This window comes from Streptomyces sp. NBC_00016, assembly GCF_045040885.1.
Lineage (GTDB): Bacteria > Actinomycetota > Actinomycetes > Streptomycetales > Streptomycetaceae > Streptomyces > Streptomyces coriariae.
In genome coordinates, this window is record NZ_CP108304.1 from 683,236 (window position 1) to 740,906 (window position 57,671).

The 57,671-nt window shown below is 71.2% G+C and carries 42 protein-coding genes and 1 pseudogene (2 of these 43 only partly in view); 15 read left to right on the forward strand and 28 right to left on the reverse strand.

The features are described 5' to 3' along the window. The 5 genes from OG933_RS03195 to OG933_RS03215 all read right to left on the reverse strand — a co-directional run. Positions 1-678 carry the 5' portion of a carbohydrate ABC transporter permease gene (locus OG933_RS03195; RefSeq protein WP_362532976.1) on the reverse strand. It extends 198 nt beyond the left edge of the window, so 678 of the gene's 876 nt are visible here — the first part of the coding sequence; its start codon is at positions 676-678; its stop codon lies off the left edge, out of view. 19 nt (positions 679-697) lie between these two features. Continuing rightward, a complete protein-coding gene (locus OG933_RS03200; protein ID WP_362532978.1) occupies positions 698-1,660 on the reverse strand; it encodes a sugar ABC transporter permease in 963 nt (320 codons plus the stop codon). Between the two features lie 137 nt (positions 1,661-1,797). After that, positions 1,798-3,213: an ABC transporter substrate-binding protein gene (locus OG933_RS03205; RefSeq protein ID WP_405625214.1), complete on the reverse strand. Its 1,416-nt coding sequence runs from the start codon at positions 3,211-3,213 to the stop codon at positions 1,798-1,800. Positions 3,214-3,602: 389 nt separating this feature from the next. After that, complete coding sequence (locus OG933_RS03210) at positions 3,603-4,613, reverse strand: LacI family DNA-binding transcriptional regulator (RefSeq protein ID WP_362532984.1); 1,011 nt, start codon at positions 4,611-4,613, stop codon at positions 3,603-3,605. A 99-nt stretch (positions 4,614-4,712) separates the two neighbouring features. Then, on the reverse strand, positions 4,713-8,996 hold the full coding sequence (locus OG933_RS03215) for a discoidin domain-containing protein (protein WP_405625216.1): 4,284 nt from the start codon (positions 8,994-8,996) through the stop codon (positions 4,713-4,715). Between the two features lie 532 nt (positions 8,997-9,528). Here OG933_RS03215 and OG933_RS03220 point away from each other — a divergent pair. Further along, entirely contained in the window at positions 9,529-12,957 is a 3,429-nt protein-coding gene (locus OG933_RS03220) for a CARDB domain-containing protein (RefSeq protein WP_405625217.1), read from the forward strand. Between the two features lie 147 nt (positions 12,958-13,104). On the opposite strand, the gene OG933_RS03225 is transcribed toward OG933_RS03220, so the two are convergent. The 3 genes from OG933_RS03225 to OG933_RS03235 form a co-directional block, all read right to left on the reverse strand. Next, positions 13,105-13,938, reverse strand: a complete 834-nt coding sequence (locus OG933_RS03225; RefSeq protein WP_362532991.1) for a class I SAM-dependent methyltransferase — start codon at positions 13,936-13,938, stop codon at positions 13,105-13,107. Positions 13,939-14,159: 221 nt separating this feature from the next. After that, on the reverse strand, positions 14,160-17,342 hold the full coding sequence (locus tag OG933_RS03230) for an AfsR/SARP family transcriptional regulator (RefSeq protein WP_405625218.1): 3,183 nt from the start codon (positions 17,340-17,342) through the stop codon (positions 14,160-14,162). Between the two features lie 781 nt (positions 17,343-18,123). Next, a complete protein-coding gene (locus OG933_RS03235; RefSeq protein WP_405625220.1) occupies positions 18,124-19,143 on the reverse strand; it encodes a DMT family transporter in 1,020 nt (339 codons plus the stop codon). A 72-nt stretch (positions 19,144-19,215) separates the two neighbouring features. Between OG933_RS03235 and OG933_RS03240 the strand changes: the two genes are divergently transcribed. Then, entirely contained in the window at positions 19,216-19,710 is a 495-nt protein-coding gene (locus OG933_RS03240) for an Lrp/AsnC family transcriptional regulator (protein ID WP_405625221.1), read from the forward strand. 320 nt (positions 19,711-20,030) lie between these two features. After that, positions 20,031-23,306: a LamG-like jellyroll fold domain-containing protein gene (locus OG933_RS03245; protein WP_405625223.1), complete on the forward strand. Its 3,276-nt coding sequence runs from the start codon at positions 20,031-20,033 to the stop codon at positions 23,304-23,306. Between the two features lie 413 nt (positions 23,307-23,719). Here the strand turns inward: OG933_RS03245 and OG933_RS03250 are convergent, their stop codons facing one another. After that, positions 23,720-23,950: a hypothetical protein gene (locus OG933_RS03250; protein ID WP_405625224.1), complete on the reverse strand. Its 231-nt coding sequence runs from the start codon at positions 23,948-23,950 to the stop codon at positions 23,720-23,722. On the opposite strand from OG933_RS03250, the gene OG933_RS03255 reads away from it, so the two are divergent. Further along, complete coding sequence (locus tag OG933_RS03255) at positions 23,940-24,209, forward strand: hypothetical protein (protein WP_405625225.1); 270 nt, start codon at positions 23,940-23,942, stop codon at positions 24,207-24,209. The genes OG933_RS03250 and OG933_RS03255 overlap by 11 nt on opposite strands. Positions 24,210-24,312: 103 nt before the next feature. On the opposite strand, the gene OG933_RS03260 is transcribed toward OG933_RS03255, so the two are convergent. From OG933_RS03260 to OG933_RS03285, 6 genes are all read right to left on the reverse strand, one after another. Further along, the gene (locus OG933_RS03260; protein ID WP_405625227.1) at positions 24,313-26,688 is read right to left on the reverse strand and encodes an AbfB domain-containing protein; all 2,376 of its coding nucleotides are present in this window, start codon (positions 26,686-26,688) and stop codon (positions 24,313-24,315) included. 130 nt (positions 26,689-26,818) lie between these two features. Beyond that, entirely contained in the window at positions 26,819-27,853 is a 1,035-nt protein-coding gene (locus OG933_RS03265; protein ID WP_405625228.1) for an ABC transporter permease, read from the reverse strand. Next, complete coding sequence (locus OG933_RS03270; RefSeq protein WP_362533018.1) at positions 27,850-28,812, reverse strand: ABC transporter permease; 963 nt, start codon at positions 28,810-28,812, stop codon at positions 27,850-27,852. The genes OG933_RS03265 and OG933_RS03270 overlap by 4 nt, the downstream gene beginning before the upstream one ends. Then, the gene (locus tag OG933_RS03275; protein ID WP_405625230.1) at positions 28,805-30,364 is read right to left on the reverse strand and encodes a sugar ABC transporter ATP-binding protein; all 1,560 of its coding nucleotides are present in this window, start codon (positions 30,362-30,364) and stop codon (positions 28,805-28,807) included. Before OG933_RS03275 ends, OG933_RS03270 begins: the two co-directional genes overlap by 8 nt. 130 nt (positions 30,365-30,494) lie before the next feature. Continuing rightward, on the reverse strand, positions 30,495-31,589 hold the full coding sequence (locus OG933_RS03280) for an ABC transporter substrate-binding protein (protein ID WP_405625231.1): 1,095 nt from the start codon (positions 31,587-31,589) through the stop codon (positions 30,495-30,497). Between the two features lie 576 nt (positions 31,590-32,165). After that, positions 32,166-33,200, reverse strand: a complete 1,035-nt coding sequence (locus OG933_RS03285; protein ID WP_405625233.1) for a LacI family DNA-binding transcriptional regulator — start codon at positions 33,198-33,200, stop codon at positions 32,166-32,168. Between the two features lie 583 nt (positions 33,201-33,783). Between OG933_RS03285 and OG933_RS03290 the strand changes: the two genes are divergently transcribed. Further along, on the forward strand, positions 33,784-34,611 hold the full coding sequence (locus OG933_RS03290; RefSeq protein ID WP_405625234.1) for an alpha/beta fold hydrolase: 828 nt from the start codon (positions 33,784-33,786) through the stop codon (positions 34,609-34,611). Position 34,612: 1 nt separating this feature from the next. Here the strand turns inward: OG933_RS03290 and OG933_RS03295 are convergent, their stop codons facing one another. From OG933_RS03295 to OG933_RS03310, 4 genes and pseudogenes are all read right to left on the reverse strand, one after another. Continuing rightward, positions 34,613-35,086, reverse strand: a complete 474-nt coding sequence (locus OG933_RS03295; protein ID WP_405625235.1) for a GNAT family N-acetyltransferase — start codon at positions 35,084-35,086, stop codon at positions 34,613-34,615. Between the two features lie 62 nt (positions 35,087-35,148). Continuing rightward, a pseudogene (locus tag OG933_RS03300) lies at positions 35,149-35,819 on the reverse strand (hypothetical protein). Positions 35,820-36,078: 259 nt separating this feature from the next. After that, the gene (locus OG933_RS03305; protein WP_405625237.1) at positions 36,079-37,536 is read right to left on the reverse strand and encodes an amidase; all 1,458 of its coding nucleotides are present in this window, start codon (positions 37,534-37,536) and stop codon (positions 36,079-36,081) included. Between the two features lie 406 nt (positions 37,537-37,942). Beyond that, positions 37,943-38,530, reverse strand: a complete 588-nt coding sequence (locus OG933_RS03310; RefSeq protein ID WP_362269214.1) for a TetR/AcrR family transcriptional regulator — start codon at positions 38,528-38,530, stop codon at positions 37,943-37,945. Positions 38,531-38,689: 159 nt separating this feature from the next. Between OG933_RS03310 and OG933_RS03315 the strand changes: the two genes are divergently transcribed. The 8 genes from OG933_RS03315 (at position 38,690) to OG933_RS03350 (ending at position 47,285) form a co-directional block, all read left to right on the forward strand. After that, the gene (locus OG933_RS03315) at positions 38,690-40,396 is read left to right on the forward strand and encodes a CocE/NonD family hydrolase (RefSeq protein WP_405625239.1); all 1,707 of its coding nucleotides are present in this window, start codon (positions 38,690-38,692) and stop codon (positions 40,394-40,396) included. Between the two features lie 93 nt (positions 40,397-40,489). Then, positions 40,490-42,145 (forward strand): ABC transporter substrate-binding protein, encoded by a 1,656-nt coding sequence (locus OG933_RS03320; RefSeq protein ID WP_405625240.1) that lies wholly within the window; start codon positions 40,490-40,492, stop codon positions 42,143-42,145. Continuing rightward, complete coding sequence (locus OG933_RS03325) at positions 42,142-43,092, forward strand: ABC transporter permease (RefSeq protein ID WP_362269220.1); 951 nt, start codon at positions 42,142-42,144, stop codon at positions 43,090-43,092. Before OG933_RS03320 ends, OG933_RS03325 begins: the two co-directional genes overlap by 4 nt. Then, positions 43,089-43,964 (forward strand): ABC transporter permease, encoded by an 876-nt coding sequence (locus OG933_RS03330; protein ID WP_405625242.1) that lies wholly within the window; start codon positions 43,089-43,091, stop codon positions 43,962-43,964. The genes OG933_RS03325 and OG933_RS03330 overlap by 4 nt, the downstream gene beginning before the upstream one ends. Further along, positions 43,961-44,980 (forward strand): ABC transporter ATP-binding protein, encoded by a 1,020-nt coding sequence (locus OG933_RS03335; protein ID WP_362533054.1) that lies wholly within the window; start codon positions 43,961-43,963, stop codon positions 44,978-44,980. The genes OG933_RS03330 and OG933_RS03335 overlap by 4 nt, the downstream gene beginning before the upstream one ends. Then, complete coding sequence (locus OG933_RS03340) at positions 44,970-45,791, forward strand: ABC transporter ATP-binding protein (protein ID WP_405625244.1); 822 nt, start codon at positions 44,970-44,972, stop codon at positions 45,789-45,791. The genes OG933_RS03335 and OG933_RS03340 overlap by 11 nt, the downstream gene beginning before the upstream one ends. Further along, positions 45,788-46,246: a DUF3237 domain-containing protein gene (locus tag OG933_RS03345; protein WP_362269228.1), complete on the forward strand. Its 459-nt coding sequence runs from the start codon at positions 45,788-45,790 to the stop codon at positions 46,244-46,246. Before OG933_RS03340 ends, OG933_RS03345 begins: the two co-directional genes overlap by 4 nt. 289 nt (positions 46,247-46,535) lie before the next feature. Beyond that, positions 46,536-47,285 carry an esterase/lipase family protein gene (locus OG933_RS03350; RefSeq protein WP_405625246.1) on the forward strand — a complete coding sequence of 250 codons (750 nt, stop codon included), beginning with the start codon at positions 46,536-46,538 and terminating at the stop codon, positions 47,283-47,285. Between the two features lie 131 nt (positions 47,286-47,416). Here OG933_RS03350 and OG933_RS03355 read toward each other — a convergent pair whose 3' ends face one another. From OG933_RS03355 to OG933_RS03365, 3 genes are all read right to left on the reverse strand, one after another. Continuing rightward, on the reverse strand, positions 47,417-48,082 hold the full coding sequence (locus OG933_RS03355; protein ID WP_362533063.1) for a class I SAM-dependent methyltransferase: 666 nt from the start codon (positions 48,080-48,082) through the stop codon (positions 47,417-47,419). Positions 48,083-48,180: 98 nt separating this feature from the next. Beyond that, positions 48,181-48,945, reverse strand: coding sequence for an alpha/beta hydrolase (locus tag OG933_RS03360; RefSeq protein WP_405625248.1), 765 nt, complete (start codon positions 48,943-48,945; stop codon positions 48,181-48,183). 291 nt (positions 48,946-49,236) lie between these two features. After that, entirely contained in the window at positions 49,237-49,674 is a 438-nt protein-coding gene (locus tag OG933_RS03365) for an Lrp/AsnC family transcriptional regulator (RefSeq protein WP_405633222.1), read from the reverse strand. Positions 49,675-49,760: 86 nt separating this feature from the next. Here OG933_RS03365 and OG933_RS03370 point away from each other — a divergent pair, with 86 nt between their 5' ends. Both OG933_RS03370 and nadE read left to right on the forward strand, forming a co-directional pair. Continuing rightward, entirely contained in the window at positions 49,761-50,669 is a 909-nt protein-coding gene (locus OG933_RS03370; protein ID WP_405625249.1) for an SMP-30/gluconolactonase/LRE family protein, read from the forward strand. A gap of 146 nt (positions 50,670-50,815) precedes the next feature. Further along, positions 50,816-51,646 (forward strand): ammonia-dependent NAD(+) synthetase, encoded by an 831-nt coding sequence (gene nadE, locus OG933_RS03375; protein WP_405625251.1) that lies wholly within the window; start codon positions 50,816-50,818, stop codon positions 51,644-51,646. A 42-nt stretch (positions 51,647-51,688) separates the two neighbouring features. Here the strand turns inward: nadE and OG933_RS03380 are convergent, their stop codons facing one another. The 6 genes from OG933_RS03380 to OG933_RS03405 form a co-directional block, all read right to left on the reverse strand. Beyond that, entirely contained in the window at positions 51,689-51,766 is a 78-nt protein-coding gene (locus tag OG933_RS03380) for a DUF1963 domain-containing protein (protein WP_405633223.1), read from the reverse strand. Positions 51,767-51,982: 216 nt separating this feature from the next. Continuing rightward, positions 51,983-52,663: a response regulator transcription factor gene (locus OG933_RS03385; protein WP_362533074.1), complete on the reverse strand. Its 681-nt coding sequence runs from the start codon at positions 52,661-52,663 to the stop codon at positions 51,983-51,985. Continuing rightward, positions 52,660-53,871, reverse strand: a complete 1,212-nt coding sequence (locus tag OG933_RS03390; RefSeq protein ID WP_020126564.1) for a sensor histidine kinase — start codon at positions 53,869-53,871, stop codon at positions 52,660-52,662. Before OG933_RS03390 ends, OG933_RS03385 begins: the two co-directional genes overlap by 4 nt. A 116-nt stretch (positions 53,872-53,987) precedes the next feature. Beyond that, positions 53,988-56,252 carry an MMPL family transporter gene (locus tag OG933_RS03395; RefSeq protein ID WP_405625254.1) on the reverse strand — a complete coding sequence of 755 codons (2,265 nt, stop codon included), beginning with the start codon at positions 56,250-56,252 and terminating at the stop codon, positions 53,988-53,990. A gap of 223 nt (positions 56,253-56,475) precedes the next feature. Next, complete coding sequence (locus tag OG933_RS03400; protein ID WP_362533080.1) at positions 56,476-57,396, reverse strand: amidohydrolase family protein; 921 nt, start codon at positions 57,394-57,396, stop codon at positions 56,476-56,478. A 162-nt stretch (positions 57,397-57,558) separates the two neighbouring features. Beyond that, positions 57,559-57,671, reverse strand: the 3' portion of a protein-coding gene (locus OG933_RS03405) for a glycosyl hydrolase family 95 catalytic domain-containing protein (protein WP_405625257.1). Its footprint extends 3,094 nt past the window's final position; 113 of the gene's 3,207 nt are visible here — the last part of the coding sequence; its start codon lies off the right edge, out of view; it ends in the stop codon at positions 57,559-57,561.

Here is a 57,671-nt window from a genome sequence, read left to right on the forward strand (position 1 = left end):
GTCCTTCCAGACACCGACGACCGCGAAGATCGACACCACGCCGAGGATGGGCCGGGAGATCGGCAGGACGACCGACCACAGGACGCGCAGCGGACCCGCGCCGTCCATGGAGGCCGCGTCCAGGAGTTCCTTGGGGATGGAGTCGAAGAACCGCTTCAGCAGGAAGATGTTGAAGGCGTTGGTCACCGAGGGAAGCCAGATCGCCCAGGGCGAGTTGAGCAGGTTGCGCTCGACGATCGGCATGTCCAGCACGGTGAGGTACTGCGGGACGACGAGGACGGTCGCCGGGATCATCAGGGTGACAAGCATCAGCCCGAGGATCGCCTTGCCCAGGACGGGCCGCAGCTTGGACAGGGAGTAGGCGGCGGCGACGTCCAGCACCAGCTGGAAGGCGAGCGCGCCGAACGCGTAGTACAGGGTGTTCAGGAGCAGGCGGGCGAGGTCCATCACCTCCCAGGCCCGCTGGTAGTTCTCCGGGTGGACGGAGCCGGGCACCCAGGTCGGGGGTGTCTGGACGGCTTCCTGGGTGGTCTTGAGCCCGCCGGACACCATCCAGTAGAGCGGGCCGAGGAAGGCCAGCGTGAACAGGACGACGACGAGCGCGAAGCACAGCCAGTACAGCAGCCTGCCGCGCGGGCGGGCGAGGGCGGCGGGCGAGATGAGCGTGCGTGTGGACATGTCCGTGTCTCCCCCGGTCCTACTCTTCGGTGGCGCGGTTGAGCCTGGCGTACACGGCCGAGAAGACGGCCAGCGTGACGAGCAGGATCAGGCCGAGCGCCGCCGCGGCACCGTAGTTGTTGAAGTTGAAGGCGTACTGGTAGATCAGGTAGACGACGGTCGTGGTGGACCCCTCGGGGCCGGCGCCGCCGGTCAGCAGGAAGGGCTCGATGAAGACCTGCATCGTGGCGATGATCTGCATGAGCAGCATCAGCGCCAGGATCAGCCGGGTCTGCGGGATCGTCACGTGCCACACCTTGCGCAGCAGGCCGGCCCCGTCGAGTTCGGCGGCCTCGTACAGTTCACCCGGGACGCTCTGGAGCGCGGCCAGGTAGATGAGGGTCGCGCCGCCCATGTTCATCCAGGTGGAGGCGACGACGACGGAGAGCATCGCGGTGTCGGGGTCCTGGAGCCACTGCTGGGCGGGTACGCCGAAGACGCCCAGCACCTCGTTGAACATGCCGTACCCGGGGTCGTACAGGTACTTGAAGAGCAGTACCGAGGCGGTGGGCGGCAGCATGACGGGCAGGTAGACCAGAAGTCGCAGATAGCCCTGGCCGTGCCGGAACTCGTTGATGACGAGGGCCGTGACGAAGGGGACGGCGAAGCCCAGGACGAGGGCCAGGGCCGTGAACCAGAGGGTGTTGCGCCAGGCCTGGCCGAAGGCGGGGTCGTTCCAGATGGTGACGAAGTTGTCCCAGCCGGTCCAGCTGACCTGGCCGTCCTCGGTCTTCTGGAAGGCCAGCAGGAACTCGCGGACGATCGGGTACCAGGAGAAGAAGGCGAAGCAGAGCACCGCGCCGATGAGGAATCCGTGGGCGGTGACATTGCGGCGCAGGGCCTTGCCGAGGCCTCCGGCCGGGGGCCGGACGGTGCCGGCACGCGGCCGGCGGGGACGGCGTTCCTTGGCCGCCGGGTCCTGGGTGAGGGTGGGGGCCGACATGGGTGCTCCTCGGTCGGACTGCGGTGTCGCCGGACGGGACGGTCCGGATGCGTGACGTGGGCGGACGGGCGCCTGGCCCGCCGGTCGGGGGCGCGCTCGCGAGCCGGGCGGCGGGAGACCGCCCGGCCCCGCGGGGGTCACTGGTTGGCGAGGACCTGGTTCACCTGGGTCTCCGCGGTCGACAGGAGCTTGTCGATGTCGGCGTCCTTGTTGGTGAGGATGCCGGACATCACGTTGTCGAGGACCTTGTAGATCTCCTGCGCCTTCGGCGGCTCGGCCTTGCCCGGGACCGGGTTGTCCATGAAGGCCTTGAAGTTCTGCACCGGCATGGTGGCGAACTGCTGACGGGCGGCGTCGTCCTTGGTCTTGCTGTCGTTCAGCCACAGGTTGGGCTGCGGGAGTCCGACGGGGAGGCTGTCGGCCTTGGTGCGCTCCCAGTCGTACTGTCCCTTGCCGACGGTGGTGAACTTGAAGTTGAGCCAGGCGATCGCGGCCTTGACCTTGTCGGGTGAGATGCCCTTCTTGATCATGTAGTTGTTGCCGCCGGCGAGGGTGTTCTTGCCGCCGGGGATCGGGCCCATACCGAAGTTCTCGTACTTGGCGCCGAGTTGCTGGACCATGTACGTCACGTCGTCGGGCGCGGCGAGGAACATGCCGAGCTTGTCGGTGGCGATCTGCTTCTGCAGGTCACCCCACTTCAGCAGCTGGGTCTTGCCCATGGCGTCGTCCTCCCAGCGCATCGCGTGGAGGTTCTGGGCGACCTGCTTGCCGATCGCGTCGTTGAACGCGGCCTTCGTGCCGGAGGAGTCGACGACCTCACCGCCGAGGCTGTACATCTGCGCGGTGAAGTGCCAGCCGCCGGTGTTGCCGGCGCTGTACTCGCCGAAGCCGGACACGCCGCCGCCGAGTCCGGCGATCTTCTTCGCCGCCGCCCGGACGTCCTCCCAGGTGGCGGGCGGGGTGTCGGGGTCGAGGCCGGCCCGCTCGAAGAGCGAGCGGTTGATGAGCAGGCCCATCCGGTAGTTGCTGGTGGGCAGGCCGTAGAGCTTGCCGTCCTTCTTGAGCGAACCGAGGACGTCCGGGTCGATGTCCTTCAGCAGCGGCACGGTCCTGTCGTTGACGTAGGCGCTGATGTCCTGGGCGCCGTCGTTGTCGAGGACCTGGTCGAGGTCGGTGAAGTAGGTGTAGAACACGTCCGGTTGGGACTTCGCCTTGAGCATCGCGGTGAACCGCGGCGGCTCCAGGCACTGGCCCGGGGTGGAGCGGCCCTGCACGGTGACGTCGGGGTACGTCTTGTTGAACTCCTTGACGTCCTCGTTCCACTCCTTGAGCTCGGCCTTCTTGGCCGCCGGCGGCATGCAGTCGATGGTGATGGTCACCTTGGTCTTGGGGTCCAGCGGCGCGGCGGGGTTGGCGTTCGTGCTGTTCCCGTCGCCGTTGTCGCCGTCGTCGCTGCTGCTCGTGCCGCAGGCGGCGAGCGCCGTCAGTGTGAGAGCGGAGACGAGGGTGACCGCGCCGGCGCGGCGGGTGCGGCGGAACCGAGCTCTTCTCATGGGTGGTCCCCTTCGGGCATGAACGTGGAAGGCGCCCCCTCATTAGTACGAGGTGGGGCGCCGCACACTCAATCACCGCCAACAAGACTGCGCAATATCTCGCGCTGATTTCGTAATTGCTTGACAGAGCAACGCAGATGGAGCGGCCGACACCCGGCGATTCCCTGCAAGTCGGTGTCGAGTACGGAACATTGCGTACCGCTTCCCGGACGGGCACCGTCGGACCGGCGACGACATGACACGGCCGGCCCACGAGAGTCCGTGGGCCGGCCGATGACGCGACGGTCGGTGTACGCGAGGGCGGTGCAGGCGAGGGGCGGTGTACGCGAGGGGCGGTGCAGGCGAGGGGCGTGCCGATGGGGCGGGCGTGCTGAGGCGGGCGGTCCGCGTCAGTCGCGCGGCGCCTGGGCCGTGGAGCCGCGCACGACCAGCTCGGGCTCGAACAGCAGCTCACCGGGCGGCACTTCGCCGCCCTGGATCTGGGTGCACAGCAGGTCCACGGCGGCACGCCCCATGGCCTCGATGGGCTGGCGCACGGTGGACAGCGGGGGCTCCGTGCAGTTCATGAAGGCGGAGTCGTCGAAGCCGACGACGGACACCTGCTCGGGCACCGCGAGGCCGCGCCGCCGGGCGGCCCTGATGGCGCCGAGGGCCAGGGGGTCGCTGGCGCAGATGATGCCGGTGACCCCGCGGTCCAGCAGCCGTGAGGTGGCCGCCTGGCCGCCTTCCAGCGAGAACATCGAGCGCTCCACCCGGTCTTCGGGGAGCGGGGAGCCGGCCGCTTCGGCCGCGGCCTGGGCGGCGGCGAGCTTGCGCCGGGAGGGGATGTGGTCACGGGGCCCGAGGACGAGCCCGATGCGCTCGTGGCCCAGCAGGGAGAGGTGGCGCCAGGCCTGTTCCACCGCGACGGCGTCGTCGCAGGAGACACAGGGGAAGTCCAGCTCCTCTATGGGCGCATTGATCAGGACCACCGGGATGCGCCGTTCGGCGAGCTGCCGGTAGTGGTCGTGCGGGGCGTCGGCCTGCGCGAACAGCCCTCCGGCGAAGACCACACCGGAGACGTGCTGCTGAAGCAGGAGATCGACGTAGTCCGCCTCGGAGACGCCGCCCTTGGTCTGGGTGCACAGCACGGGTGTCAGCCCCTGCTGGGCCAGCGCGCCGCCGATGACCTCGGCGAACAGCGGGAAGATCGGGTTCTGCAGCTCCGGCAGGACGAGTCCCACCAGGCGGGCGCGTTCGCCGCGCAGCTGGGTGGGGCGCTCGTAGCCGAGCACATCCAAGGCCGTCAGCACCGACTGACGGGTGGTCTCGGAGACCCCCGGCTTGCCGTTGAGCACCCGGCTGACCGTGGCTTCGCTGACCCCTACCTTCTTGGCAACCTGAGCAAGTCGTCGCGTCATGGGCGCAAGGCTAGCGCAAGCCGCGCAAACGGCTTGCGCCAACCAGGGCCACAATGTTCAGTTTCCGTCAGGATCCATGGCTCTCTTGCGGACCGGCGTTCAGGGATTGATGTTGATCTTGAAGGTGGAGGTGGTGTTCCGGATGTCCACGGCGTTGCCGTTCAGACGCAGTCCGTTGAAGGTGACCTCCCCGACCGCCGGACCCTGGTCGGCCTCGGGCAGCTCGTTCGCCCACAGTCCGAAGCCGGACTTGGCGTCGTAGGCGTCACCGCTCTTGCGGGCTCCGGTGATCGAGATGTCGGTGAGGACCGTGTCCTTGATCGGGTTCACCGGCTGCCCGCCGACGTACTGCGTCTGGAACATGATGCCGGAGTAGGTCGGGTCGACGATGTCGACGTCGTTGACGCGGATGCCCTGGAACACCTTGGACGCGGAGAACAGCCAGATGCCGGGGAAGGTCTGGGCGCCCCAGAAGTGCCCGCCGGAGCGCACCACGGAGACGTTCTCCACCGTCGTCGGGTCCGTGCCGAAGCCGTTCATCGGATAGCCGAAGTCCAGCGAGCTGATGGTGATGCCGGAGTAGACCAGGGTGTCGGCGATGTGGATGTTGCGGAAGGTGTTGTTGTAGCCGCCGTACACGGCGATGCCCGCGGCCCGCCAGGTCAGCAGCGAGGTCAGGTTCTCGTAGACGTTGTCCTTCATGTCGGCGCCGCCCGCGTCGATGGCCGAGAACAGCGCGAAGCTGTCGTCGCCGGAGGAGCGGGACTCGTTGTTGACGACGTGGTTGTCCGTCGACCCGTTGGTCATGTTGACGCCGTCGGCGAAGGTGTCGCGGATGCGCGCGTTGCTGACCGTCATCCGGTCGGTGTTGGCGCCCCAGTACAGGCAGACCATGTGCTCGGTCCAGGTGTTGTCGATGACGATGTCCGAGACGCCTGCGAAGTCGAACACCTTGCCCGGCCCGTCGATGCGCGAGGTGTAGTTGCCGAAGTAGGCGAAGCCGCGGAACGCGGAGCCCTTGGCGCTCGCCTCGGCCCGGAAGCCGACGTCGGTGTTCTCCTGGCCGGCCGGGGCGTGGAACTGGGTGTACCAGGGTCCGGCGCCGACCACCTGCACGGCCTTGCCGTACACCTGGAACTTGGACGAGGTCTGGTAGTCGCCCGGCGGCAGATAGACACCGGTGAGCTTGCCGGTGGTGTCCATACGGACCCGGTCGAGGGCGTTCTGCACGTCCTGGTGGGTGAAGCCGGCCGGGACGGCGTACGCCGCCGGGTCGGGGTTGGCGACGGGCGCGACCTGCTCCAGGCTGACGAAGTCGATCGCGTAGCGCGAGGTGTTGGCGGCGTCCTTCTGGAGCCGGATCTTCGCACCGGCCGGGACGGTCTCGCCCAGCATCAGGTGCGCCTCGTCGTAGATGTGGCGCGGGGCTCCCGCGGACGGCGCGTTGCCGGGCGAGGCCTCGGCGCCGTACAGCCAGGCGTACCGCGAGGTGAGCGGCAGAGCCTTGCGGAGGGTGCCGTCGACGTAGACGTTCAAGGTGGCGTCGGTGCCGCCGCCGCCCGCGGCATCGGGAATGGAGAAGCGGGTCACCAGGGTGTTGGTGGCCGCCCGGGTGGTGAACTCCACGTACTGGCCGGTGCTGTCGAGGGTGACGGCCTTGCGCCCCGACGCCTCGCCGGCGAGGTCGCCGACGGTGCGGTTGGGCCCGACGGTGGTGGCGCCGCCGCCCGTGGCGCCGTCCTCCGCCTCGTACATGTCGTAGGGCATGTTGGCGCCGCGTCCTACGAAGAGGGACTGCTCGACGGTGTTGTTCTCCCGTTTCACGGGGAGTTCGTTGCCGTCGGCCGCGACCGTGGCGCGCACCGTGTAGGTGCCGTTGGCGGCGGTCCAGGTGCCGAGGGTGATCGGTGCGGTGGTGGCCCCGGCGGCGATCGCCCCGTCGTGGGAGCCGGTCACGGTGCGGACGGTCGCCCCCTTGGAGTCGACCAGGGTGAGGGTGAGGGCGTGGGCGCCGCTCGCCGAGGTGACGGTGCCCTGGTTGCGCACGGCGACGCGGAAGGTGACCGTGTCGCCCGCGGCCGGGCCGGACGGGGACGTGGTGACCACCGGGACCAGGTCGGAGCTGCTGACCGGGCGCACGGTGAGCGCGGTGGGCGCCGTGTAGGTGTTGTTGGTCTCGTTCTGCTCGATGACCGTGCCGCCGTCGTCCGCGACGGCGCTGAGCTGGTAGGTCCCCGTCTCGCGGGCGCCGATCGAGGCGCTGACGGTGGTCTGCGCGCCGGCGGCCAGGGCGCCGACGGGGGCGTTGGCGACCTTGGTGCCGTTCAGCCGCAGCGCGAGGCTGCTGGCGGGCGCGGCGGTCTCGCCGCTGTTGCGGACGGTGGCGGACAGGGTGATGGTGTCCGACTCGACGGGCGAGACCGGCGCGGCGGTCAGCGAGGTGACCTGCAGATCGGGATTGGGTGCGGCGGTGCCGATCACCTGGAACTCGGCGATCTGCCCTGCCGGGGCACCGGAGTTGGCGGTGAACCGCAGCTGGACATCGGCGACGCGGGCGGCGACCGGGATGGTCACCGTGTTGCCGCTCGCCGGGCTGAAGGCGTACTCCTTGGCGGCGACCAGCGAGGTGAAGCCGCTCGCGGACTGCTCACGCCCGAGCACCTGGACGGTCTGGGTGCGCGGGCCCCAGGAGCTGTCCGGGTTGAGGCGCAGGACCAGTGAGGTGACGTCGGCGTTGGCGCCGAGCTGCACGGTCAGTGTGGCGGGGTGGCCGGAGCCCTCCCAGTAGGTGCTGGTGGAGTTGTCGTTGGCGTTCTCGGCCACGAAGGTGTGCACGGTCGAGGAGGCCGTGATGGGCCTGCCGACCGCGAGGTTGGAGCCGGGGCCGGACGTGCCGGTCCGTGTGACGGAGTTGCTGTCGCCGGAGACGTTCCCGGCGGCGTCCTTCGCCCGCACCGCGTAGGACACGGTCACGGTGGCGGGGCGGTTGTCGGTGTACGTGGTGACGTTGCCCGCGACGGTGGTCAGCAGGGTGTTGTTGGCGTACACCTCGTAGCCGGTGACGGCGGTGTTGTCGGTGGAGGCGTTCCAGGTCAGCCGGATCTGCCCGGCGGCGGGCTCGGTGAACGCCAGGTTCGCGGGAGCGGTGGGCGCCTGGGTGTCACCCGTCGCGCCGCGGCGGGTGACGGTGTTGCTGTTGCCGGAGACGTTCCCGGCGGCGTCCTTGGCGCGCACGAAGTAGGAGACCGTGGCGCTCGCGGGCCGGGTGTCGGTGTACGTGGTGGCGTTGCCGGCGACCGAGGTCAGCAGTTCGTTGTCGGCGTAGACGTCGTAGCCGGTGACGGCGGTGTTGTCGGCGGAGGCGTTCCAGGTCAGCCGGATCTGCCCGGCGGCGGGCTCGGTGAACGCCAGGTTCGCGGGAGCGGTGGGCGCCTGGGTGTCACCCGTCGCCGGGCCGTAGACCTCCAGCGCGGACAACTGGGCGGCCGGCTGACCGGTGTTGGCGGTGACCAGGACCTGGACGTACCGCGTGGTGGCCGTGTCGAAGGTGATCGTCACCGTGTTCCCGTCGGCCGGGGCGAACGGGTACGCCCTCGACGCCGTCAGGTCGGTGAAGTCGGTCCCGTTGGCGCTGCCCTGGATCTTCAGGGTCTGGGTGCGGGCTCCCCAGCCGTCGGGCAGCTTGAGCACCACCCGGTTGACGCCGAGCGAGGAGCCGAGGTCGGCCCGGATCCACTGCGGGAGTTCGTTGTTGCGGCTCTCCCAGTAGCTGGCCTTGTTGCCGTCCGCGGCGTTGGACGGCACGTACGTCTCGGTGTGGCTGCTCGCGGTGAGGGTGCGGCCGCGGGCGAGGTCGGTGGAGGACTCGCCCGCCGCGTGCACCTCGAGTTCCGAGAGCTGGGCGGCCTGCCAGCCGGTGTTGGCGGTGATCTCGATCCGTACGTAGCGGGTCTGCCCGGCCGGGAAGGCCACCGTGACGGTGTTGGCGGAGCCGGGGCTGAAGGTGTAGGCGGCGGACGCCTTCAGGGTGGTGAAGCCGGTGCCGTCGGCGCTGCCCTGCACGGACAGGGTCTGGCTGCGGGTCTCCCAGGACGCGGGCAGCTTCAGCACGACCTCGTCGACGCGGGCGGTGGAGCCGAGGTCGGCCTGGACCCATTGCGGCAGGTCACCGCCCGCGCTCTGCCAGTAGGAGCTCTGGTCTCCGTCGGTGATGTTGCGGGCGGCGTACTCGGTGTGTGCGCTGGCGGCCGCGGTGGGCCGTCCGGCAGCGAGGTTGGGGCCGTCGGCCGCCGAGGCGTCGGTCAGTGACGACGCGCCCAGCATCAGCAGGCTGGTCGTGAGGACGGCGGCCATGGCCCGCCATCCCCTGCGCTTCGGTCTCATCTCTCCCCGATCTCCGTCCCGTCCGCCGTGGCGCGGAGGGACGCGGTTGCTGGATGGGTCGGCTCGACGGTGCACCGGACACGCCTCAATGTGCGGGACAGGGCACCGCTTTTGCGTGAATCGCTCAGAGAGTTGCAGACCGATAGGGGTTCGTCCACCGTCGGGACAGCGGTGGATCCGACCGCTCACCCCTTGGACGACCTGCCCATGGGCCGGGATCAGGGACTTTCGTGCGGGCTTTCACGATGACGCAAGCGGATCCGCAAGCAACGCAAGCCGCTTGCGTGGCCAACTCCCGCCACTGCCGGGACCGTTGACAAAGCGGAGACACGCTAGAAACCTATGGGCGTACTTTCCGCAAAGAATCGACTGTTCAACTCAATTTGCGTGCACGGCCGGTGTTTCCCACCTCGGGCCTGCCCCTCGGGGCCGCTCCCGCACTCTCCTCCCCGCGCCTCCCCCGTCTCCCCGCACCTCCAGGGACCGACCCGCCGTGCCCTCCCCCGTGTTCACCTACCGAACAGAGGACCTCATGAGTTGGAGACCACCGGGCCGTCGGCCCGTGACCGGCGCGGTCGTCGCCGGGCTCCTGTCGACCGGCCTGCTTCCGCTGGCCTTCGCCTCCCCCGCCCAGGCGGCTCCCGCCGCGGCCGACGTCAACCTCGCCCTCGGCCGCCCCGCCACGGCGGGCGGAGCGCACGCCGAATACCCCGCCCGTAACCTCACCGACGGTGTCCAGGCCTCCTACTGGGAGGGCCCGGCAGGGTCCTTCCCGCAGTGGGCGCAGGTCGACCTCGGCGCGGCCCGGGAGGTGGACCGGGTGGTGCTCAAACTCCCGACCGGCTGGGGCAGCCGCAACGAGACCCTCTCGCTGCAGGGCAGCAGCGACGGCTCCGGCTTCAGCACTCTCGCGGCCTCGGCGGTCCGAGTGTTCGACCCGAACCGGGCCAACACGGTGTCCGTCGCCCTCGCCTCCCCCGCGGACGTGCGGTACGTCCGCGTCGACGTCTCCGGCAACACCGGCTGGAACGCCGCGCAACTCTCCGAGCTGGAGGTGTACGGCGAGGACGGCGGCACGGACCCGGGCGACCCGCCGCCCACCGGCACCAACCTGGCCCGCAACAAGCCGGTCGAGGCCACCTCCACCGCACAGACCTATGTGGCCGCCAACGCCACCGACGACTCCGTCTCCACCTACTGGGAGGCGGCCGGTCACCCCTCGGATCTCACCGTCGCGCTGGGGGCCGACGCCGATGTGACCGGCGTGGTGGTCAAGCTCAACCCGGACCCGGTATGGGCCGCCCGCACCCAGACCATCCAGGTCCTCGGCCGGCAGCAGTCCGCGAGCGGCTTCACCTCGCTGGCGGCCGCGAAGTCGTACTCCTTCAGCCCGGCGAGCGGCAACACGGTGACCGTCCCGGTCAGCGGCCGCTGGTCCGACGTGCGGCTGCACTTCACCGCCAACTCCGGTGCGCCCGGCGGGCAGGTCGCCGAGTTCCAGGTCGTGGGCACCGCGGCCCCCGCGCCCGACCTGACGGTCACCACGCTCGACTGGACGCCGGCCGCGCCCAGCGAGCGGGACGCGGTCACCGTCAAGGCCACCGTGCGCAACGCGGGCACCGCGCGCTCCGCGGCCACCACCGCCGACGTCAGCGTGGAGGGCACGGTCGTGGGCAGCGCCGCCGTCCCGGCGCTCGACCCGGGCGCCTCGGCGACCGTGGATGTCGCCACCGGTACCCGAGCTGCGGGCAGTTACGGCGTGTCGGCCGTCGTCGACCCCCGGAACACCGTCCCGGAGCTGGACGACAGCAACAACAGCCGTACGTCCGCGAACAGACTGGTCGTCACCCAGGCGCCCGGACCCGACCTGGAGGTGGCCTCGATCACCACCAGCCCGGCCAACCCGGCCGTCGGCCAGGCCGTCTCCTTCACCGTCGCCGTGCACAACCGCGGGATCAGCGCCGCTCCGGCCGGCTCGGTGACCCGGGTCCAGGCCGGCTCGACCACCCTCAACGGCACCACCGGCCAGGTGGCCCCCGACGCCACGGTGAACGTGGCGATCAGCGGGACCTGGACAGCCACCGCCGGCGGGGCGACCCTCACCGCGACCGCCGACGCCACCGGGGTCGTCGCCGAGACGAACGAGAACAACAACGTCCTCACCAAGTCCCTGGTGGTCGGCCGCGGTGCCGCCGTGCCCTACACCGAGTACGAGGCGGAGGACGGGCGGTACACCGGCACCCTCCTCACCGCCGACGCCCAACGCACCTTCGGACACACCAACTTCGCCACCGAGTCCTCCGGCCGCAGGTCGGTCCGGCTCACCGCGACCGGCCAGTTCGTGGAGTTCACCTCCACGAACGCGGCCAACTCCCTCGTGGTGCGCAACTCCGTCCCGGACTCCGCGTCCGGCGGCGGCGCGGACGCCACCGTCAGCCTGTACGCGGACGGCGCCTTCGTGCAGAAGCTGTCCCTGTCGTCCAAGCACAGCTGGCTGTACGGCACCACCGACGACCCCGAGGGACTGACCAACCGGCCGGGCGGCGACGCGCGGCGCCTGTTCGACGAGTCACACGCGCTGCTGTCGAAGAGCTATCCGGCGGGCACCGTGTTCCGCCTCCAGCGCGACGCGGGCGACTCGGCCGCCTTCCAGGTGATCGACCTGGTCGACCTGGAGCAGGTGGCTCCCGCCGCCTCCAAGCCGGCCGCCTGCACCTCGATCACGGAGTACGGCGCCGTACCGAACGACGGCCTCGACGACACCGACGCCATCCAGCGGGCGGTCACCGCCGACCAGAACGGCCAGATCTCCTGTGTGTGGATCCCGGCCGGACAGTGGCGTCAGGAGCAGAAGATCCTCACCGACGACCCGCTGAACCGGGGGCAGTTCAACCAGGTGGGCATCCGGGACGTCACCGTCCGCGGCGCGGGCATGTGGCACTCCCAGCTGTACACGCTGACCCCGCCGCAGGAGGCGGGCGGCATCAACCACCCGCACGAGGGCAACTTCGGCTTCGACATCGACTCCAACACCCAGATCTCCGACATCGCCATCTTCGGCTCGGGCACCATCCGCGGGGGCGACGGCAACGCCGAGGGCGGTGTCGGCCTCAACGGCCGCTTCGGCAAGGGCACGAAGATCACCAACGTGTGGATCGAGCACGCCAACGTCGGTGTCTGGGCCGGCCGCGACTACTCCAACATCCCCGAGCTGTGGGGCCCCGGCGACGGGCTGGAGTTCTCCGGGGTACGCATCCGCGACACCTACGCCGACGGCATCAACTTCGCCAACGGCACCCGCAACTCGACCGTCTACAACTCCTCCTTCCGCAACACCGGCGACGACGCGCTCGCCGTGTGGGCCAGCAAGTACGTGAAGGACACCTCGGTGGACGTCGGCCACGACAACCACTTCCGCAACAACACGATCCAGCTGCCCTGGCGGGCCAACGGCATCGCGGTGTACGGCGGTTACGGCAACACCATCGAGAACAACGTCGTCTCCGACACCATGAACTACCCGGGCATCATGCTGGCCACCGACCACGACCCGCTGCCCTTCACCGGTGAGACCCTGATCGCGGGCAACGCCCTGTACCGCACGGGCGGCGCGTTCTGGAACGAGGACCAGGAGTTCGGCGCGATCACCCTGTTCGCGCAGGGCCAGGACATCCCGGGCGTCACCATCCGGGACACCGAGATCCACGACTCGACGTACGACGGCATCCAGTTCAAGACGGGTGGCGGCGCGATGCCGGGCGTGAAGATCACGAACGTGCGCATCGACAGGTCCAACAACGGCTCCGGCATCCTCGCGATGAGCGGCGCCCGCGGCAGCGCCACCCTGTCCGGTGTGACGATCACCGGCTCGGCCCAGGGTGACGTACTCATCGAACCGGGCTCGCAGTTCACGATCACCGGCACCCCGAGCGGGGCGACGGGACGACGCGACGCCTACTGAGCACGACCGGTGGGCCCCCGAGACCGGGGGCCCACCGCTCCCTCGCCATTCCGCTCCGCCCTCGCTCCACCCCCGCTACGCGGATCGCCTGCTCGAACGCGAGCGCCGTGACCTCGTCCGGTCGCACCTCGTCCGGTCGCACCTCGTCTAGTCGGAGGCCCTGTCGGCCGTGACCAGCAAGTACTCCCAATCCATGGCCCCGTCCGCGAGGTGCCTGGCGGCCAGGTCCACGAGCGCCGTGTCGAGGGCGGTCACCTTGTCGGGGTCGTCGGCGATGGCGGCGTAGACGGCGAGGGTCGGGCCGTAGCAGCGCTTGAAGAACTCCCGGAAGTCCTCCGGGCCGGAGAACGCGTCGATGCGCAGCAACCGACGACGGGCGTCGACGCCGGTCACGCGGTCGCCGAGCAGAGAACGCACGTGGCCCTCGTCGCCCCACAGCGGCGGCGGCTGCGCTCCGGGCGGCGGCGGGGGCGCGTACGGGCGCATGGCGGCGAACATCTGCCCGATGAAGCCCTCCGGAGTCCAGTTGACGAGGCCGATCTTCCCGCCGGGTCGACAGACGCGGACCAGTTCGTCGGCGGCCCGCTGGTGGTGCGGAGCGAACATGACGCCGACGCAGGACACCACGGTGTCGAAGTCCGCGTCCGCGAACGGCAGTTCCTCGGCGTCGCCCTCGCGCCACTCCAGCTTGGCACCACGCTCCGCGGCGAGCCGGCGACCGGCCTCCAGCAGTTCCGGGGTCAGGTCCACCGCCACCACGTCGGCCCCGGCGAGGGCGGCGGGGATGGCGGCGTTCCCCGAACCGGCCGCGATGTCGAGCACCCGGGTCCCCGGCTGCACGCCGCTCTCGCGCACGAGCTCCGGTCCCAGGTCCGGGATGACGTCCGAGGCCACGAGGGGATAGTCGCCCAGTGCCCACATGGCTCGGTGCTTCGCCTTCAGGGCCCGGTCGGCCCGGGTCGCCTCACTCGCCTCGGACATGACGGATCCCTCCGCTGCGGCACCGTTCGCCTTCGGTTCCGGGCGGGGGCCACCGCCTCGGACCGCCGCGCCCGAGCCTCGCCGACTCCGGCGCCTTCTCTCGACTGTCTCACGGTTCGACCCGCCCCGCCCCGCCTGTGGACGGGACCGCTGCACCGCAATATCGCGGTGCAGCGGCCGTGCGACGCTGCGGTGCGCAGGCCCGACCGACCCGGCCGAGGCTACGGACGGGGCCCGGTCACCGTGGCCAGCCTGGTCCTGATGGCGTCGGCCTCGGGCATGCCGAGTTCGGCGTAGAGGGTGAGCGCACGCTCGTAGCGGCCGAGGGCGGGGGCGGTGTCGCCGAGCGCGTGATGGGCCGCGCCGAGTCCGCCGAGGGCGCGGGCCTGCTGGCCCGGGCTGCCGATGTCCTCGGCGATGGCGAGTGCGTCGGTGTGGTGGACGAGGGCCTCGGCGGGCCGGCCGGCGGCGCAGACGGCCTCGCCGAGCCCGTTGAGCGCCCTGGCCTCGCCGTCCCGGTCGCCGTTCTGGCAGTAGAGGGTGAGTGCCTGCCGCTGGCATTCGGCGGCCTGCGCGTGCTGGTCCCGCCGCGAGTGGACGACGCCGAGGCTGTGCAGCGCCCCGGCCTCGCCGTACCGGTCACCGACTTCGCGGAACAGGGCGAGGGCCTGCTCCTGGCGGCGCGCGGCCGACCCCAGCCGGCCGAGTCGCGTCTCGACCGTGCCGAGGTCGTTGAGCGCATGGGCTTCCAGGTAAGGGTTGCCGGCCAGCCGGAGCAGGGTCAGGGCCTGCTGGAGATGGTCGGCGGCCTGTCCGTAGCGGCCCGACTGCCCCTCGACGGAGGCCAGGTCCTTGAGGGCGATCGCTTCGCCCCACCGGTCTTCGACGCTCCGGTACAGCGACAGCGCCTGTTCCAGGTACGCGACGGCGGGCAGGAAGCGGCCCAGCCGTTCCTCGAGGAGGCCGAGGTTGACCAGGGCACGGGCCTGGCCGGTCGGGTCACCGGCCTGCCGGAACAACGTCAGCGCCTCCTGCAGGTGTTGACGTGCCGGTTCGTGTCGGGCCAGTTGCCAGTAGGCGGTGCCGAGGCCGAGCAGCGCCCGCGCCTCGCTCACCGGGTCGGCGATCAGGCGAGCGGCGTCCCGGGCGTGACCGTGCATCGTGAGGCCGTCGGTGTGATGGCCGCTGATGAGGTAGCGGTACAGGGTGAGGGAGAGCCGGATGGCGTGGGTGGGCCGGCCGCGGGCGGCGGTGTGGGCGGACACCGCCGTCAGACACGTCCGCTCGGTGTTCAGCCAGGCGCGCGCGGCGTCGGGATCCGACAGGTCGGGCACGGGCGTGGCGGGTTCGGGAGCGGCGGGCCGTAAGTGGGCCTCGGCCGGGTGGAGGCAGTTCATGGCGGCGGCCGCGGTGGCGAGGTAGTGGTCGAAGAGCCGGTCGAGCGCCGCCTCGCGGATCTGCGGCGCGTCCTCGGTGGTGGCGAGGCGGGTGGCGTAGGCGCGCAGCAGGTCGTGCATGCCGTACCTGGCGGCTTCCATGGGCTGGACCAGATGGGCTCGGGCGAGGGCGTCGAGGGCACGGCGGGCGTCCGCCAGGCTGCTGCCGGTCAGCGCGGCGGCGGCGTGGGCGTCGAGGTCGGGGCCGGGGTGCAGGCCGAGCAGCCGGAAGGTGCGCGCCACGTCCGCCGGGAGGTGCCGCAGCGACCAGGAGAACACGACGGCGACGGCGGCGCGGGGGTCGCCGTCCGCGTCGAGCAGGTCCAGCCGCCGCTGCTGGTCGGCGAGTTCGGTGACGAGGTCGGCGAGCGGGGTGGCGGGGCGGGCGGCGGCGAGCTCCGCGGCGACCCGCAGTGCCAGGGGAAGCCGGGCGCACTGCGCGGCGAGGGCGTCGACGGCGTCGGGTTCGGCCTCGGCGCGGGGGCCGACGAGCCGCCGCAGCAGGGCGCGGGCGACGGCGGCGGGCAGCAGGTCGAGGTCGAGGCGGTGGGCGCCCTCGCGTGCGACCAGCCCGGCGAGGCTGTCGCGGCTGGTGACCAGGACCGCGCAGGAGCCGGTGCCGGGCAGCAGCGGGCGGACCTGCTCGACGGTGGCGGCGTTGTCGAGAACGATCAGCATGCGCCGGCCCGCGACCTCGGTGCGGTAGCGCGCCGCGCGGTCGTCCGCCTCCAGCGGGATGTCCTGTCCGGACACCCCGAGCGCGGTCAGGAACCGGCCCAGCGCGTCGAGAGCGGTCATGGGCCGCTCGGGGTCGTAGCCGCGCAGGTTCACGTACAACTGGCCGTCCGGGAAACGGTCCCGGGCCCGGTGCGCCCAGTGGACCGCCAGGGCCGTCTTGCCCACGCCCGCCGTCCCGGACACCGCCGAGACCACCACCGCCGTCGGCCGCTCCGCTGCCGCGACCAGGACCTTCTCCAGCCGCGCCAGTTCCTCCTCGCGACCGGTGAACCCCGCTGCGTCCATGGGCAGTTGCGCGGGCACGGCTCCGACGCTCCCGATGCCGTTGCCCGTGGCCGAACTCGTGCCGGTGCCGGTGCCCGTGTCTGTGCCGGTGCCGTTGCCCGTGGCCGTACTCGTGCCGGTGCCCGTGCCGGTGCCGGTGCCGGTGCCGGGCGGTGTGCGACGGGCGGCCGGTGCGGCGGTCCGCCCGCTCAGGATCGCCGCGTGTTCCCGCCGCGCCTCGGCTCCCGGAGCCGTTCCCAGTTCGTCGGCCAGTCGCTCTTGCAGGGCTGCGTAGCAGGCGAGCGCCTCCGGGGCGCGCCCGGCGGCCTGCAGCGCCCGCATCAACACCACGGCGAGCGGCTCGGTCAGGGGGTGCTCGGCGACCAGGACCGACAGCGTGTCGACCACCACGACGTGGCCGCCGACGCGGAGTTCGGCGTCCGCCCAGGCCAGGACGGCGTCGATGCGCTGATGCAGCCAGCTCTCCCGGGTGCGTGCCGCCCAGTCGCCGGGCAGTCCGGCCAGCGGCTCGCCCTGCCACAGGCCCATCGCCTCCCGCAGGGTCGCCACCCGTACCGCATCGGAGCGGTCGGTCCGCCGGGCCCGCTCGACCAGGCTCCGGAAACGGTGCACGTCGACCAGGTCCCTGGGCACGTCGAGCCGGTAGCCTCCCGAGCCGCGCAGCAACGACGGCGCGGTGGGCGGGCCTTCGGCGCCGCCGGTGAGGTGCGGGGCCGCATCCAGAAGGGCACGGCGGACCCGGGCGATGTGGGCGTAGAGAGTGGCGCGCACCTGTGCGGGCGGGTCCTCGCCCCAGACCCGGTCGATCAGCGTCTCGGCCGCCACCCAGCGGCCCGCGTCGACCAGCAGCGCCGCCAGGACCGTACGCCGTTTGGCGGGGCCCAGATCCACAGGGCGGCCCGCCGCCCATAACTCCACAGGCCCCAGCAGCCGAAATCCCGTCACGCCGTCTCCCCCGCCCCACCCTGCGCGCATCGCCCTTCCCCACCAGGCGTCACCCAACCACCCGGCCACCTGCGAGGCAAGGTTTGCGCAAGGTTGTCGACCACCTCCCCGGTGCACCGTGTTCCTGGCAACCAACTCGCCTTGCCACAGGCCGACTTGGGTCCCGCGGGCGGGCCACCGGCTGATGGAGGAACACTGAGAACGAAGCGGACTCCGGACCGTCCGTCCGGAGGACTGTTCGGCCATCTCGGCGTCAACGGCTCGGGCGACCCCGGCGTGGTCCACGGCGACAACACGAATCTCCTCGTGCTCTCCCGGGGCTGGTACGACGGCTCCCCGGCGAACACCGTGTACGGGCACAACGTCGCCTCGAACAACTGGTGCGTGTGAACCCATCCACGGCGCGAAGGACACTCCTCACGGTGCTCCTTGCGCTCACCGCGGACGGGCTGCTCCCACGGGGGTGAGCAGCCCGTCCGCGGCCCCGCGGCCCCGCGGCACTCGACGAGCGTCCCCTGTCGGACGCCACCGCGGCCGGCCATGCCCTCGAGGACGGGTACAGGATCGTCGGTGTTCTGATCCATCGGTGGGTAGTGACGGGCGTGGGGTCGATCCTGGCCGAAGGAGGTGGACTTCACGATGTCCACCCGCCAGGCCCGGCCGAAGTGGGTCGTGATCGTCGACGCCGACCTGCCTCGCGCGAACCCCACCGTCACCGTGCTCGGCGTGTTCAGCACAGACATGGCAATCCTCTTCACTCATGCGGACAGATCAGAGAATGCTAGACAGATGTGCTGGATTCAGGCCGTGTCTCCGCATGTGGTTCGCCGCGGGAGGAGCGCTCGGGTCCCCCGGCGAACATGATGCGGCGATCGGGCGGAAACTCCGCAGCTCGTGTGGAGGATCGGGCGCGAGACATCGCGGGCAGACACGTGGTGATCATTCCGGCGAGGATCAGTGCGCAGCCGGCCCACGCCGAGGGCGAGAGGTGCTCGTGGAGAAGCAGCACGCCGATCAGGGCCGCGGCCAGGGGCTCGGCGAGGCTGAGCGTCCCGGCCGCGGTCGCCCGCACCCGGACGAGACCCGCGGTGAACAGCCAGTACGCGGCGGCGGTGGTGGCCACGCCGAGCCAGGCGATCAGCGCGAGGGTGGCGCCGTCGCGCAGGGGGGCGCTGTCGGTGATCATCCAGGGCAGCAAGGGGAGTGAGCCCAGCAGCAGGGAGAGCGCGGAGAGCATGGGCAGGTCGGCGGCGCGGTCGGCGGTGGCCAACTTCTTGGCGAAGACGGTGTACAGGCCGTAGCAGGTGCCCGCGGCCACCGCCAGGAGCAGGCCGAACGGGTCCACGCGGGCTCCGCTGCCCGGGGCCATCAGCAGGGCGCAGCCGGCGACGGCCGCGACGGTGCCAGCCGTCCGGCCGACGCCCATCCGCTCACCGGTGACCACCCGGGCGCACACACCGGTCACCGCGGGCGCGGTGCCCAGCGCGATCACCGTGGCCAGGGCCGCCCCGGTCCGCGACACCGAGGAGAGGAACGCCGCCTGGTAGACGCCCGTCGAGACCGCGCAGACCAGCAGCGGGCGCAGAACCCTGCCCTCGGCGAGAACCCGGAGCCTCTTCGGGCGACATGCGGTGAACGCGCCGAGGACCAGCCCGCCCACGACCAGCCGCCAGCCGCCGAGGGCCGCCGGCGTCATGGGGCCGGCCACCAGGACCTGAGCAGGGCCGACCGTGCCCCACAGGACCGCCGCCGCCAGCACCAGTCCCGCACCGAAGGCCGGACCGCCTCTTTGTGCATCCATGGCCGCGAGGCTAGGCAGGAATCCGGCAGGGCCGACTGCTTGCCGAACTTTGTCTGGCATACGGTGGAACTCATGGAACTTGATGCACTGGACCGGGCCCTGCTGCGGGAACTCCAGAACGATGCACGGCAGACCAACCGCGACTTGGCGGCCAAGACCGGGGTCTCCCCCTCGACCTCGCTGGAACGCGTCAGGCTGCTCCGCGAGCACGGCGTCATCACCGGCTACCACGCGGCCCTGGACCTCGACGCCGCCGGCCGACCCGTCCAAGCACTCATCTCGGTACGCATCCGGCCTCCGGCCCGCCCCGTCATCGAAGGGTTCCGCGAGTGGGCCGCGCGGCTGCCCGAGGTGATCGGCCTCTTCGTCCCCTCGGGCCCGCACGACTTCCTCATCCACATCGCCGTCCCGGATGTCGACAGCGTGTACGCCTTCGTCATCGATCGCCTCACCGAACGCCGCGAAGTCGCCGATGTGCAGACCACGATGATCTACGAGCACGTCCAGTCCCGCCGCATCGAGCCGACCAGCCCCGATCGGCCCCGCTCCGCACGCAGAAGCCGCTGACCGGCCGCATCCCTTCGCCGGGCCGCGGCGAAGCCCGCGAGGGTGCGGCAGGCCGGCTGCGGGCCCGCCCCGTCGAAGGCGATGGCTTCGCACCACCTTGACCCTGGCGCGTGGGTACGGCGTCGGACAGAGCGCTGCGCGAGGTCTGGACACTCCCCTGTGAGCGTGCTGTCATACCGCTGTCACAGAATTTCCAACGTTGAAAAGGCCGCTTGACCGAGCGTCCCGACACCGGTGTGCAGTTGTCCCCCGCGGGCTCCCGGCCAGGAGCCCGCACTCCCGCCGGGCGTGGTCACGGCCTCTGTACGAGGAAGGGTTCGATGACACGACACGCCACCCGCCCCAGAGCCAGAGTGTGGGCGCTGCTCGCAGCGGCGGCCCTGATCCTGCCCCCGAGCGGGCTGCTTCCCACCGCGGCCGCCGCGGAGGCGCCGAGCAGCGCGTCGGCTCCCGCCGCCGGACAGGCCGCCGTCGAGACGCACGGCCTGAAGGGCGAGTACTTCGCCATGTCGGCGCCCGGCGCCCGGGACTTCGACCGACTCGGCGGCACCCTGCTCGACCCGCAGATCAACTTCTCCGGACTGACCGGTACCTTCGAGGAGTTGACCGGGCGGACCGAGCACACCACCGCGCGCTGGACGGGCCGTATCGAGGCACCGGCCACCGGTGACTACACCTTCTACGCCACCGGCGACAACGGCTTCCGGCTCTACGTCGACGATCGGCCCGTCATCGACCACTGGGTGGGCGACTGGGACCGGGAGCAGACCAGCGCCGCTGTCCGCCTGACCGCCGGCGAGCAGCACGACTTCCGTCTGGAACTGTTCCAGGACACCGGTGGCGCCAACATGTACCTGCGCTGGTCCACACCGACGATGTCCAAGCAGATCGTGCCGATGTCCGCGTTCACCCCACCGGCCGACTTCGAGGTGTACCCGGTCGAGATGTCGGTCGCCGAGAACGGACGGCGGCTGCGCGCCCGGTTCGAAGGCAGGGTGGGCGGTCTCCAGGGCCTCAAGGACCATCTGAAGGTCGAGGCCGACACGACCGCCATGCCGATCAGATCGGTGACGGCCGTCCCCGGCGACCCCACCTCCCTGAACCTCGACCTCACGGCGCCGATCCAGCGGAACCAACTGGTCAGGGCCTTCTACGACGGTGCGGGCGGACTGACGGCCGGCGGCGAGAGCGTGCCGAAGGTCATCCGCTACGCCGACAACGCCTCCACCCACCGGCTCACCACCGAGTGGGGCGACGACCTCGACACGAAGCACCCGCTGCCGGAGTACCCGCGCCCCCAGCAGGTGCGGTCCCAGTGGAAGAACCTCAACGGCCCCTGGCAGTTCGGCGCGGCCGAGGCCGGAGAGGAGCCGGTCTTCGGCAAGAAGCTCGACGAGACGATCATCGTGCCGTTCCCGGTCGAGTCCCAGCTGTCCGGTCTCGAGCGGCACGAGGACCACATGTTCTACCGCAGGCTCGTCGACGTTCCCAAGAGCTGGAAGGTGGGCAGGAGCGGCCGGGCCGACCGGCTGAAGCTCAACTTCGGCGCCGTCGACTACCAGGCCCGCGTCTACGTCAACGGCACGAAGGTCGCCGAACACACCGGCGGCTACAACGCCTTCAGCGCCGACATCACCGACGCGCTCAAGGGCCCCGGCCCGCAGGAGATCGTCGTCGCCGTCACCGACACCGGAGGCGCCGACCAGCCCATGGGCAAGCAGTCCACGAACCCGGGCGGCATCTTCTACACCCAGACGTCGGGCATCTGGCAGACCGTCTGGATGGAGCCCGTCGCGCCCGCCGCGATCGACGGCATCGTCACGACGCCCGACATCGACACCGGCACCCTCGCGGTGACAGTGGACTCCGAGGACGCCTCCCCCGCCGCCCGGGTCGAGGCCGTCGCCCGCGACACCCGCGGGAAGGTCGTCGGCAAGGTCACCGGACCGGCGGGCAGCGCACTGCGCCTGCCGGTGGCGAAGCAGCACCTGTGGAGCCCGGACGACCCCTACCTCTACGACCTCGACGTCACGCTCACCGACGGCAGGTCGACCGACAGGGTCGGCAGCTACTTCGGCATGCGCGAGGTCGGCATCGAGAAGGTGGGCGGCTTCGACAAGCTCGTCCTCAACGGCAAGCCGATCTTCTCCCTCGCCACCCTCGACCAGGGGTTCTGGCCCGACGGCCTCTACACCGCGCCCAGCGACGAAGCCCTGGCCTTCGACCTCGAGGCACACAAGAAGCTCGGCTTCAACGCCGTCCGCAAGCACATCAAGGTCGAGCCGCAGCGCTGGTTCTACCACGCGGACCGGCTCGGCCTGCTGGTCTGGCAGGACTTCGTCTCCGGGAACCTCACCAACGCCACCGGCCAGAAGGCGTTCGTCGACCAGGGCATGGAGATCGTGCGCCAGCACCACAACTCGCCCTCCGTCATCGGCTGGATCGTCTTCAACGAGGGCTGGGGCGAGTGGAACCGCGAGGAGACCGGCCGCATCACCGAGTCCGTCCAGGCCGCCGACCCGTCCCGCGTCGTCAACGCCCACAGCGGTGTCAACTGCTGTAATTCCAAAGGGGATTCGGGCAAGGGCAACATCATCGACCACCACGACTACAACAACACCGATCCCGCCTTCCCCGACGACGGCCGGGCGGCCATGGACGGTGAGCACGGCGGCTTCGTCCTGCGCACGCCGGGCCACATGTGGCCGGGCGCCCCGACGGTGATCTACAGCGGTGTCAACACCAAGGAGGAGCTGACCCGCAAGTACGTCGAGAACACCCGGCAGTTCTATGTCGAGCAGGCCGGCGCCGAACTGTCGGGTTCGGTGTACACGCAGATCACCGACCTGGAGAACGAGCTGAACGGCCTGTACACATACGACCGCCGCGAGACAAAGGTCGATCCCGACCAGGTGCGGAAGATCAACCGAGAGGTGATCGCCGCCGGTGCCGCCGCGGGCCGCACGGGGCCGCTGAAGGGCGGCGGGCACTGGAGCCTCGACGAGGGCACCGGCACCCTCGCCGAGGACGAGGGCCCGAACGCCAGGCCTCTCACCCTCCACGAGGGCGCCTCCTGGACGCCCGGCATCAGCGGCAGCGCCCTGGAGTTCGACGGTCAGAAGCAGTACGCCGAGACCGCGGGACCGGTGCTCGACACCAGCGGCAGCTACTCGGTGGCCGCCTGGGTCCGGCTCGACGCGATCCCCGGCAACTACGCCACCGCGGTCAGCCAGGACTCCCGCGCCACGGCCAACTCCTTCTACCTCCAGTACGGCCACGGCACCTTCGCCTTCAGCACACCCGGCGAGCACCGCGCCCAGGTGGCCGTCCCCGCGGAGACGGGCCGCTGGTACCACCTGGTCGGCGTGCGGGACGCCACGAGCAACCAGATCCGGCTGTACGTCGACGGAAAGCTCGCGGCGACGGCCACCGGCGGCACCGCCCTTCCGAGCACCGGTCCGCTGACCGTGGGGCGCGCCCACTGGGGCGGCGCGAACGTCGACTTCTGGAACGGCGCGGTCGACGAGGTCCACGCCGTCGACCGGGCGCTGACCACCGAGGAGGTGAGCACCCTCCACGCCGAGGAGAAGCCCTGAGGCACCGTGTCCGGCAGACGGTGGCGGTCTCGTCCCTCGCGGGGCGAGGCCGCGCTCCTGCTCGGTCACCGCCCCGGGTTGCCGCGACGGCGCTCGCACGCGCCGTCCACGCTTGCCCGGCGCGCTCTCGCACGCCCCACCGATATACGTAGTTCCTTCTCGCCGACCCGGCCTTTTCGACCTTTCACGATTTTCGGTGCGCTCGCGTGCTGCACCATGTGGAACATTCCAGATTTCACCCACGCGACCCCTCGCGTCCGCGGGTGAAAGCGAAATGGGGGGCGAATGTTTCAACGGAATCGGAATTTCATCCGCGGACTGGTCGCGGCGGCATCGCTGGGCCTGCTGAGCGTGTCGGTCTGCTGCCCGTCGGCCTCGGCAGCGGCATCGACCACCCAAGTGGCCTGCTCCGACTACACGAACAGCAAGGTCTGGCAGACGAGCGCGCAGTGGTCCCGGGTCTCCGAAAGGGTCTGTCTGGAATGGACGGCGGCCTCGGCGAACGGCTCCCGGCTGGTGCGCGGCCGGTGGCAATTCCGCGTCGACTGGCCGACCGACTGCTCGTTGAGTGTCGGCCTCCCGCCGGCCGGTGGAATTTCCTGCCCGGCCGGGCGCGCGGTGAAAAACCCGAGCATGACATTCAAGAACGTGATCATCGACGGCGGCTGGCGGGCGGGCTCGGGCCCGACCTCGACCGGCCGCTGCTCCAGCCAGAACTGGTACACCAGCCGCATGCAGCAGGCCACGTACGTGCGCACCTGCAACGGCCCCTGGATGCGGGGCACCCGGGGAAGCTCCTTCACCATTTCGCTGTCGGCCCAGGCAGACGTGGCCGACGACGGCGACGGCCAGAAACTGCTCGGCAACTGGATCCGCCAGTCGTGGACGTTCCCGTCACGCTGAGGCTCGGCCCGGCCTCAGGCGCACGAGAGCGGTCCCGGTGGCCGGGGGGGAAAGGTCTCCCCCCGGCCACCGGGACCGCTGCGCGTCGGCGGCTGTGCCGGGGTCACGGCACCCAGGGCGCCTCCACGGACCACGTCGTGTCCTCGGCGAACAGGGCGGGGTTGTCCCAGGTGTGCGTACCGCCCGGCGTGGCCAGCCACAACTCGGCGTTGTAGTGCCGCAGATACTGCTCCGGGAAGTGGTACGCGGACAGCCGCACGGCGCCGTTCGCGCCGCGGACGGGGCAGAAGGTGGCGTCGGCGCGGAACAGGTCCGTGCTGCCGGACTCCTTGTAGACGCGGTACTCGCGGTGACGCAGATACTGGCCGGGGTAGTTGCGCGACTCGAAGCTGTAGCAGCCGCTGTCGGCCAGGCCGGAAACGATCTTCCAGGTGGCGTCGTTCTTCAGCAACGCGTCGCTGCCGGCGGTGACGACCTCCGTGAAGCCCGCGCCGTCCCTGTGGCGCAGGTACCGGTCGGTGTAGCCGGGGGTCGTCACCCGCAGGGACCTGTACTGGCCGGCGGGCAGGGTGACCGGGGTGGTCGGGGCCTGGGACGCGTCGATGAGCGCGCGGTTGGCGGCCCTGACCCGGGCCTCGTCGACCTTGACCACCTGACGGTCGTAGGTGAGCAGTCCGTTGGCCTCGTTCTCGACGTCGGTGATCTCGGTGTAGACCGACGCCGACAGGCCGCGCGGCATGCGCACTTCGCGGATCGCGTCCAACAGACCGACGAACCGGTTGTTCAGGTGCGCGAGGTCGGGCTGGTCCTCGTAGCTGAAGCCGCCGCCGGGGTACCACTCGTGTCCGGCGGCCTTGAACCCGAGACCGCCGAACTCGCCGAGCACGGCGGCACGGGTCGCGCTGGGCACGGTGGTGCCGGGGCCGACGTAGACGTGGTGGTCCACGACGTCGCCGTTGCCGCCGTCGACCGAGCCGCAGCAGTTGACGCCGCTCATGTTGTTCACCAGGCGCGTCGGGTCGTACGCCTTGACCTTGGCGGCGATGCGGGCCTGGTCGTACTGGCCCCAGCCCTCGTTCTGGTCGACCCACATCACCAGGGACGGCGAGCTGCGGTGCTGGTCGATGACACGGTCGTACTCGGCCTCCCACTGGGCGCGCGCCGCGGTGTCGGGGGTGCGCAGGTCCATGGCCGGCATGTCCTGCCAGACCAGCAGGCCGAGCCGGTCGGCCCAGTGGAACCAGCGCTGCGGTTCGACCTTGATGTGCTTGCGGACCATGTTGAAGCCCAGGTCCTTGTGCTTCTGGAGGTCGTACCTCAGGGCCGCGTCGGTGGGCGCGGTGTAGATGCCGTCCGGCCAGTAGCCCTGGTCCAGGGTGCCGGTCTGGAAGACGAACTTCCCGTTCAGGACAGGGCGTTGCATGCCGCCCACAGTGGCCAGGCCGATGGTGCGCATGCCGGTGTAGCTGCCGACGGAGTCGACGGTCGTGGTGCCGGAGAGCAGGTCGGCCCTCACGTCGTAGAGGAACGGGTCGTCAGGGCTCCACAGGTGCGGGTTCGGGACGGGCACGGTGAACTCGGTACCGACGGCGCCGGTGGCCGTGCCCACGGTCGTACCGCCGGTGGAGACCGTGACGCGGGCCTGGTGGCCGCTGGTACCGGTGCCCCGGACGGTCACCTTGAGGCGGCTGTTCGCCGGGTCCGGGACCAGGTCGAGGCGGCCGACGTACGCGGGCGCGGTCGGCTCCAGCCACACCGTCTGCCAGAGACCGGACGCGGCGGTGTAGAAGATGCCGCCCCCGGCGTGCGGGGCGACGTCGTTGATGCGCTGCTTGCCGACCGCCTGGGAGCCGGTCTGGGTGGGGTCCCAGACGGAGACGACGACGGTGTTGGTGCCGCCGTTCAGCAGGTCGGTGACGTCGTAGGAGAAGGCGTCGTAGCCGCCGCTGTGGGCGGCCCCGGCCTGGCGGCCGTTGACCCGGACGGTGGTGCGCCAGTCACCGGCGCCGAAGTTGAGCTGGACGCGTCGGCCGTTCCAGTTCGTCGGGACGGTGAAGCTGCGCTTGTACCAGAGCTTGTCGTTCTGGGTGATCTTGCGCTGGATGCCGGAGAGCGCGGACTCGGCGACGAACGGGACCCGGATCTGTTCGGTGAACGAGGCGGGCTGGCCGGCGTCCGCCGAGGTGACCGCGAAGTCCCAGATGCCGTTGAGGTTGGCCCAGTCCGGGCGGGTCAGCTGCGGGCGTGGATATTCGGGGAGGGGGGTGTCGGTGGGGACCTGGTTCGTCCACGGGGTGGTCATCGGCGACGGCTTGGGCGTCCACGCCTGTGCGGCGGCGGCCGCGGGGGCGGTGGCGGTGGCGGTGGCGGTCAGTGCCGTGGCACCGACCAGGGTGAGCGCGGCGAGCGCGGCGGTGGCCCACCGCGCTCGTCGTCCCGTCCAGGCCAGCAGCCTTCGGCCTGCGGGTACTCGACGCATCGTGCCTCCTTGACTCGTGGGGTGGGGAGACGTGCGCGTGCAGAGGGCGGCCGGGGGAGGTCCGGCCGCCCGGCACCGGACTCGGTGGCGGGCCGGGGTCCGCCGCCGTCCGGGGCCGGTCCGGGGCCTGTCACATGAGTTGTCGACGGCGGCCCAGCCAGGTCTGGGCGACGACGACCACCGCCAGGAAGGCGCCGCTGACGACCTGCTGGTAGGAGGAGTCGAGCGAGCCGATCTGGTTGATGACGTTCTGGATCACCTTCAGCAGCAGCACCCCGACCAGCGAGCCGCTGACGTAGCCGAGCCCACCGGTCAGCAGGGTGCCGCCGATGACGACGGCGGAGATGGCCTCCAGTTCCATGCCGCTGCCCAGGATCGTCACGCCGGAGGCGAGCCAGGCAGCGTTGAGGGCGCCCGCCAGTCCGGCGAGCAGTCCCGACAGGGCGTAGACGAGGATCTTGGTGCGGGCCACCGGGGCACCCATCAGGGCGGCGGCGTCCTCGTTGCCGCCGACCGCGTAGACGTGCTGCCCGAACCGGGTCCGGCGCAGGACGACGGCTCCGGCGACGAACAGGGCCAGCGTGATCCACACCGGGTTGGCGAGGCCGAGGGTGCTGCCCTGGCCGAGCTCGGCGAGAAGGGAGCCCTTGCCGATGAGATAGGTGTCGGCGCCCTCGTCGGTGAGCGCCAGCATCAGTCCGCGCGCGCCGAGCATGGCCGCGAGCGTGACGATGAAGGGCGCGAGGCGGGAGCGGGCGACCAGCAGGCCGTTGACGACGCCGATCAGCCCGCAGACGGCGAGCGGCAGCAGCAGGGCCACCAGGGTGCCGTGGCGCGACCCCCAGGCCGCCAGCACGCCGCCGAGGGCGAACAGGGAGCCGACGGACAGGTCGATCCCGCCGGTGATGATGACGAAGGTCATGCCGAGCGCGACGATCGCCAGGAAGGCCGAACTGGTGGCCATGTTGCTGATGTTGTCGCCGGTGGCGAAGGAGTCGAAGGAGAACGACGCCACCAGGGACACGATCAGCAGGACGGCCAGCGCGCCGTGCTGCTGGACCAGGGCGCTCAGCCGTTCGGAGCGTGCGGAGCCCACCGGGTGGGCGTCCTGCGGCGGTTCGACACCGGCGGTGGTCACGGGTACGTCCGTGTTCGTGGTGGTCAACGCTTCCCCCGTCCCCGCGCCGCGTAGACCGCGGCGACGATCACGATGGCCTGGGCGATCTGGGTCCAGGAGGGCGGCAGATCGTGCTTGATGAGGGTGGCGGTGAGGAGCTGGATGAGGACGGCTCCCGCCACGGTGCCGCCGATGTTGACCCGGCCGCCGGTCAGCGGGGTCCCGCCGACGACGACCGCCGTGATCGCGGACAGCTCCATCAGATTGCCCAGCGAGGTGGGGTCGCTGGCCTGGAGGCGGGCGGTGGCCAGCACGCCCGCGACCGCCGCGAGGAGCGCGCAGACGACGTACACGATGATCAGCACGCGTCGCACGGGCAGGCCGGCGAGCTGGGCGGCGGGCCGGCTGTCGCCGATGGCGAGGAGCTGCCGTCCGAAGGTGGTGCGGCGCACGACGAAGGCCACCAGCAGCGCCAGGGCCGCGGCGATGAGGATCAGGTACGGGATGCCGAGGACGTCGCCGGAGCCCAGGGAGGCCAGCGAGGGGTTGCGCAGGTCCTTGAGCTGCGGCAGCAGCACCAGGGCGAGTCCGCGACCGCCGACCATGAGCGCCAGCGTGGCGACGATCGGCTGCACTCCGACGAACGCGACGAGCGCGCCGTTGGCCAGCCCGACCCCCGCGGCGAACAGCGCGACCACCAGCAGCGAGGGCAGCAGCCCGTAGCCGAGGTAGAGGGCGGTCACGGAGGCCGCCAGTGCCATCACGGCGCCCACCGACAGGTCGACGCCCTCGGTGCCGATGACCAGGGCCATGCCGAGGGCGACGATGATGACGGGGGCGACCTGGACGGCCTGGGTGCGGAAGTTCTCCGTGGTCAGGAAGTGCGGGGTGATGACGGTGTTGACGACGAGCAGCGCCGCCACACCGGCGTAGACGCCGTAGACCTGGAGCCACTGCACGAGGCGGGTCCTGTCCAGCGGGGCGGTGCGCAGGGCGGCTTCAGCCATCGACGGCCGCCTCCTTGCCCGCGTCCCGCGCGGGGTCGTTCCCGGCGATGGTCCGCATGAGCTTGTCCTCCGTGACGTCGTCGCCGGTCAGCTCGCCGACGACGGCGCCGTCCTTCAGTACGACCACGCGGTCGGACCCTTCGATGAGTTCCTCCAGGTCGGAGGAGATGAGCAGGACACCCAGGCCGTCGGCGGCCAGTTCGTCGACCAGTTTCTGCACCTCGGCCTTGGCGCCGACGTCGATGCCCCGGGTGGGCTCGTCGAGCAGCAGCACCTTGGGGTTCATCGCGAGCCACCGGGCGAGCAGCACCTTCTGCTGGTTGCCGCCGGACAGTTCGCCCACCTTCTGGTGCGGTGAGGAGGCCTTGATGCGCAGCCGTTCGATGAAGGTGTCGACGACGCTGTCGACACGGGCCTCGGAGACCAGACCGAAGCGGGAGAGCCGGGGCAGCGCGGCCAGCGCGATGTTCTCCCGCACCGAGAGGCCGGGGACGATGCCCTCGCTCTTGCGGTCCTCGGGCAGCAGGCTGATCCCGGCGCGGATCGCCGCCGGGGTCGAGCCGGCGCGCAGCGGCACGCCGGCCACCGTGACGCCGCCCGTGCGGGCGGGCAGGGCGCCGGCGATGGTCTTCGCGGTCTCGGTGCGTCCGGAGCCGAGCAGTCCGCCGAGGCCGACGACCTCGCCGGGACGGATGCTGAGGGAGACGCCGTGCAGCTTGTGCGGCACCGTCAGGTCCGAGGCGGTGAGCACCGGTTCGGCGTCGGCGGTGCCGTGCTCGCCGGTGAACTTGGTGAGGCCCTCCTCGCGGACCTGTCCCAGGTCCCGGCCGAGCATCGTCGACACCAGGGCGAGACGGTCGAGGTCGGCGAGCCGGCCGCGGTGCACCCGCCGGCCGTCGCGCAGCACGGTGACGGTGCTGCACACGGCGTACAGCTCGTCCAGGCGGTGGCTGACGTAGACGACCGCGATGCCCGCGTCCCGCAGGCCCCGGATCACCGAGAACAGGGTCTCGACCTCGCGCGGTTCGAGGGAGGACGTCGGCTCGTCCATGACGACGACGCGCGCCTCGGTGGCGACCGCCCGGGCCAGGGCGACCATCTGCTGGGCGCCGACCCCGAGGGTGCGCAGCGGCCTGCGGACGTCCACCCGCACCCCGTAGGTGCTCAGGGTCTGCTCGGCCTCGCGGTTCATGCGGCCCATGTCCAGCACGCCGAACCGGTTGCGCGGCTCGCGGCCGAGGAACAGGTTGCGGGCCACGCTGAGCAGCGGGATCAGGTTGACCTCTTGGTAGATGGTCGAGATCCCGGCCTTCTGGGCCTCCAGCGGTGTGGCGAAGGAGACCTTGCGGCCCTGGAAGACGATCTCGCCCGCGTCGGGCCGGTACACGCCGGTGAGGAGCTTGATGAGGGTCGACTTGCCGGCGCCGTTCTCGCCGATCAGGGCGTGGACCTCACCGGCGTGCAGGGTCAGGTCCACGTCGTCCAGGGCCCGGACGCCGGGGAAGGTCTTGCTCAGTCCGCGAACGGCGAGCACTTCGGCGGGGGGTGCCACCTGTGCCTCCAGGATGCGATGCGGTGCGGGTGGAGCGATGCGGTGCGGTGCGATGCTGTGCCGCGCAAGAAGCGAAGGAGAGCGGGAGGGGCCCGCGCGCGGTGGGCGGGGGCGGGCCCCTGACGAGCGATCAGTAGGCCTTGCCGATACCCGACTTGGCGTTGTCCGGGGTGTAGGCGCCGTCCTCGATCACGATGTCCTGCGCGACGCTCTCACCCTTGGTGAAGGTGTCCAGCGTCTGGAAGGCCAGCGGTCCGAAGCGCGGGTTGGACTCGACGACACCGCTGATCCAGCCGTCCACGATGCCCTGGACGGCGTTGCGGGTGCCGTCCACGGTGACGATCTCGACGTCGCCCGCCTTCTTGCCGGCACCCTTGAGCGCGGCCACCGCGCCCAGACCCATCTCGTCGTTCTCGGCGTAGATCCCCTTGATGCCGGGCTTCGACTGGATGAGTTGCTCGGTGACCTGCTGTCCCTTCTCGCGGGCGAAGTCGCCGGTCTGCTCGAAGACCACCTTCAGGTCCGGCGCCTTCTCGGCGATCCGGTCCTTGAAGCCCTTGGTGCGCTCGGTGGTGACGTTGTTGCCCGCCGAGCCGAGGAGGATCGCGACCTCGCCCTTGCCGCCGGTCGCCTCGATCATCTGGTCGGCGGCGCGCCGGCCCTGCTCGACGAAGTCGGAGGCGATGAACGAGACGTAGTCCTTGCAGGCCGTGGCGTTGATCTTGCGGTCGATCGTGACGATGGGGACCTTCTTGGCCGCGGCGGCCTGGAGCACCGGGTCCCAGCCGTCGGAGTTGAGCGGGGCGATGACCAGCAGGTCGGCGCCCTTCGCCAACAGGTCCTGGACGTCGCTGATCTGCTTGGAGAACTGCGACTGGGCGTTGGCCGTCAGCAGCTTGACGCCCCGTTTCTTCGCCTCGTCCTTGATGGACCCCGTCTCGGCGATGCGGAACGGGTTGGCCTCCTTCTCCGACTGGGAGAAGCCGACGGTGGCGTTCTTGAGGTCGAGCTTCGCACCGCCGTACGCGTCGACGGTGCAGGTCTTGCCGCCCGGCGCGGGCGAGGCGACCTTCTGTGCGGCGTCTGCGGCGGCCGAGGACTTGGTGTCGCTCGACGTGTCGTCCTCCGACTTCGCGCAGGAGGTGGCGGTCAACGCCACCGCCGCGGCCAGGGAGACGACCACGGGACGGGCGAGAAGACGACGACGGTGAGTGGTGCGCTGCATGGTGACCCCGATCCGGGCGACGCGGAAGGAACACTGGGGAGGTGGTGAACGAGCAGAGGTCGAACAAGGTCGAGCAAGGTCGTGCCGTAGCCGAGCAGTAGCCGTGCCGAGAAAAGTGCTTCTCCCCTGGCGGGAAAGGTCGTTCGACCCGCCGCACAGAGGTTTTTACATCGTTGGAAGAGTGCTGTAAACCCCCTGTGCACGCACTGTGCGGGGCTCGCCGCGAGCGAGTCGGCCGACACCACCCGCCTCTGCGCTCTCATCTGCGACGGAGGGGGGCGCGTCAGGGCCGGGGAATTCAGGTGCCTCCGCGGCCCGTTCAGCGACCGGCCCGCTCGGCGCGGACGCGCCGCCCGGGACCGCATCGCTCACGACCGCACCTGCAAAGAGCAATGCCCGTTCAGCACAGTGGGGTTGGCGACGGCACCCGACTGCGGACGTCAGGAGATGCGTGACGGACAGGTCAACATGTCCGGCTCGGCGCACACTTGACCGCAGCAGCGGGACGGCCGGCGCGTCACGCAGCCCTGCGAGGGTTCGGGCGCAGGGTGATGCGCACGCGCACCGCCCCGGGAGTCACCTGCGTCCGCCGCCGTTCGCCGCCGCCCGGCCCAGGGTGCTCTCGCGCTCCACGAGGCGATGGTCCGCCCGGACACGGCGCGGCTCGGGCATCTCGTTGCCGCCGAGCCGTGCAAGGACCGACTCGACCGCCAGGCGACCGATGGCCTCCTTGTCCGGCGACACGGAGGTCAGGGTCACCGCGCCGAAGCGGCCCTCGACCACGTCGTCGAAGCCGACGACGGCGATGTCCTCGGGGACGCGCAGTCCCCGTTCGTGCAGGACACGCATCGCGCCGATGGCCATCGGATCGTTGTAGGCGAAAACCGCGTCGGGGCGCCGTCCGGATTCCAGGATGCGGTTCATGGCGGCCGCTCCGTCCGCGTGGCCCCACCCGTCGGTGGCGGCGACGAGCCCGTCGTCGGCCGGGAGGCCGGCCGCGGTCAGTTCCTCGCGCCAGCCGCGCACACGCAGTTGCGCCGGCTCGCTGCGACCGCGCCGGGCGCCGATGAAGGCCACCTCCCGCCGACCGAGCCCGTTCAGATGCCGGACGGCGGCACGGGCGGCGGCGACGTTGTCGATGGCGATGTGGTCGTACGGCAGGTCGTAGTCGCGTTCGCCGAGCAGCACCAGCGGTACGTTCTCCGCCCGGTCGAGCAGGTCCTCGGTCTCCAGCTCGATCGGACTGAGGATGAGGCCGTCGATGACCCGCGCCCGGAAACCCTGGCTGACCAGGATCTCCTGCTCGCGGTGCCCTCCGGTGTGGTCGAGCAGCACGATGTACTCGTGCGCGGCGGCGGCGTCGATGACGGCGGCCGCCAGCTCTGCGAAATAGGGGTTGCCGAGTTCGGGCAGGGCGAGCGCGATGATGCCCGTACGCCCTTTGCGCAGGTGCCGGGCGGCCAGGTTGGGCCGGTAGCCGAGCACGTCGATGGACCGCTGGACGCGCTCGCGCATGGCGGGCGTGACGTGCTGGTAGTTGTTCACCACGTTGGAGACGGTCTTGATGGAGACCCCCGCGTGCGCGGCGACGTCCTTGAGGCTGACCCGCACGGCATTCCCTTTCGCAGCGTCCCGACGAGATGATGGCCGGTGCGGCTACGGGGTCGTCACCGTGGGCGAGCGCCGAGCCCCCATACTGGACTTTTACAACGTTATACAGGCGTCCTCGCCACACTGACAAGGCGGGTGACGGACGGCCGTCGCACGGTGTGCGAGCGCCCGTCCGGCGGGCCGGTCCGCACATTCCGGGGGCGGTGACGCAACCGGAGGAAGTGCCGTCCGCGAACGGGCCGGGAGAAGTGTCGTCCGTGACCGGGTCACCGGTCTACGGCCGAGACGGTCACGGGCGCCGCCGAAGGCTGCCGCTCAGCCCGCCGGCGTCCGCGGGCCGTTGCCGTGATCCCGTCGACGTCCGCGGCTGTTGCCGTGCTCCGGCCGCACGGCCGACGCGCCGCGCACCGGCCCCTCGACTAGAGTTTCCCCTGAGACGTGCTCCCACGGTCGCCCTTCGCCGCTGACCTGGCCCGTCCACCGCGTGCGTTCCCCTGCTGGCCGCGGCACGTTTTCGACCACCCCATTCGAGCATCGAACCCGCCCACTGCGGAGTTCCGGAACGGCACGAGAGGGAAAAGTCATGCCCTTTGCTTCCGCCAAGGACGGCACCAGTATCTTCTTCAAGGACTGGGGCTCGGGACAACCGGTCGTGTTCTCCCACGGCTGGCCACTCACCGCCGACGCCTGGGATCCGCAACTGAAGCTGATGGCGGACAACGGATTCCGGGCCATCGCCCACGACCGGAGAGGCGGCGGCCGCTCAGGACAGAGCTGGGACGGCAACAACCTCGACACCTACGCCGACGATCTCGCCGCGGTCATCGAAGAACTCGACCTGCACGACGTCATTCTCGTCGGTCACTCCACCGGCGGTGGTGAAGTGACCCGCTACATCGGGCGACACGGTTCGAGCCGGGTCGCCAAGGCCGTCCTGGTCGGCGCCATCCCTCCTCTGATGCTGAAGACGGACGCGAATCCGGAGGGGCTGCCGATCGAGGCCTTCGACGAGATCCGTGCGGGCGTGGCAACGGACCGCTCCCAGTTCTACAAGGACCTCAGCGCGCCCTTCTACGGCGCCAACCGCGACGATTCGACCGTCACCCAGGGAACGCGCGACGAGTTCTGGCTGTGGGGAATGACGGTGGGCATCAAGGGCGCGTACGACTGCATCAAGGCGTTCTCCGAGACGGACCTCACCGAGGACCTCAAGAAGATCGACGTCCCGACACTGATCGTGCACGGGGACGACGACCAGATCGTTCCCATCGTCGCTTCGGGCGACAAGAGCTCGAAGCTGGTCAAGGACGCGGTGTACAAGGTGTATTCCGGCGCGCCCCACGGATTGGCCATGGTGCCGAAGTACGCCGAGAAGTTCGACAAGGACCTCCTCGAATTCGCACGCGCCTGAGTTACGGAACCAGGGCGGGCACGGCCAGATCACGGTCGAAGACGGCCATGGCCAGGCCCGGACCGTTGTAGTCGTCGACGATCTTCACCTCGAAGCCGAGACTGCGGTGGAACGCGATCGAGCCGGTGTTCGCGACCGACGTGATCGCCTTCAACCGCCGGGCGCCATGACGGTGCGCCGCTTCGGCGAACGCCGCGTACAGACGGCGCCCGAGACCCGTGCCACGGGCGTCGTCCCGCGTGGCGATCAGATGCACGTACCCGGTGCCTTCCGGCGTCACGAACCCGAAGACGTACCCCCGGATTCCGTCCTCGGCCCGGGCGACCAGACAGGTGGAACCGAACTCCTGCACCAGTGCCAGGAGGTGCAGCGATCGAAGGTCGCGTTCGCCCCAGTAACGGGCGTGATCGGTCAGGACCTGGTGAAAGTCGGCCACGCCGGCCGATGCGATCTGTATGCCCATGGTGACGATCATGGCAGGCGTCTCGGTCGTCGCAGGCGAAGGTCCGCCCGGAGCACGTGAGTCGGGCTGCCTGCTCAACGTCCCGGCCGCTGGAAGTGGGCGTAGGGCGGGTACGGCTTGAAGCAGACCAACACCTCCACGGGGTGCCCGCCGCCGGGTTCCTGGACCAGTGTCGGGAGGGCCGTCATCAGGGCCGCGTGGCCTTGGGTGACGCCCTTCTGGCGCGGACCCCAACCCGCAGCGTGGGCAAGGGAGGTGGCGGTCTCGGCGAACACCTCGCGGTTGCCGAACAGGAAGAACGTGCGGGCGTGGGTGGCGTGCCGCAGCTCGTCCCGGAAGTTGGCCCGGGTCCCGCGCTCACGCCATCCGGCGGCGTCCCTGGCCGTGCGTTCCTCGACGGTGCCGACGGTCAGCGGAGTGCCGTCACCAGCTTGCGGCGCAGCTCGGGCCACTTGCTGGGACGCAGACCGAGCGTGTCGTGGACCAGGACGAGATCGACCGGCGTGCCGAAGCCCTCGTCGGGCCGCAGGCTGTCGCGCAGCGGCACATGGACGATCGTGTGCCGGGAGTACGCGGCGAAGGAGAACAGACCCGCGAGCCGGTTCAGCCCGTCATGGTCGCCCAGCAACAGGCCGATGGGCTCGGGGGCACTGAGCGACGTGTGGCGAAGGGGCTTCCTCGGCTGGACGACCCGGTGCTCGTGCGGCCCGGTCCGGGGCCTGAACTGTTGCAGCCTCAGCCGCATACGGAGTACCTCATCGCCTCAGGATCGCGGGCGGTACGGCTTCCCGGCAACGGAGATTCCGCCCCGGCAGGATCAGCGGGCGCCGCGCCCCTCGCGCCCCTCGCTCCGGTCGCGGCGGGCAGGTCGCGGCGTGCGGGTCGAGCGGGTCGGTGGCGGGCCGGGGTGTCGTCCCGCCTCCGCGGCCGGTCCCGGAGTCCCCGAAGGCCGGCCGGCCCCCGGGGGTCGGTCCCGGAGCCGGGGAATCAACATGTCCCAGCGGTCAGTCCCAGAGCCGTGGCACCTCGGACCGGTCCTCGACGGCCTGTGCGGCGTCGAGGACGAGGTCCTCCTCGAAGCGGCCGCCGATCAGCTGCACACTGAACGGCAGGCCGTTCTCGACGCGGACCGGCACGGTGACGGCGGGGAAGCCGAGGACGGGCACGGCGGTCATCGGCCACATGGCGGGGAACAGCTGCAGCGCACGGTCCCGGTCCGTGATGTCGGCGTCCTGCTCGAAGGGAGGTTCGGCGCACACCGGGGTGAGCAGGATCCGGTCGCCGCCCAGGAGTTCCTGGAGCCGGGTGACGAGCGTCGCCCGCCGCGCCCATCCGTTGATGTAGGTCTCCAGATCAGGCCGCTCGCCCCACAGTTCGGCGGCGGCCGCGAAGTGGCCTTCCAATGCGGTGCGGATGTCGTCCCCGCCGAGCTGGTGCACCACGGGCAGCATCGGACGGATGTCCTCGGTGATCAGCAGCGCCCACAGCCGGGCGGCCTCGGCCAGCAGGGGCAGTTCGGCCACCTCCTCGACCGCGTGGCCGGCGTCGGCGAGGTGCGCCGCCGCCCGGTCGAGCGCGCGGTCGACGGCCGAATGGTTCTTGACCGTGCCGTTGCCGCGAACGAGCAGTACCCGTGCGGGACCTGCGGGGCGGGGCCGCAGGGGAACGGCGGGGACGCCGGCGGAGTCGCGCAGGTCCGGTGTGGTCATGGCGTGCAGGGCGAGCCGCGCGTCCGCCACGGTGCGGGCCAGCGGGCCCTGCACCGCGCAGGAGTGCACGGTGGGCGGGAAGTCGAGCTGGACCGGCCCCGCGGGGGTGTCGGCGTAGGCGGGCGGGGCCCAGTCGGAGATCCGGCCGACGGTGGGGCGCACCCCGACGACGCCGCAGCAGGCGGCCGGGAAGCGGATGGAACCGCCGATGTCGTTGCCCTGGGCCAGCGGCGTCATCCCGGCGGCCAGGCTCGCGGCGGCTCCGCCACTGGACCCGCCGGGGGTGCGTTCGGCGTCCCAGGGATTGAGCGTGCGCCCGTGCAGTTCGTTGGTGGAGAACCAGCGGAAGGAGAAGGCGGGTGAGTTGCTTCTGCCGAGCGGTACGGCGCCTGCGGTGCGCAGGGCGGTGACGCAGGCGGCGTCGCCCTCGGCGGGGCGGTGGGCGAGGGCGGGGATCCCGTTGCTGGTGGCGTACCCTCGCTGCTCGGTGTTGATCTTGATGGAGACGGGCACGCCGTGCAGGGGCCCCAGTTCGGCGCCCGAGAGGGTCCGTTCGTCCGCCCGGCGGGCCTCCTCCAGTGCTTCCTCGGGCCGCAGGTCGACCAGTGCGTTCAGTCGGGGGTTGGTCTCCTCGACGCGTTCCAGGCAGGAGCGCACCAGTTCGGTGGAGGAGATCTCACGGGCCCGGACGGCGGCGGCGAGTTCGGTCGCGGAAAGCTGCCACGGCTGGGTCGGGCGGGGAGAAGTCGCCATCGGATACCTCTTCGCTTGCGGGGGCCCGGCCCGGCGGCGGCACGGGCGGGCGTCGGTGGGTGAGGCCGGGGAGGAGACGGAGGAGACGGAGGAGAAACGGTCGGAGCGGCGGGGAAGGACGGAAGGAACGGCACCCGGGCGGGTTCGCGCGGCAGGCCGGTCGCAGCCGGGACGGGACGCAAGCACGGCAGCTCCCGCCCCCTCGGGGGACGGAGACGCCGGTCGCGCGACCACCGTCCACCGTCGCACCGGACGGAGCGGAATGCGCCGACCCTGACCGGACACGGGGGGACACGGCGGGACCCGGCAGAGAGACAGTGGCGACGCCGTCCGTCATAAAACAGCGTTTTATTTCGCGGTCAGCCTGCGCCCGGGCACCCTCGGGTGTCAAGCCCCGTCGGCGGCGTCAGTCCGCGGGAGACGCGCCACGCAGCAGGGCGGCCACCGCGAGCAGGGTGCGCGCGGCACGCTCCTCGGGCCAGCCCTCCGGATCCTCCAGCGTGGTGAGCCAGTACCCCCGGGTGAGCAGATGGAGGACGTCGCCGGCCAGTGCGGGGTCGGGCAGTCCGGCCTCGGCGGCCAGGGCGCTCAGCTCGTCGCGGTTACGCCGGGAGGTGGTGCGCCGGACGCCCTCGACCGCCGGGCCGGCATCGGGCCCCTCGCTCGCGATCTCCATCAGGAGCCGGCGCAGGATCTCGTCGTCGGGCTCCGTGGTGCACATCCACTTCAGCGCGGCCTCCAGGCGGGCCTCGCCGGTCAGACCGACCAACGCGCCGTCCATCTGGGCGCCCCACTCCCGCTCCGCCCACCGCATGGCATTGATCATGAGAGCGGACCGGCTGGCCACATAGTTGGTCACCATGGCCGTCGAGCCGCCCAGTCGGGCGGCGACGGCCCGGATGGTGACGGAACGGACGCCCCGTTCCCGGGCCACATGGAGGGTGGCGGCGGCGATCTCGTCGAGCCGTCGCGCCTCGTCTACCTCGATCGGCATGTCGCAGACCTTAACGCAGAGGGTTGACCCCGTTTACAAGGAGCTGCAATGTTGTCATACAACGCCGTTACACAACGACGTTTTATCTCGGATTCCCGATCCCGTTCCCGTTCCCGTTCCAGCCCGGTTTCTGAGCCCGAACCACCCGGAGAACACTCGATGAGAGTTCCGTTCGCACGTACGGGAGCCGCTCCCGTCCCCGATCACGCCGTCCAGCACCTGGTGCGCATGCGGGACGGGACGCGTCTGGCCACGGACGTCTACCTGCCCGAGCGCGCCGCCGCCACGGACCGCGCCCTGCCCGCCGTACTGGTCCGCCTCCCGTACGACAAGAACAGCCGCTACGTCTACTTCGACAAGGTGGCCCGCCTCTTCACCGCCCGCGGCTACGCCCTCGTCGTGCAGGACGTACGCGGCAAGTTCCGCTCCGGCGGTCGCACCCTGCCCTTCCTGCGCGAGCCCGACGACGGCTACGACACCATCGACTGGATCACCCACCAACCCTGGTCCGACGGCGCGGTCGGCATGTTCGGCGACTCCTACTACGGCTTCACGCAGTGGGCCGCGGTGGCCTCCCAGCACCCCGCCCTGCGCGCCATCGTGCCGCGCGTGACCACGGTGGACTTCAACGCGACCACGGCCCTGGACCCCCGTGTCACGGATACCGGCGTCGGCCGGCCGGTGTGGGTCGAGGGCATCGAGTACTACGCCCACCACTGGGTGGACCAGGACAGCTACGACTGGGAGCCCGACCGGCGCGTCCGCCCGGTCATCGACCAGTACGAGCGGGCCTTCGAGGCCATCGGCGCCCGCTCCGCCTGGTTCGACCTCCTCGCCCCGCGCCAGACCGACGTGCTGCACGCCCTCGGCAGGCACCCCTTCGACTCCCGGCCCGTGCCCGTCCTGCACTGTGTCGGCTGGTACGACAACATCGGCATCCCGCACATGAACGACTACCTCGCACTCGCCGCCCGGCCCGGCTGGGACGCCGTCCAGTACCTGTGGGCCGGCGCCGTCGACCACGAGAACTACCGCCTCGACCACGCACCCGTCACCGAGGACACCGACCACGCCACCAGCGAGGCGGCCCTCGACCGGCTGCTGCCCGAGTACGCCGGCCCGGCGCTGGACTTCTTCGACGTCTTCCTCAAGGGCAGCCGCCCGGTGACCGCCCTGGCCAAGGTGACCTGGGAACTCGGGCACGCCGGCTGGCGTACGGCGCCCGCGTGGCCCCCGGCGGACAGCGCAGAGCGCACCCTCTGGCTCACCGGTCGGGCCACGGCGGCCGGGCCCCTGCCGGGCGGCGCCCTCCTCGGCGCCCCCGTCGTGGACGAGGACCGCACGCAGTGGGCCTACGACCCGGACGACCTCGTCCCGTCCCTGGTCCCCGACTCCTTCTCCTACCTCCGCGACCACCCCGACGCCGGCCCTCTCGCCGCCCGTGACGACGTCCTCGCCTTCACCGGACCGGTCCTGGCCGACCCGCTCGACCTCGCCGGGCCCGTGCGCCTGGACCTTCATCTCGCCGGTACGGCCCCGGTGTTCGACGTCTTCGCCAAGGTGCTGGACCTCGCCCCCGACGGCACGGCACGGCTCGTCGTGCGTGGCCAGGTCTCCGTCCGGGGCGACGGCACCTCCCGCGAGGTACGCGTCGAGTGCGGCCACACCGGCTACCGGCTGCGCGCCGGTCACCGGCTGGCGCTGCTCCTGGCGAGCAGCGACTACCCCATGTACCTGCCGTGCTCGGGCAGCGAGGAGAACCCCTGGACGACCCTCGTCCCGAAGCCGAGCACGCAGACCCTGGCCACCGGCGGCGCCACCCCGTCCCGGCTGACCGTCACCGTCCTCACCCCGCCCGCCGGCTGACACACCTCGCACCCCGCGGGCCCCCGCGCGCCCGCGCTCCCCCACGCCGAAGGGTCCGTCACCCGGCCACCGTCCCGCCTCAGGAGCACCACCATGCACGCTCCCAGAACCGCCCTCGCCGTCACCGCCCTGTCCACCCTCCTCACGCTCTCCGCCTGTTCGTCGGGCGGCGGCAGCCCGTCGTCCTCACCCCAGAAACCGAAGCTGACCACCACCACGCCCGCGGCGTCCGGCGCCCTGGACGAGGTCACCTGGAACCTGCCCCTGGGCGAGCCCACGACCCTCGACCCGGCCAAGGTCGGCGACTACTCCCCCAGCACCGTGGTCTCCAACCTCTGCGATCCGCTGCTGCGGCTGAAGGCCGACTACTCCGTCGCCCCCGGTCTGGCCACCTCGTGGAAGCGCCCGGACCCCAAGACGCTCGTGCTCGAACTGCGCGACGACGTCACCTTCTGGAACGGCCACCCCATGACCGCCAAGGACGTGGTGGCCGGCCTCGAACGGCAGCGCGACCCCGCCACCCAGAGCGTCAACACCCAGGTCCTGTCCACCGTCAGCACCATCACGGCGACCGGCGACCACCAGGTCACCGTCCGCTTCAAGACGCCCGACGAGCTGTTCCTCAAGTACCTCGTCAACGGCTTCGGCGCGGTCAGCGAGGCCGCGTACGTCAAGAAGGCCGGCGCGGCCTACGGCACCGCCAAGGGCGGTCTGATGTGCACCGGCCCCTTCGAGCTGAAGACCTGGAAGTCCGGCGAGTCCCTCACCGCCGTCCGCAACGACGCCTACTGGGACACCGCCCTCAGGCCCAAGGCCGCCAGGCTGACCTTCAAGTTCATCACCGACGCGAGCACCCTCACCAGCGCCCTGCTGTCGGGCCAGATCGACGGCAGCTACGAGATCCCCTCCACCGTCGCCAAGGCCCTGCGCTCCTCCGACGCCGGCACCCTCTACTACGGGCCCTCCGCGCAGACCGTGTTCGTCTCCCCCACCGGCCCGGACTCGCCCCTCGCCGACCCGCGCATCACCCAGGCGCTCTCCCTGGTGCTCGACCGCGACGCCCTGGTGCGCAACGTCTTCGACGGCGCCGCCCGCAAGGAGAAGACGTTCATCCCGTCCCTCGTGTGGAAGACGGGCGAGGCCTCCGACGTCTACGCCAAGGGCTACGACGCCCTGCCCGCCGTCCCGGACGCCGACGTCGCCCGCGCCGAGAAGCTCGTCGCGCAGGCCGCCCCGAAGAAGCGCACCGTCACCATCGCGATGGGCGCCGGCGATCAGCAGTCGCTCCAGATCCTCACCTTCCTCCAGGCGGGCGCGAAGAAGATCGGGCTGAGCATCGTCATCAAGCAGCTCCAGCCCACCCAGATGTCCGGCCTGTTCTACGACGCCTCGCTGCGCGAGGGCCTCGACGCGACCATGGCCCTCGGCTACGTCGAGATCCCCGACCCGCTGTCGTACGCCGAGATGTTCACCTCGCCCGCGTCCCCCATGAACTGGACGCGCTACGACAACGCCGAGGTGACCTCCCTGCTGACCGAGGCCCGCGCCACGCTGGACCCGAAGAAGTCCGCCGAGCTGTTCACCCGGGCCCAGGCCCTGTACACCGAGGACCTGGCGATCGTGCCGATCGCCGTCCCCTACGAGCGCATGTTCCTCAACAAGCGCCTCAGCGGCGCCCCCGCGTCCTTCGCCTACATCAACATGCCCTGGGCGGCCCAGCTCGGCGGCACGGGCGAGGGCACGTCATGATCGGACGCTTCGTCGCCCGGCGGGCGGCCATGCTCGTGGTGACCGCGCTCGTGGCGAGCGTCGCCGTGTACGGCGCCCTGTTCATCGCCCCCGGCGATCCCGCCACGCTCCTCATCGGCGGCGGAAAGCCGCCCAGCCCCCAGCTGCTCGCCGAGATCCACCGCCAGTACCACCTCGACGACCCGTTCCTCCAGGGCTACTGGCGCTGGCTCGGCGGGATGCTGCACGGCGACGCCGGACAGTCCCTCACCTACCAGGACTCCGTCACCCACCTGGTGACCGAGCGCATCGGCAACACCGCCTTCCTCGTGGCGTACGCGGCCGTCCTGATCATCGTGCCCGGCGTCACCCTGGGCACCGTCGCGGCCCTGCGCGGCGGCTTCGGCGACACCCTGGTGACGGTCGTGACCACCGCCCTCATGGCGGTGCCCACGTTCGTCATGTCGGTGGTGCTCATCTGGTGGCTGTCCGTCCAGTGGGACTGGCTCCCCGCCTACGGCGCCGGCGACGGCTTCACCGGGCGCCTCGAACACCTCACCCTGCCCGCGCTCGCCCTGGCCACGGCCTGGCTGGCCTACGTCGCCCAGGTGACCCGGTCGGCGGTGCGCGCCGAACTGGCCTCCGAGCACGTCGAGACGGCGCGGGCCCGGGGCGTCCCCGAGCGCTTCGTCGTGCGCAAGCACGTCCTGCGCAACGCCGCCGGACCGCTGTTCTCCGTCTCCGGCGTGGCCGTCGCCGGACTGATCGCCGGCTGTTCCATCGTCGAGCAGGCCTTCGGGATCAACGGCATCGGCGCCCTGCTCGTCCAGAGCGCCGCCAAGCAGGACCTGGCCGTCGTCCAGGCCCTCGCCCTGATCACCGTCGTGGTCTTCGTCGTGGTCAACACCCTGGTCGACGTGGTCACGGCCGCGCTCGACCACCGGGTCTCCCTGGAGGGCACCGCATGACCACGTATCAGATCGCCGCCCTCGGACGGGGCGGCGCCCGGTGGTCGAGGCTGCGCCGGCTGACCCGCGGGCGCGGGGTGCTCGTCGTGGCGTGCGCCGTCGTCGCCGTGGCCGTCCTCGCCGCCCTGTTCGCACCCCTGCTGGCCCCCTACGATCCGGACGCCGTGGACCCGGCCGCCGTCTACCAGGGCAGTTCCGCCGCGCACTGGCTCGGCACCGACGACACCGGACGGGACATCCTGTCCCGGCTCCTGTACGGCGCCCGCCCCAGCCTGCTGGCCCCGGCCGCCGTCACCCTGACCGCCGGACTCGGCGGCACGGTCCTGGCGGTGAGCGCCGCCTGGCTCGGCGGCTGGTACGACCGGCTGGTGTCCGCCCTGCTGGACATCGTCTTCGGGTTCCCCGGTCTGGTGCTGGCCGTGGTGGCCGCCGCCGTCTTCGGCGCGGGCCTGCAGGTGGCGGTGGTGACGCTGTCCCTCGCCTACCTGCCCTACATCGGACGGGTGGTGCGCAGCGCCGCGCTGCGCGAGCGGAACCTGCCGTACGTGTCGGCGTTGCGCATGCTCGGCATGTCCGGACCGCGGATCTGCCTGCGCCATCTGACGCCCAATCTGCTGCCCCTGGTGCTGGTGCAGGTGGCGACCTCCTTCGGCTACGCCCTGCTCGACGTCGCCGCGTTCTCGTTCATCGGACTCGGCGCCCAGCCGCCGACCGCCGAATGGGGGCTGATGGTGGCGAACGGTTCCACCGGGATCCTGGCCGGGCGCGCCGAGCAGTCGTTGTACGCCGGCGCGGTGATCGTCGTCTTCGTGATCGCGTGCAGCCTCCTCGGCGGCGGCCTGTCCCGACAGCTCCTGGGAGACGACCGATGACCGGTTCCCCGCCCCTGCTCGTCGTCGACGATCTGCGCGTCGACCTGCCGACCCGGGACGGCATGCGCCGGGTGATCCACCGGGCCGACCTGACCGTGCCCGCCGGGACGGCCGTCGCCCTGGTGGGCGAGTCGGGATCCGGCAAGTCGATGACGGCCCGAGCGGTGCTGCGGCTGCTGCCCTCACGGGCCCGCACCACCGGTTCCATCCGCTTCGACGGAAGCGAGGTGACCACGCTGGGCGCGGCCGGGCTGCGCCGACTGCGCGCCCACGACGTGGCGATGGTCTTCCAGGACCCGAGGGCCCACATCAATCCCGTGCGTACGGTCGGTGACTTCCTCACGGAGGCGCTGATCACCACCCGGGGAGTGCGGCCCCGCGCGGCCGAGGCCAAGGTGACCGCCCTCCTGCGCGAGGTGGGCATCGCGGACGCGTCCCGCAGGATGCGCCAGCGGCCCCCGGAGCTCTCCGGCGGTCTGCTGCAACGCGTGATGATCACCGCGGCGCTGGCGGGCGAACCCCGCCTGCTGATCGCCGACGAACCCACCACCGCACTGGACGTCACCACCCAGGCCGAGGTCATGGCGATCATCGACGAGGCACGGGCCGAGCGCGGCCTGGCCATGCTCTTCATCACCCACGACCTGGCGCTCGCCGCGGCGGTCTGCGACCGGATCGCCGTCATGTACGCGGGCGGCGTGGTGGAAGAGCTGCCCGCCCGGCACCTGCACGAGCGGGCCGGTCACCCCTACACCCGGGCGCTGCTCGCCTCACGGCCCGACCCGGCGGCCACCGCCGAGCCGCTGCGGGCCGTCCCCGGTCGCCCGCTGTCCGCCTTCGAGACCGGTCCGGGCTGCGCCTTCGCGCCGCGCTGCGCGCACGCCCAGGACCTCTGCCACACCGAACGACCGTCGCTGTCACCGGCCGGGGAGGGCCTGGCCGCGTGCCACTTCCCGGCCGCCGACGCCCGCGTGACACCGCAGCCCGGCGCGAGGAGCACCCCCCATGGCCGATGAACCGTCCTCCCTTCCCGCCCTCCGGGTCACCGGCCTGCGCAAGACCTTCGGGGACTTCGTCGCCGTCGACGGCGTCGACCTGGAGATCGTGCCGGGCGGGTCCCTGGCCGTCGTCGGCGAGTCGGGGTCGGGCAAGACCACCACCGCGCGGATGATCGTCGGCCTGGAGGAGCCCACCGCCGGCACGGTGCTCCTCGGCGGCCGGGCCCATCCGGGCCGCCGGGCGGCCACCGCCGAGCGCAGGCGCTTCGCCCGGGAGGTGCAGATGGTCTTCCAGGACCCGTACGCCTCGCTCGACCGCAGGCAGAAGGTGGGCGACAGCCTGGCCGAGATCCTCGCCCTGCACACGGACCTGCGCGGCGCGCCCCTCGCGGACCGCGTGGCCGAACTGCTCGACCAGGTGGGCCTCGACGAGCGCCAGGGCGCCGCGCTGCCCCGCGCACTCTCCGGCGGGCAGCGCCAACGGGTGGCCATCGCACGCGCGTTGGCCGTGCGGTCGCGCCTCCTCGTCCTCGACGAGGCGGTCGCCGCACTCGATGTCTCCGTCCAGGCCCAGATCCTCACCCTCCTCACCGACATCCGCCGACGCACCGAAGTGGCGTACCTGTTCATCACCCACGATCTCGGCATCGTCCGGCACGTCTGCGACGACGTACTGGTCATGCACCGCGGCCGCGTCGTCGAACGCGGACCCGCCGAGACGGTCCTGACCGACCCCGAAGCCCCCTACACCCGTCGGCTGCGGGACTCCGTGCCCCGCCGGGGCTGGAAGCCGACCCGCCGCACCGCACAGAACGGAAGCCAGGAATGACCGTGACACCTTCCCTGACCTACGCCTTCGAGATCCGCGCGGCGGTCGCCCCCAGCCTGCACATCGGCCACGGCGACGGCGAGCGCACCGAGTTCACCCCCATCACCGGCGGAACGGTCCACGGCCCCCGGCTGGGCGGCACCGTCCTGGCCGGCGGAGGCGACTGGTCCAACACCCGCGGCACCGTCTGTGAACTCGAGGCCCGCTACCTCCTGCGGGCCGACGACGGTGCCGTGATCGACATCGTCAACCGCGGCTACTACCACGAGCACGCCGACAGCCCCGACCTGTACGACGGCACCCTTCGCCTCGCCGAGTCCGGCACGTACTTCCGCACCGCCCCCGTCTTCCGCACGGACGCCCCGCAACACCGCTGGCTCGCGCGCACGGTCTTCGTGGGCCTCGCCCGGGAGGAGGACGGACACATCGTGATCCGCTGCTACACGGTCGACTAAACGACTCCGGTCCGCGGGCGGCGGAGACGGGCGACGGGGCGGCGCCTACCGCCGAGTGCGCAGACCGAGGGGCGGACGGCAGGCGTGCTCAGGCCGAGCCCGACCGCGGACGCGACGTCGCCCGCCCCGGCGGGAAGGCCCCTGACGGGCTGCCGACCAGCATGAAGGGCTCCACGATCCGGGGTGCCCGGCGGTCCCGCGCACGCCGGTGATTTCGCCGATTGCCGCCGGGCTCGGCGCCACGACGCTGGTCAGGTCCAGCCACCCGCATCCTCGTCAGGAGGGCTCCATGCGTCGTCATGCCCCGCGCCGGATCCTCGGTGTTCTCGCGACCGCCACCCTCGCGTTCACCCTGTTCTCCGCAGCGCCGACGGCAGGCGCCACCCCCACGGCCGCCGCGTCGGTCGCCTCCACCGCCCGGTCGGCCGAGGCGGCCGCCCAGCCGCTGTCGACGAGCACACCGGTCGTCTTCGTCCACGGCTACACCGGCAACGCGTCCAACTGGACCACCGCCTTGAGCGTCTTCCGGCTCAACGGCTGGTCCAGCTCCAACCTGTTCGCCTACGAGTACAACTCCTACGGCAACAACATCACCAACGCCCAGGGGCTCGCGACCTACGTCAACACCGTGAAGGCGCGGACCGGAGCGAGCAAGGTCGCCATCGTCAACCACTCGATGGGCGGCCTCGTCAGTCAGTACTACCTGAAGGTCCTGGGCGGCAACACCAGCGTCAGCCACCTCGCCTCGATCGCCGGCGCGAACCACGGAACCACCTACGCGGGCGCCTGCCTCATCTACACGACCTGCCAGCAGATGTACCCGGGCTCGTCGTTCATCGCCCAGATCACCGCGGGCGACGAAACGCCGGGCACCACCCGGTACGCCACCTGGTACTCGGCGTGCGACGGCATCATCATCCCGTACACCAGCACCCGACTGGACGGCGCGACGAACAACAACGTGCTCTGCCAGACCCACATCGGCTACCTGACGGACACGGTCGTACTCGGCCAGATCGCCGACTTCGTCGCCTCCTGACCCACCGCGCGAGCAGCCCCGGCGGTGACCGGCGCTCAGTGCGACCACGCCCCGTTCCCGGCAGCGCGACCGCCGGGAGCGGGGCGCGCTGTCGCTGCTCTACGCCGCGACCCAGGACGTCCCCGGTAGCGTCAGGCGGCTCCCGCCTGGGCTTTGCGGGCGAGCAGGTGAACCTCCTGGAACTGCCGCCGGTCGGTGGGCCGAGGCTCGCGGACCGTCCGGGCCACCTCGGCCAACCCGGACTTGCGCAGCATCGCGGCGAGGTGATCGGGCCACCACCGATAGGCCGGCGCGACGGTGTGATCGAAGACCTGCGTCGGGTGCGACGGACCATCGGTGGCCGAGAAGCCGACCAGAAGGTGGCCGCCGGGTGCCAGCACACGATGGAACTCCGCCAGGACGACGGGGAGTTCCTGCGGCGGAGTGTGGATGATGGACCACCGTGCGAGCACGCCGCCCAGCACACCGTCGGCGATGTCCAACGCGGCCATCGAGCCCACGTCGAACCGCAGGCGCGGATAGGCCTGTCGAGCCAACTCGATCATCGCGGGAGAGGTGTCGACACCGAACGCCGACAGCCCCAACTCGTCCAGATGAGCGGTGACATGACCGGGCCCGCACCCCAGGTCCGCGACCTGACCGCCCTCCCCACCAGTACGGACGACCTCGGCGAAGACGCCCAGGATCGCGCGGTCCAGGGGACTGTCACGCAGCGAGTCGCGGAACATCTGCGCATAGGTGGGGGCAACAGCGTCGTATCCCTGGCGGGTGACACTTAGGGCACTGTGTTCGACCATGCACGCGACAGTAGTTCCCGGCCGCGAGGCGAGCCGGGAGAACGACGATCTCGACAGCGGCGCCCGATGGGCGGACCGGACGCCGCTGCCGCTCACCTTCAGGCCGTTGCGGTGCCCCCGTGGCTCAGATGCCGGGCGAAGAACCGGACCGCGCTGTCGGCCTCGAACCTGGGGAAGTCGAAGTGCCTGCCCGCGTTGGCGTGCAACGTCTTCTCCTGCGAGGCGAAGGCGTCGAACAGCGCGAGGCCGGCCTCGCGCGGGATGCGCTCGTCGTCCCACTGCAGATCGAACTCGATCGGGACGGTGATCCGCTTCGCCGTCTCCATCAGGGCATCGGGCCACATCAGGCCGAAGACCGCGGCCGTGATCCTGGGCTCGACCGCCACCAGTGGCATGCCGATCGCGGTGCCCAGGCCGATGCCGAAGTAGCCCACCGGCCCGTCGGCGCCGATCTCCGGAAGCTGCTGAAGGGCGTCCAGGGTCGCCTGCCACTCGGGTACGGCGAGCTCCGCCAGCCGGGCGTTGTACCGGACGACGATCGGACCTTCCGGCTCGCCCGCCGCCTGCGCCTCGCGCAGCTCGGCGATCTCCTGCTCGTCGCGCGCGGTGCGCGGCCGGTCGCCGTGACCGGGCGCGTCGATGACGGCGACATGGAAGCCGCAGCCGGTCACGAGAAGGTGGGCGCGGCCCGCCATCGCCGGATGCTTCTTGTGGTTGCCGCCGCCGTGGCCCAGCAGGACCAGGGGCGCGCGATCGGCGCCGGAGGCCGGCGACCGGAGAACTCCGGGGACGTCGCCCACGGTGAAGTCGCGCTCGATCGTGCCGTTCGACGACGACTCGGCGGTGAACTGCAGTGAGTGCACAGGTGTTGCCTTTCGGGAGTGCCTTGTGGTCGAGGCGCTCCCGGCGACACCTACGTCAGTCGCCGGCCGTGACGGGAAGGGAGAGCACCCACGTCGTTACAACGGTCATGGGTCTCACCTCCTGGGGCGGTGTCACGGTCGACTGCAAGGTACCAGCCCGATCATCATCCCTCCAGCGCTTTTCCCTGGGCCCCTGACCGAGGAACAGGTGCACGAAGAGACTTGTCTGCGCGCACGGTGGAGGCTTCCCGGCGAGCCGGAGGCACCTGCCACCGCAGGCGCGCGCCGCGCCTACCCGGCGTCCAGTGGTCGTTCGAAGAACGTCTCCAGGACGACGGTCGCCTGGGTGCCGCTGACCCCGTCGATCGCGTACAGACGGCGCAGTACGTCCTGGAGTTGTTCCGTGCTCGCCGTGCGCACCTTCACCAGGACCGCCGCGCTGCCCGCGATGACGTGGGCCTCCTGGATCTCCGGTACGCCGGCGAAGTCCTCGGCGCGGTCGCCCATCCAGGCCGTCGAGTCGACGAGCACGAAGGCGAGGACCCCGCGGTCGAGGGCCGCGGGGTCCACGTCGACCGTGGTGGCCCTGATGACCCCGTACTCCCGCAGCCTGCGCACTCGCTCATGGGCGGCACCCGCCGACAGGCCGACGCCCTTGCCCAACTCGGCATAGGACCGCGTCGCGTCCTTCTGGAGCAGCGCGATCAAGCCACGGTCGATGTCATCTATCGGCTTCATGCTCTGACCATATCCTGTTCGGTGATCTACGTGTTACGTTGAATCAGATCCTGATCAGCGAAGGCGAAGGGACCCCGATGCCCGCCGATGGCCTGTACGAGATCCTGGACGACCGCTTCCGTACCGGACGCTGCACGAACGGCGACGGCAGGCTGGAGGTGCTGTACGACGACTGCCGTTGGGCGGAGGGTCCGCTGTACCTGCCCGCCTGGCGCCAGTTGATCTGGAGCGACATCCCGAACGACCGCATCCTGCGCTGGGACGAGGCCACCGGGACGGTCGGCGTCTTCCGCGATCCGGCCGGACACAGCAACGGCAACACCCTCGACCGGCAGGGCCGCCTGGTCAGCTGCGAGCAGGGCAACCGCCGGGTCACCCGTACCGAGCCGGACGGCACGGTGACGGTCCTGGCCGAGCGTTTCGAGGGCAAGCGGCTCAACAGCCCCAACGACTCCGTCGTGCGCTCCGACGGCACTCTGTGGTTCTCCGACCCGGACTTCGGCATCACCAGCGACTACGAGGGTCATCGGGCCGAGTCCGAGATCGGCGCCTGCAACGTCTACCGGGTCGACCCGGCGACGGGCGGGGTGCACCTCGCCGCCGACGGCTTCGACGGACCCAACGGCGTCATCCTGTCACCGGACGAGAAGCGGCTGTACGTCTCCGACTCGCGAGGCGCCCGTATCCACGCCTTCGACGTCCACGCCGACGGCACGCTCTCCGGACAGGAGGTCTTCGCCGAAGCACGGGCGGGCGTCCACTTCGACAACATCCGCCTGGACGACCAGGGCCGTATGTGGGCCGCCGCCCTGGAGGACGGCGTTCACTGCTACGACCCCGACGGCACCCTCATCGGACGGCTCCGGGTGCCGGAACCGGTCTCCAACATCACCTTCGGCGGGCCGAAGAACAACCGCATGTTCATCACCGCCACCACCTCGCTGTACTCGCTGGTGATGTCGGTGACGGGAGCGCCCCGCGTCTAGCGCGCCTGTCCGACCGCGGTCCGGGGCACTGGGTTGCGCGCCCCGGCGCCGGACGGTCGCGGCTGTCCGACACTGATCCACCGGCGGTCCTCCCCCTCCTCGAGGGCGGGGCGCCGGCACCACGCGAACCGGAACCAGGAGCAGATGTGAACGACCCGGCCTTCCTCACCCTTCAGCAGGAGATCGCCCGGGAACTCGAGGTCGCCGAGACCTTCGAGGCCGAGGCGGAGATCGAGCGCCGGGTGGCGTTCCTCGCGGAGCGGCTGACCTCCACCGGCCTGTCCTCGCTCGTGCTCGGCATCAGCGGCGGCGTCGACTCCACCACCGCCGGCCGCCTGTGCCAGCTCGCGGTCGGGCGAGCCCGCGACGCCGGGCACGAGGCACGGTTCTACGCGATGCGGCTGCCCTACGGCGTCCAGGCCGACGAGCACGATGCCCAGCTCGCTCTCTCCTTCATCCAGCCCGACCACGTGCTGACCGTGGACATCAAGCCCGCGAGCGACGCCGCGCTCCAGGCCGTGCTGGGCGCCGAGGTGAGCTTCCGCGACGTCTACCACCAGGACTTCGTGCTGGGCAACATCAAGGCCCGGCAGCGCATGATCGCCCAGTACGCCGTGGCCGGCGGGCACCACGGACTGGTCGTCGGCACCGACCACGCCGCCGAGGCGGTCTCCGGTTTCTTCACCAAGTTCGGTGACGGCGCGGCGGACCTCGTCCCGCTGTCCGGCCTGACCAAACGGCGGGTGCGAGCCGTCGCGGACGCGCTGGGAGCGCCGGCCGAGCTGGTGCACAAGGTACCGACCGCCGACCTGGAGACCCTCGATCCCGGCAAGACCGACGAGGACGCGCTCGGGGTCGCCTACGACGACATCGACGACTTCCTGGAAGGCAGGGCCGTGGACGAAGGCGTCTTCACAACGATCGTCGACCGCTACCGGCTCACGGACCACAAGCGCCGGCTGCCCCTCGCCCCCTGAGCCGCGAGGACTCGACGTCGTTCGCCGCGGCCCGCTCGCCCGTCAGCCGCACTGCCAGGTGAACATCGCCCGGTCGAAACGCCGCTCGGCCAGGTCCTGCGGTCGGATCAGCCGGTACAGGACCCCGGCATCGCCCCCCCATCATGTCCGCGCGGGCCTCGCTGTCGAACTGGGCCGGCAGGGACCGGGCGCCCGCCTCGTCGGACAGCCGCGGGTCGTCCAAGGACACCTGGCCGACCAGGACCGCCTGCGCGATCTCGATCTCCACCGGATCCCGCACCGCGTACGGGTGGCCACCGATCTGATGTGCGGGGCGTCGAGTGATCCACTCAGGTTTCAGGGCTGTGGCGAGGTGGGTCGCACCAGTCCGGTCTGGTAGGCGATGACGACGAGTTGGGCGCGGTCGCGGGCGCCCAGCTTGGTCAGGGCGCGCTGGATGTGGCTGCGGACGGTCAGGACGCTCAGGAAGAGTTCCTCGGCGATCTTGTCGTTGGACTTGCCCCGGGCGGCGAGGGTGGTCACCTCGCGTTCGCGGGGAGTGAGGTCGTTCAGGCGCTCCGCAGGTGCCAGGAGGGCGCCCGGGGCCGGAGCGGTGAGGAATCGCGTGATGAGGGCGCGGGTCGCGCCGGGCGAGAGAAGGGCCTCGCCCGCGGCCACGGTGCGGATGCCGGCCAGCAGGGCGTCGGTGGTGACGTACTTGCCGAGGAAGCCGCTGGCTCCGACGCGCAGCGCCTTGGCGACGTACTCGTCGGTCTCGAACATGGTGAGGACGAGGATCCGGGTGCCGGACAGCCCGGGGTCGTCGCAGATGGCGGCGGTGGCGGCGAGGCCGTCCGTGCCGGGCATGCGGATGTCCATCAGGACGATGTCGGGGCGGTGGACGCGGGCGAGATCCACCGCTTCCCGGCCGTCGGCGGCCTCGCCGACCACCTCCATGTCCTCGCAGGAGTCGATCAGCAGCCGGAACGTGCCGCGCAGCAGGGCCTGGTCGTCGGCGAGCAGGACACGAATGCTCAAAGGCTTGTCTCGTCTTCTTCCGGGGCGAGGAGGTGCAGCGGCAGCGCGGTGGCGACCTCGAAGCCGCCCTCGGGGCGGGGACCGGCGTGCAGGTCGCCGCCGACGGAGTGGGCGCGCTCGCGCATGCCCATCAGACCGTAACCGCCTTCCGGGACCGGCACGGGGGCGGCGGTCCCGTCGTTGGTGACCGAGACGAGCAGACGGGAGTCGGAGTATGTGAGCCGGACGCGGGCCCCTCTGCCCGCGCCGTGCTTCGTGACGTTGGTGAGGGCTTCCTGGATGATCCGGTACGCCGTCAGGTCCACGCCCGGCGACAGGGGCCGGGGTTCCCCCTCGGTCGTGACGGAGACCTCGACGCCGGCGGATTCGCACGTCGCGATCAGCTCGGGGAGGCGGTCCAGGCCGGGGGCGGGTTTCAGCGGATCGACGTCGGGGTCGCCGATCTGGCGCAACACCCCGACGGTGGCGCGGAGTTCGAGCAGCGCGGACGAGGTGGTGGTGGTCAGCTCGCCGAGCAGTTTCTGCGCCTGTTCGGGGTGGGTGGGCGCGAGGTGGCGGGCGGTGCCTGCCTGGGCGTTGGCGACGGCCATGTGGTGGGCCACCACGTCGTGGAGCTCGCGGGCGATACGCATCCGCTCCTCGGCGACCCGCAGCCGGGCCTCCTCCTCGCGGGTGCGCTCGGCGTGCGCGGCGCGCGCCTGGACGGAGTCCACGTAGTCACGGCGCAGCCGGTCCCGGCCGCCGCCGACCAGGGGCAGCATCAGCCACAGCACCGGGCCGATGCTGCGCAGCAGGTACATCCCGGTCGTGGGGGTGTCGGTGTCGATCACGGCGGAGGCCACCACCACGGCGATGGTCAGGCCGCCGTACACGCGCGTGGTCCGGGGGTCGGTCCCGGCGGCCAGCCGGTACAGAGCGATCATCAAAGGGGCCAGCAGAAGGGGTGACACCAGGTAGCCCAGCGCCACGGTGATCACCGTGCAGACGGTGGCCACGACGACAGCGGTGCGCGGGCGGGTGCGTGCCTTCAACTGGACCAGGCAGGAGACGGCCGCGAGAAGCACGGCCGGCCAGTCCTCGCGCGGTTGGCTGATGCCGGGGATGGCGATCGAGGCGCCGAGGGTCACGGTGCCGAGCAGCCCCAGGGCCAGGACCAGGTCCGTGGCGATGTGCCGACGCCCTGTGTAGCGCTCCAGGCTGGTGGTCATCTGTCTCTCCAAGTGCAGGGCCTGAGCGCCATGGTGGACGACATGACGCGAAAGGCCGCGCGGGGCCGCCCGTGGTCTTCGCCACGGACGGCCCTGAGCGGCCGGTGCGGGCCCGGTCAGACGCGCGCCTCGACCGGCTCGTCCGGGGCCGGGCCCCGGTCGGAGTGGCGGTCCGCGGCGTCGGCCGGGTGCCGGGTGAGGGCCTCGCCCTCGATGTCGACCCGGGGCAGCATCCGGTCCAGCCACCCGGGCAGCCACCAGGCCCGGTCGCCCAGCAGGGCGAGGACGGCGGGCACGACGGCCATCCGGACGACGAAGGCGTCGAGCAGCACGGCAAAGGCCAGGCCGAAACCGATCATCTTGATCATGGAGTCGCTCTCGCCGATGAAGCCCGCGAAGACGGCGATCATGATCAGTGCGGCGGCCACGACGACCCGGGCGCTGTGCCGGAACCCCGAGACGACCGCCTGCCGTGCGGACTCGCCGTGGACGTACGCCTCCCGCATCCGCGACACCAGGAAGACCTCGTAGTCCATGGCGAGGCCGAAGACGATGCCCACGAGGAAGATCGGCATCAGGCTCATGATCGGTCCGGTCTGCTCCACCCCGAACACGCCCGCCCCGTGACCCTGCTGGAAGACCAGGACGACCGCGCCCAGCGCCGCGAGCACCGAGAGCAGGAAGCCGAGCGCCGCCTTGACGGGGACGAGCACGGAGCGGAAGACGACCAGCAGGAGGAGGACGGCCAGGCCGACGATGGTGACGAGGTAGGGCACCAACGCCGCCTGGACCTTCCCGGCGATGTCGATGTTCAGTGCGGTGCCACCGGTGACCTCGAAGGCGGCGCCGGCCCCCGACTCGATGGCGGAACGTTCGCCGCGGATGGTCGTGACGAGGGTCTTGGTCTGCTCGTCGGTCGGGCTGGTGGACGGCGTCGCGGTGAACACCGCCGTGTCCCCGGCGTCGTCGAAGTGGGGCGTGGTGACCGAGACGACGCCCTTGGTGTCGGCGATCTTCCGGTTGATCGTGTCGACCGCGGCCTTGGCGTCGTCGGCCCCCTTGGCGTCGACGACGACGGTCAGGGGCCCGTTGAACCCGGGGCCGAAGCCGTCCGCGAGGGCGTCGTAGGCGCGGCGCTCGGTGGTGGAGGCGGCCTTCGCCTCGTCGCCCGGCATGCCGAGCTCCAGCCCGGTCATCGGGATCGCGAGGACACCGAGGCCCAGGACGCCCAGCAGCAGTACGGGGATCGGGCGGCGCAGCACGAAGCGGGCCCAGCGGGTGCCGCGGTTGTCGCTCACGCCCTGCCTCTCCCCCGCCCCGGCCTTGCCGGACTTCACGAGGCGGAGCAGACGCCCGCCGCGCCGCTGCCCGCGTACGGCGCCCGCCAGCACGGCGTTCGGCCAGAAGCCCAGCAGCGCGGGCACGACGGTGAGGGCGACGGCCACGGCGACGACGACCGCTCCGGCGGCGGTCAGGCCCATCTTGGTCAGCATCGGAATTCCGACGACCGCCAGACCGGCCAGCGCGATGACCACGGTCAGGCCCGCGAAGACGACCGCCGACCCGGCCGTGCCGACCGCGAGACCGACCGCCTCCTCAGGAGAGTGTCCCTCGGCCCGCTCTTCGCGGTAGCGGGAGACCACGAAGAGCGCGTAGTCGATGCCGACCGCCAGACCCAGCATCATCGCCAGGGTGCCGGTGCTGGTGGACAGACCGAGGGCGTCGGCCAGCAGCGTGATCGTGAACATGCTCGCGCCGACGCCGAGTATGGCGGTCAGCAGTGGCAGCCCGGCGGCTGCCGACGAGCCGAAGGTGACCAGCAGCACGACGGCCGCCACCGAGATGCCGATGATCTCGGCGACGCCGCCGGGTCCGCCGCCGCTGTCCATGGCGGAGCCGCCCGTCTCCACGGTCAGTCCGGCGTCCCGGGCCCGGTCGGCCGCCCTCTCCAGCGCGGTACGGTCGGCGTCGGTGACCTCGGAGGACTTCACCTTGTAGGTGACGGTGGCGGACCCGTCCTCGCTGACGGCCTTCGTCTCGTAGGGATCCGCGACACCGGCCACCTGCGAGCCCTGGCCCAGGGCGTCCACCGTCTCCTCGATCGCCGCCTTCTCGGCGGCGGCGGTGACCTTGCGCCCGTCGGGGGCGACGAACACCATCCGGGCGGTGGCGCCGTCGGCGGCAGCGCCGGGGAAGCGCTCCTGCATCAGGTCGTACGCCTTCTGGGACTCGATGCCCGGCATCGAGAACTCCTCGTCGGAGGCTCCCGGCGCCTGGAGGGCGCCCAGTGCGACGGCGGCCAGTACGGCCAGCCACATCAAGGCGACCCGACCGCGCCGCCGGAAGGCCAGACGGCCCAGTCGATACAAATAGTCAGCCACGTCAGGGAACTCCAGATCTGCTTGCGCTTGCCCTGATCAGGCTGTCGCGGCGAGGGCCCTCCCGTCGTCGTCCGGTTACTGGCACTGCCGCCTCCCGTATCCGGAGGACCGACTACTGAAACCGCGGTACACGTCCGGTCGCCGGCTCATGCTCCGGTAGGACGTTCCGCCCCCGGCCGGACGGGTCACCGGCGACGGGGCGGCGAGAACCACGACGGGGCTCTCAGAGGCCGAACAGCTCTGCCGCGTTGTCGTGGCACACCGCCCGCAGCCACTCGTCCCCGAGGCCCAGCCGCTCCAGCGCCTGGAGCTGGTGCACGTACGGATAGGGGATGTTGGGGAAGTCGGAGCCGAGCAGGACACGGTCGCCGAGTCCGGCCAGCCGGGGCAGGGCCCTGCCGGGGAAAGGCATCAGCTCCTCGGCGAAGTCGGTGAACGTCATCGTCGTGTCCAGCCGGACCTCCCCGTACCGTTCGGCGAGGCCGAGGAACTCCTCGTACTCGGGCATCCCCAGATGCGCGACGACCAGTCGCAGCCGGGGGTGCCGCGCCAGCACCCGGGCGATCGGCTCGGGTCCCGTGTGCTTGCCGGGTGCGGGCCCGGAGCCGCAGTGGATCACGACGGGGATTCCGGCCTCGGCCAGCAACCCCCATGTCGGATCGAGGAGTTCGTCGGCCGGGTCGTACGCCCCCACCTGTACATGCGCCTTGAAGACACGCGCGCCCGCCTCGACGGCCTCCCGGACGTAGGTCTCGACGCCCGGCTCGGGGTAGAGGGTGGCGGTGTGCAGACAGTCGGGCGTGCGGCGGGCGAAGTCGGCCGCCCAGTCGTTCAGCCACCGGGCCATGCCCGGCTTGTGCGGGTAGAGCATCGCGGTGAAGGCCCGTACGCCGAACTCCCTCAGCAGGACCGTCCGTTCGCTCTCCTCGTTCCGGTAGGTGATCGGCCACTCGAGCCCGCCGGTCTGTGGTCCGAGCGCGTCGAAGTAGGCCCAGACCTTGTGCAGGACCCGCTCGGGCATGAAGTGCGTGTGGACGTCGACGAGGCCGGGAAGGCCGAGGCGGCCCCAGAAAGCGCGCACCTCCCCCGCCTCCTCTCCCACAGGGGTGGCTTCGGCGGTCCCACCGGGGTCGACGGGTTCCATGCGGTGATCATCCATGGCGCCCACGATCGGCCCGGGTGAGGCGGCGGGTCCACTCCTTGGCGCGGGGAATCCGTGAGGGATCCGTCACCCGGCCCCGCGCCGGTGTGGACCGGGCGGGCCGGGCCGTCGGCCGGGCGCCGCCGCAGCGAGCCGGTGCCGCTGTCAGGGCCTGTCCGGCTTCACCCTCCTGTCGACGCCGTTCACCCGGACGGTGACGTCCTTCCGGTTCCGCGCCCGGTCGGCCACGATCTTGTAGGACGTCACCTTCCCCTTCC

What these genes read in the sequence shown, in the direction of transcription:
- OG933_RS03200 (WP_362532978.1), bottom strand. Translation starts at nt 1,660, where the DNA reads ATGTCGGCCCCCACCCTCACCCAGGACCCGGCGGCCAAGGAACGCCGT.
- OG933_RS03205 (WP_405625214.1), bottom strand. Translation starts at nt 3,213, where the DNA reads ATGAGAAGAGCTCGGTTCCGCCGCACCCGCCGCGCCGGCGCGGTCACC.
- OG933_RS03210 (WP_362532984.1), bottom strand. Translation starts at nt 4,613, where the DNA reads ATGACGCGACGACTTGCTCAGGTTGCCAAGAAGGTAGGGGTCAGCGAA.
- OG933_RS03215 (WP_405625216.1), bottom strand. Translation starts at nt 8,996, where the DNA reads ATGAGACCGAAGCGCAGGGGATGGCGGGCCATGGCCGCCGTCCTCACG.
- OG933_RS03220 (WP_405625217.1), top strand. Translation starts at nt 9,529, where the DNA reads ATGAGTTGGAGACCACCGGGCCGTCGGCCCGTGACCGGCGCGGTCGTC.
- OG933_RS03225 (WP_362532991.1), bottom strand. Translation starts at nt 13,938, where the DNA reads ATGTCCGAGGCGAGTGAGGCGACCCGGGCCGACCGGGCCCTGAAGGCG.
- OG933_RS03235 (WP_405625220.1), bottom strand. Translation starts at nt 19,143, where the DNA reads ATGGATGCACAAAGAGGCGGTCCGGCCTTCGGTGCGGGACTGGTGCTG.
- OG933_RS03240 (WP_405625221.1), top strand. Translation starts at nt 19,216, where the DNA reads ATGGAACTTGATGCACTGGACCGGGCCCTGCTGCGGGAACTCCAGAAC.
- OG933_RS03245 (WP_405625223.1), top strand. Translation starts at nt 20,031, where the DNA reads ATGACACGACACGCCACCCGCCCCAGAGCCAGAGTGTGGGCGCTGCTC.
- OG933_RS03255 (WP_405625225.1), top strand. Translation starts at nt 23,940, where the DNA reads ATGACATTCAAGAACGTGATCATCGACGGCGGCTGGCGGGCGGGCTCG.
- OG933_RS03260 (WP_405625227.1), bottom strand. Translation starts at nt 26,688, where the DNA reads ATGCGTCGAGTACCCGCAGGCCGAAGGCTGCTGGCCTGGACGGGACGA.
- OG933_RS03270 (WP_362533018.1), bottom strand. Translation starts at nt 28,812, where the DNA reads ATGGCTGAAGCCGCCCTGCGCACCGCCCCGCTGGACAGGACCCGCCTC.
- OG933_RS03280 (WP_405625231.1), bottom strand. Translation starts at nt 31,589, where the DNA reads ATGCAGCGCACCACTCACCGTCGTCGTCTTCTCGCCCGTCCCGTGGTC.
- OG933_RS03290 (WP_405625234.1), top strand. Translation starts at nt 33,784, where the DNA reads ATGCCCTTTGCTTCCGCCAAGGACGGCACCAGTATCTTCTTCAAGGAC.
- OG933_RS03295 (WP_405625235.1), bottom strand. Translation starts at nt 35,086, where the DNA reads ATGATCGTCACCATGGGCATACAGATCGCATCGGCCGGCGTGGCCGAC.
- OG933_RS03305 (WP_405625237.1), bottom strand. Translation starts at nt 37,536, where the DNA reads ATGGCGACTTCTCCCCGCCCGACCCAGCCGTGGCAGCTTTCCGCGACC.
- OG933_RS03310 (WP_362269214.1), bottom strand. Translation starts at nt 38,530, where the DNA reads ATGCCGATCGAGGTAGACGAGGCGCGACGGCTCGACGAGATCGCCGCC.
- OG933_RS03315 (WP_405625239.1), top strand. Translation starts at nt 38,690, where the DNA reads ATGAGAGTTCCGTTCGCACGTACGGGAGCCGCTCCCGTCCCCGATCAC.
- OG933_RS03320 (WP_405625240.1), top strand. Translation starts at nt 40,490, where the DNA reads ATGCACGCTCCCAGAACCGCCCTCGCCGTCACCGCCCTGTCCACCCTC.
- OG933_RS03325 (WP_362269220.1), top strand. Translation starts at nt 42,142, where the DNA reads ATGATCGGACGCTTCGTCGCCCGGCGGGCGGCCATGCTCGTGGTGACC.
- OG933_RS03330 (WP_405625242.1), top strand. Translation starts at nt 43,089, where the DNA reads ATGACCACGTATCAGATCGCCGCCCTCGGACGGGGCGGCGCCCGGTGG.
- OG933_RS03335 (WP_362533054.1), top strand. Translation starts at nt 43,961, where the DNA reads ATGACCGGTTCCCCGCCCCTGCTCGTCGTCGACGATCTGCGCGTCGAC.
- OG933_RS03340 (WP_405625244.1), top strand. Translation starts at nt 44,970, where the DNA reads ATGGCCGATGAACCGTCCTCCCTTCCCGCCCTCCGGGTCACCGGCCTG.
- OG933_RS03345 (WP_362269228.1), top strand. Translation starts at nt 45,788, where the DNA reads ATGACCGTGACACCTTCCCTGACCTACGCCTTCGAGATCCGCGCGGCG.
- OG933_RS03350 (WP_405625246.1), top strand. Translation starts at nt 46,536, where the DNA reads ATGCGTCGTCATGCCCCGCGCCGGATCCTCGGTGTTCTCGCGACCGCC.
- OG933_RS03355 (WP_362533063.1), bottom strand. Translation starts at nt 48,082, where the DNA reads ATGGTCGAACACAGTGCCCTAAGTGTCACCCGCCAGGGATACGACGCT.
- OG933_RS03370 (WP_405625249.1), top strand. Translation starts at nt 49,761, where the DNA reads ATGCCCGCCGATGGCCTGTACGAGATCCTGGACGACCGCTTCCGTACC.
- OG933_RS03390 (WP_020126564.1), bottom strand. Translation starts at nt 53,871, where the DNA reads ATGACCACCAGCCTGGAGCGCTACACAGGGCGTCGGCACATCGCCACG.
- OG933_RS03400 (WP_362533080.1), bottom strand. Translation starts at nt 57,396, where the DNA reads ATGGAACCCGTCGACCCCGGTGGGACCGCCGAAGCCACCCCTGTGGGA.